This window comes from Robinsoniella peoriensis (assembly GCF_000797495.1).
Lineage (GTDB): Bacteria > Bacillota > Clostridia > Lachnospirales > Lachnospiraceae > Robinsoniella > Robinsoniella peoriensis.
Map to the genome: position 1 here is coordinate 230,687 of NZ_JTGN01000003.1, position 57,671 is coordinate 288,357.

Below are 57,671 nucleotides of genomic sequence, written 5' to 3' on the forward strand. Positions count from 1 at the left end.
CGGAATTGCTCCTGGAACAGCATTTGAAGATATTCCAGAAGACTGGGTTTGCCCAATCTGTGGTATGGGAAAAGATGTTTTTGTAGAAGCTGAATAATTGCATTTACAAAAAGATACTTAAGTATGCATATACCGCCGGACATTTGATGAACGGCGGGTAAAGAAGAAGCTGCCATGCAGTACGGAGAAATAGAAAATGATCCGTATAAAATGGCAGCTTTTTCTTAAGATAATCTAAATAAGTGATACAATTACGATGCAATACTGAAGACTTTATAAATTTTTCCAGTAAAAGTTGCTTTTTACCGTAGAAAGATTTATAATGAAATGGATTATAAGGTGAAATCTGGTAATACTTATAATTGAGGAAAATTAAGGAGGAATAAATAATGAAGAGGATATCATTGTTTTTTGCAGCATTATTGGTTACGGTATCTTTAGCAGGATGCGGCGATAAAGAAAAGGAAACAGAACCGCAGACCCTGGCAGTGACCGAAGCTCCAACTACGAAACAGACGGAGACTCAGACACAGACAACAGAACCGCAGACAGAAAGCAGCACTGATAAGACAAGAGAATTAAACGGACTCGTTACAGGGGTGACAGCGGATTCCGTTGATATTCAGACAGCAAGAGGTAAAAAGCTTACATTTTCAACAACGGGCGCACAGATGCAGACAACTGCAGAGCTGAAAGCAGGTAGCCAGATTACTATCCTGTATAAAGGCAAAGTAGTAGACACAGATACATCGGGAGCTAAGGTATCTGGAATCAAAGATATGGATGCAAGTGCAGAGAAAATTACAGAGGGTGAGCCAGTTGTAGCAGAAACAGCTGATCCCAATGCAACCGGAGGAACATTAAACGGAACAATTTCTGAAATCACAGGAGAAAGAATTGTAATCCTTGGTGATGATGGAGATTCCTATTATTTTACACATGACAAATGTAAAATGGTACTTGGAAATGGTATCCAGGATACAAATTATGTATCAGTAAAATTCACAGGCGACGTATATGGTCCGGAAATTGTACCGGCGGTAGAAATTACCGACAATACGACAAATTCAGCACCACAAACGGAAAACAGTACTAAAGTTACAGGGACTATCACAGATGTAACAATGAGCACCCTTTCAATTTCAGCAGATGATGGACAAGAGTTAAGCTTTACTATCACTGGAGTACCGATTAATATCACGGGCGGTCTTATGATTGGTGAAACGGTTGGAATCAACTACACCGGTGATGTAAGCAGCGCTAAGGTTACATCGATTACAGATACTAGCGGCGGCAGCACTAATACAGATGCAGGCAGCAGCAATGCTGAATCAAATGCATCTTCAGAGTCAAATGCGGCTACAGAAGCAGGACAGAATGCAAATAACAATGCAAGTGCGAATGATGCAGCAGATGGTAATAATGCAGATGCAAATAATGCCCAGTAATAAAATACGGGACAGGCTTAGAGACTTTGATTGGTTGCTAAGATGATATAATGAGGGAATATGCGATGAGAGATCAGAGCATATTCCCTTGTTTTATTCTTGAGAATAAATGTGGAGATGAAATATAGGAGGATGAATTTAAGATAAGAAACTTTAGAAATCAGAAGTAACATAAATCAGAAGTATTATAAATCAGAAGTAACATAAATCAGATGTATAATAAATTAAATGTATCAGAAATTACTAATGTGAAATAGGAATAGGAAAGTAATTTTCTGTGTGATATAATAAGTAAGAAAATAGGACAGACATTAAGTCTGGAAAATAATAACTTTAAATCAGGAGGAATTATAAATGTCAGTATTATTTGCAGAGTATCCAAAATGTACGACTTGCCAGAAAGCAAAGAAGTGGCTGAAAGAACATCAGGTAGAATTTGAAGATCGCCATATAAAAGAAGAAAATCCAAATGCATTGGAACTTAAGGAGTGGCATGGCAGGAGCGGACTTCCTTTAAAACGGTTTTTTAATACCAGCGGAGTGGTTTACAAGGAATTGAATCTGAAAGAAAGAATTCCTCAAATGAGTGAAGAAGAGCAATACGGGATTCTGGCGACCGATGGAATGCTGGTTAAGAGGCCGTTGGTGATTGGGGATGACTTTGTACTGGTTGGTTTTAAAGAAAAAGAGTGGGAAGAAAAACTGGCGAAATGATATACCGGCAATTGCCGGCCCGGAAGCAGAAGATGAAGACAGAATGGAAGAAAGAGTGGAATAATAATTTGATTAAGGCTGTAATTTTTGATATGGATGGACTTATGTTTGACACGGAAAAGCTGGCAGCAGACGGTTGGAAATATGCAGGCAATAGCCTGGGATTTGATATCGATGATGAGAAGCTCTCACAGACCCGCGGAAGAAATGTGGCAGATGCCAGGAAACTTTTCTTTGAATGGTATGGAGATAGGGTGGATTATGATAAGGCACGCAGTATTCGGTGTCATTATTTGAACAGCAGGCTGAAACAGCATGGGATGCCGATGAAAAAAGGTCTGTGTGAGCTTTTGGGATATTTAAAGGAAAACGGATATAAACGTGCTTTAGCAACCTCAACTCACAGGGAAACAGTTGCCTGGTATTTTGAATTGGCAGGACTTCCTATGGATTTTGATGTGGTGGTTTGCGGAGACGAAGTAGAGAACAGCAAGCCCGCACCGGATGTATTTTTGAAGGCTGCAAAAAAGCTGGGTACAGACCCAGAGAGGTGTCTGGTTTTAGAAGATAGTCCCAATGGAATACGGGCAGGATCCGGCGCAGGCTGTAAAGTTGTAATGATACCGGATCTGGATCATCCTACGGAAGAAATTATAAAGTTATGTTTGAAAATATGCGATAATCTCAGTGATGTAATGGAGATTTTGATAGCGGATAAAACTTGAAAAAACTTAATATGAAAGTCTGGTCACATGGACAAAAAAAGAGTGAAATTTGATAAAAATATGTGACTAAAACTATTGACAAAATTACCAACTTAAGGCATCATATAAGTATGAATTAAGGGGAAGCCTGTCGAAAAAACAATTGTTTGCAGATGGCGAGCAGTTGTTTTTTTAAACTCTAAATATGGAAAATTATGGATGTTTTCAGGACTAACCGATATATAAATAAGGAAGGAGAATATAATGAAAAGAGTATTGGCAGGTTTTTTAGCCATGATTCTTCTGTTTACAAGTGTTGATGTAACAGCATTTGCAGCAGGGAATGAAAAGGATGCATCAGCTAACACAAATGGTAATGGCGATATTAGTGTAGTTCTGGATCTCAGCTATCCGGAAGCATTAGATAGGGTTAAGCAAAAAGATATAAAAGCACAATTGCTGAACGATTCCGGAAGTGTATTGGCTGAAATCGAATTAGGCGAAAAAACAGAGGATGAGAAAGGTTTTCCTATATTGGAAAATCAGTCAGGAACCGTAAAAATGGAGGCACTTAACAGCTCAGGGGTTCCGATCACAACAGAGTCTGAGGTGAATTATTACAATGTTGATTTTTCTAATTTACCAAATAACAGTGTTTATCAGATTGCTTTAAGGGGAAAAGGATATAAATCCTATCTATCTGATAAGATAACTTTGAAAGATTTTTCGAAAAAAATTGTAATTGATACAAAGAGCCAGGCATTTACCATGGGTGATGTGAATGGTGACGGTGCCGTAGATGATAATGACCTGGCAGTGATAGAGGCTGCCCTGGGTTTGCAAGATGGTGCAACAGGTTCTAAAGATGCTGCCGCAGATTTAAATTGCGATGGTATTGTCGATATCAAAGATATTGCACTGGTGAACAGAAACCGTAATGCAGTGGGTCAGGCAGTATTATATGATACGGAAGTAATTGCAGCAGCAGTAGCATCGATGAAGGAACTGCCTGAGGATGTAACAGTTACGACAGGTGCAGCAGAAGATATTCTGAAACCAAATTCAGCACCGGTTACCTTTGAGACAAGTAAAGAAAAAAATCTGAGCATTCCGGTGACATTTGAGCAGCCGGTACAGATGGAACAGATTGAGATTGCATCTCCATCAGCATCCGGCGCAATAGAAGCGGGAGTAGCAACAGTTGATTATGAAGAGAATGGTAAGATCTATACAGAAAAATTTGAGTTTTCCAATGAAGCACCGCAAGGGGTACACGCGATTCAGACAAGAGAAGGCAGAAGTACAGTTGTAATCAATCTTGGAGCGCGGGTAGCGGTGAAGAAAGTAACAATTACCGTAACCAAGGTAGCAAATGAAGAAGGCAAGCCTACTTATGCAGTAGTGGAAGAGATTAAATTTTTAAAAGATATTGTACCGGTAAATCCAACTAATGACAGTGCTATTCCAAAAAATATTCAGGCAGCAGAGGACAATGAAACAGTTACCCTCACATGGAAAGCAGTGGATAATGTAACCGGATATATGGTGAAATATGGTCTGGCATCCGGTAAATATACTGGTCAGGTATCGGTGGAAGGAACTACGGCGGAAATTAAAGGGTTAGAAAACCTAAAAAAATATTATTTTGTAGTTTATGCGGTTAATGATGACTGGAAGGGACCTGCATCCCAGGAAATAGAAGCTACACCGAAACCGAAGTCTCCGCCGTCTCCACCGGATTATTTAAAAGTTGCTTCTGGTGATAATTCATTGAAGGCAAGCTGGGGAAAGACGAAGAATGCGGAAACGTACAGTGTCTATTATAAACTGGCTGACAGTACCGGAGCTTTTGTGAAAGCAAAGAGCGGGCTGACGGTGACAAGTTTTGTTATTCCCGATCTGATCAATGATAAAGAATATATAGTATACGTAACAGCAAGCAATACAAAGGGAGAAAGCGGACCATCACTTGAATCAACAGGAACGCCAAAAAGAGAAGAAATAGTACCTCCGGAAATCCCAACGCTGAATAGAATACCTAATTCGGATGTGTCAAGTATTAAGATGACTTACCCTGCAAATGTTAACCCGTCTTACCAGGGAACGTTTAAGGTGCAGGATGTCCTGGATGGAGATTATTTTACTCATTGGACAGCCAGAGCATGGTGGGAAAATAAAGAATTTGTATTTGAATTCAAAGATCCCAAAACCATGGATTACGCAGTATATGTTCCTAGACTTGATGGCAAGTATAAAACCTATTTATATAAATATAAGATTCGGGTTTGGAACAGTAAGGGTGAAGAAAAAATAATTGCAAATTGGCTGAATGTAAAAGGAAATCCAAGTTCTTCCGGATATGCAGTTCTGACATTCCCGAAAACAGAAGATATTAAAAAGATTGGTATTGAGGTCAATCAGTGGGATGGGGCCGGGAATATCTCACTGTCGGAAGTGGCATTCTATGATTATTCCGGCATTAATGAAAAAGTGGAAGAGCTTTTTGCCAATAAGAGTCTTACAAAGCTCGCTGATGGAGTAACTAAGGAACAAATTGATGAATTGGAGGCGTTACTCAAAGACACTTCCGGATATTATGTAGATCAAACTGTTTTACTGGATGAAGTTTCCATTGCCAGGGGATTACTGGAGAATAATCCGTCGAAGTTAGGCAAAATAATTGATGGTGTTGAGTCCAGAGATACAACGGGAAACCTAAAGAAGATTAATACGTTCCAACCACTGGGGATTGTTGCAAATGCAGGTAAACAGATTGTTATTTATGCAGATATTCCTGAGGGAGAAAATGTTACTATTACACCAACACAGTATTTTGCAGAAGCAGCTTCATGGTCAGGAAGCAGTATTCCATTGTCCAGTGGTAGAAATGTCATTAATATTCCGCAGCTTATGACAATCAATGCAGAAAAGGGCGGTGCACTGTACCTGCAGTATTCGGGAAATAAAGAAGATGAAATCAAGCTTCAGATTCGCGGGGCATATACGAAAATTCCAGTGCTTGAATTATCAAAATGGGATAGCATGGATGATGTACAGAGAAGAGATATTATATCCGACTATATTACAGAATTGGAAGCTTACAGACTGGGTATTCCAAATAAAAACATGGCGACTAATATCAAAAACAGTACAGAGATTTCTTTGCCGAATGTATTGTTATCACTCCCGGCTGTACCAGTTCAAGAGGCAATAAATAGTGGAACGGATACACTGGATTCTAAAGTAGATAAGCTGTACAATAATGTACTTGCATGGGAAGAGCTGCTGAATGTTTTATACACTACTCATGGAGTAGATGATTTAAAAGCAGAGCGGTCCAGAGTCAATATAAGATATGCCCGTATGTTTGGCGGAGCATTTATGTATGCAAGCGGTGCCCATATCGGAATAGGATATGGTTCTGCGGGTGCATTGGTTCAGGGAAGACCAACCAGCGTTACGGGAGAAGGAAATGGAAATAGCTTGTATGGCTGGGGTATCGCACATGAAATCGGGCATCAGATGGATACATTAGGTAAAGCGGAGACTACAAATAATATATATTCGCTGTTTGGACAGACTCATGACGGAGGACAAAATGCACTTCCTTCCAGACTGGAAACAAGCAATAAGTATGAGAAGATATTTGAAAAGACTTCGATAGGAGCAGTAGGTTTATCAAACGATGTTTTTGTAAGTCTAGGTATGTACTGGCAGTTACATCTGGCATATGACCTGGGCGCAGATGATAATTTCTATAACCTGGTGAATAAAGCGTATCGTAACAATATTGGAAAAGGTCTTTCAGGAGACCAGAGATTTGCAGTAGTTGCAAGTTATGTTGCACAGAAAGATTTATCAGAGTTCTTTGAACGCTGGGGACTTAATCTGAGTGATGATGTGAAATCTCAAATGAATCAATATGAGAAAGAAAGCCGTAAGATTTATTATCTCAATGACCAGTCCAGAAGAGAAGCAATGGCTGGAACCGCACCGGTTACGGGAAATATCGAAGTTAACGCTTCAATAGATCAGAAAACGGCTACGGTTACAATATCAGGTCTCCAGGCAGAAGATAAAATGCTGCAGGGATATGAAATTAGCAGAAATGGTAAGGGGATAGGATTTACGAAGGAACCTGCTTTTACAGATATTCTTGGCTCAATGAACAATCGGGAAGTTTCCTATTCAGTAAAGGCTATCGATGTTCTGGGTAATGTAATTGCAGAAGCAAGTTCATCATCTATTAAGGTTCAACATGATAATCTGGTGCCACGGGAATCCTGGAGCTATGAAACGGATCAGGATGGGGCAATAATTGTCACAATGAATGATAAGAACATTTCAATTGCAGGTATAAAAATAAAAGGACAGGCGGCGCAGGAAAGTGCTGCGGCAAAAGAAACAGAATCAGCTATTTCAGACAGCAGTATTTCTAATGAGCCACAGACTCAGGAAGAAAGTGTAACAGAAGTAATTACCGATACTGCTGTAACAGAAACTTTAACATCAGAGACAGATGTAAGTGAAACGGATCTTCCGCAAGCGTCCTTTGAACCAAATTCGGAAAATGTTACGGAAACAGTTACGGAAATAGAGACAGAATCAGAAACAGAGGAAGTAACAGAAAAAGTAACAGAGCAGACACCTAAACAAGAACGTGGTGATGCAACTGGAAAGCTTACGATATCTGTCAGCGAGGATGGTAGTGAATACAAAGACGTAAAAGTATTTGACCAGGATGTTGTTGCTTCAGAAGATCAGATTTATCTGTTCGAAAAAGAAGATGGAAGAATCGACACCTATGATGAGAAATATATCAGGATTACAAATTTACCGGATGATCTGACAATGGAAGATATTGATTTCATGTCTTATCCTGGTGATGATATTGAAATCAGTGAAACTGCAATCGGTTATCTGGAAAGCGATTACCGGTATGGTGAGGCAGAAGAAGATATCATTAAGGCAGGCACTTTAATTGTGACAGGTACATACCGTGGAGATCCGGTCTACAATACTATTTTACTGCAGGGAAGATTTAACAATGTTAATGACAGAGAACAAGAAGGCAGTATAGATTTAGAGGAAAGACCTATGAATGGTGTATCCATACTTTTTGCTGAAGAGCCTAAGGAAGGAGATATGACGACGATCAATAATGGTTTCTGGATCTTCATACCCGATGTACAAAAAGAAGCAGCAATCACAGAAGGTGTATGTGGAAACAGCGTACTTCCAGCAGAAATCCAGGCGGTAATGTATCGTACGGATGATCCGAATAATGCGGATAGCAAACGTCTCGTAAGCAATACATTATGGATACAATCTCCTACGGAAGAAACAATGCCGAATATCAGGCTGGAGTCTGATGCGGCAGATGGAGGGATGAATAATTGAGGAAGATAGGAGCGATTAAGGTTCTCATGGGAGTATTGGCACTTATGCTGCTTTACTCCATGACAGCCTTGGCAGAAACAAAAACACCTGAAATAAAATTGTCCGTTACAGATACTGCCGGTCAATGGGCAGTTGAGTTACAAAATATGGACAGTTTAGCATATTCGGTACAATTTGACATAGTTGTGAATGAAAAGGCAGAAGGCACGATGGAGTGGGACGACAAGTCCCCCTCCACCTACCACAAGATGATACAAAAAGAAGACGGCAGTAAGACCATCTTCACATTCTATGTAGACCGCCTGTCAGAGATATCTACGACAGGTACTGCTAAAATTGGAGTAATAAAGTTAAAGAATCCTTCGGCTAAAATAAAGTTTTCTACTAGCGGAGAGCTTACAACCCTGGATGCCAGGATTAATGCAACGAAGGTGACAGATGCCGTGCTTGTATTAGAGAATCAGGATCATGTGTGGGAAAGTGACTTTACGGTGGATAAGCCAGCTACCTGTACGGAAGATGGTGAAAAGTCAATTCATTGTACAACGTGTGATGAAAGAACAGATATCACAGTGATTCCCAAATTGGGACATCAGTATGGTGACTGGAAAGTAACTAACGAAGCAACTTGTACCAAAACGGGAAGCCGAACGAAGGAATGCAGTGTGTGCCATGATGTAGTAACAGAAGACATTCCGGCATTAGGACATGACTGGGAAAAAGATTTCACTATAGATAAAGCAGCAAGCTGTACAGAAAAAGGTGAAAAGTCAATTCATTGTACAAGATGTGATGTGAGAGATAATGTTACAGAGATTCCGGCATTAGAGCATAAATATGGTGACTGGAAAGTAACTAACGAAGCAACTTGTACCAAAACGGGAAGCCGAACGAAGGAATGCAGTGTGTGCCATGATGTAGTAACAGAAGACATTCCGGCATTAGGACATGACTGGGAAAAAGATTTCACTATAGATAAAGCAGCAAGCTGTACAGAAAAAGGTGAAAAGTCAATTCATTGTACAAGATGTGATGTGAGAGATAATGTTACAGAGATTCCGGCATTAGAGCATAAATATGGTGACTGGAAAGTAACTGACGAAGCAACTTGTACCGAAGCGGGAAGCCGAACTAAGGAATGCAGTGTGTGTCATGATGTAGTAACAGAAGCGATTCCGGCATTAGGACATGACTGGGAATCCAATTACATAATCGATAAAGTGGCAACCTGTACAGAAGATGGAACAAAATCTATATATTGCAAAAGATGCAGCGAGCAAAAAGATATTACAAAGATTCCGGCACTGGGACATAATTACGGTGAATGGTTCATTACAAAAGAAGCCACTTGTACCGACAAAGGAATCCACACAAAAGTATGTATGCGATGCCCGGATGAGGTATCGGAAGAAATTCCGGCATTGGGACATAGCGCAGGAGATTGGGAAGTAGAAAAAGCGTCAACTATCTTCACTAAAGGTGTGGAAGTTAAAAAATGTGAACGTTGTGATATCGTTTTGGAAAAGAGAGATATCAAGAAAAAGAAAGCGAAAGTTAAGTTAAATGCCAAGTCTACAACGATGCAGGTTAATAAAACTTCCACAGCATTAAAGGTGAAGTCCAGTAGTAGAGGAGATACAGTACGTAAATGGACATCCTTAAATAAAAAGGTGGCAGCGGTTGATAAAAAGACCGGAAAAATAACAGCAAAATCAGTTGGGTATACTTATATTACGGTTACGATGAAGAGTGGTGTCAGTGCTAAATGTAAGGTTATTGTACAGGAAAATGCTGTTGCCACGAAGAAAGTGTTATTTGGTGCAAAGAGTATTGAGATAAAAAATGGTAAATCTAAGAAATTACAGGTTCTCAGAACACCAATATCTGCAAATGACAAATTAGAATTCACATCATCAAGGGAAAAAGTAGCTGTGGTTAATTCCAAAGGCAAAGTAACCGCAAAGAGTAAAGGATCTACGACTATAACTGTAAAGACAGCAACAGGTAAGAAAGCATCTTGTAAGATATATGTGAAGTAATCAGATCTGAGCAATCAGAATGTAAGAAAACAAACTGTAGCGAGCAGATTAAAGAAATGAATATTAATAAATTTTAAAACACGCTCTAAAGTAAGGCAGCTGTAAAATAAATTCTAATATCGAGTATTTATGACGGTAGGGAGTATACCGACTTAATATTTGATAGGAAAGTTTATTTAACGGCTGCCTTATTTTTATAAAGAGAATAGGGAAATGTTAGTTCTGATAAAAAATTATTCATAAGTATGATTCAATACTTCTATAGAGGATGCGTAGGCTGTTGGTGGAATTCCAACAGCTTTTTTGAAACATTTGGAAAAATAGTGCAGACTGTTATAGCCTAAAATCTCGGAGATTTCCGTCATATTATATTTTCCAATCTGAATAAGATGCATTGCACGTTCAATTCTAAGGTTATTATAATATTCTATGACGCCGGTACCCAGATTACTGCGGAATATTTGTTGAAGCAGGGCACTGGAAACACAATTATCCTTACAGACTTGTTGTAAGGTAAGGGAGGAGTCACCCAGATGGTTTTCAAAATAATCTTGTATCTGCCGGATAATAGTCCGATCTTTATGTGATTTAGTAGAGCTGACATGAACAGCGGGAGAAGAACCGGCAAGAACAGAACTTGCAAGAACATTACTTGCCAAAACAGATTCTCCATGATCGAAACCGTTCTGATTGGAAGCGGCCTGATTGGAAGCGGCCTGATTGGAAGCGGCTTGATTGAAAGTGGCCTGATCGGAAGCGCCATGAATGGTACCGTCATGATTGGAACCGGAATATACGGAACTGGACTTCAGAATTCTCTCTGACTGTGAACATTTCGTATCGTTTCTTACAAGATCTATGATCAGCAATTCTAAAAAGATTTTAAGAGATTGTTCACATCCAAAGGACAGATCCGCATTCTTTTCCAATTTTAAAACAGCTGGTTTTTCAAGCTTTACTGTAAATGTAAGGCGCGCTTCTCTAAGGAACTGACCGATGCAGAATTGCTGTCGCTGGTTGGTTTTCATGATTTTACCGGTGATTTGGGATAACTGCGGTGTTGGACTTCGAAATGAAATAACAGCAATATCCGATGGGTACTGGTAATTTCCCCAGACGTTGTGAAAGGCATCCGGACTCACTAATATCAGGTCGCCTTTTTCTAATGTAAAGATATCATTTTCAATGCGCACATTCAGAATTCCAAAGTCGATATAAATAAATTCCCAGAAATCATGATATTCTCCCTGATAGTTATAATTGGGACTAAATTTAAAATAATGAACGGTCTGGAGCGATTCTATGATGATAGAGTTGTCCAAGTAAGTATCCTGATAATCTTTTTTCATTTTGAATCCCCCAATAATTAATATGGAATTATATTGTAGTGTGATTTAGAAAAATAATGTAATTTGCAAATATTGTATGATAAATGACAAAGCCGGCATGTCCTCTTATTGATATAATTTTGATTATAACAAAATAAATCCAAAAGGGGTAAGAAATATGACAAATAGAGAGAATTTTTTTATGGCAATGTCACACCGGCAGCCGGAGCAGATTCCTTTTTTTATACGGTTGTGTGAGGAATTGGAAGTGGAATTTGAGAGACGGTATCATACAACAGATTACCGGAAATATTATGGCAGCTGTATTATACCTGTAAAAATGAAGCCTACAGAGCATTTGCAGGATTTCTCTGCATATTTTGACGGACAATCCTATGATTATTATAATGAGTGGGGGGTAGGCTATAAGGCTGGGAGTACCGGTTACCATTTCCGGCAGTTTGTATCCCCAATGAAATTTTTTGAAACACCGGAAGAAGTATGGGAATTTCCCCTTCCGGATATTCTGGAAGATTACCGGTGGGAGGGATTAAAGGAGACTATCGCGGAGCTAAAAGCAGCAGATTGCATCACAATGAATACTTCCGGATGCAATATTGATATATTTGAAGCTGCCTGGTACCTAAGGGGGATGGAAAATATGCTGATGGATATGCTGGCGGATGAAGAAATGGCGGAAGCATGCCTGGAACGAATGTGCAGGATAAAATGTGAAATGGCTAAGAAATGCGCAGAGGCGGGATTTGATATTGTGGTATTCGGAGATGATGTGGCTACACAGAGAGGGATGATGATGGATAAAGAGCTGTGGAGAAAATGGCTGAAACCACGGCTGAAACGCGGAATTGACAGCGCAAAGTCTATAAATCCGGATGTCTTGTGCTATTACCATTCGGATGGGGATATTTCAGACATCATAGAAGACCTGATTGAAATTGGCGTGGATATTCTAAACCCGATACAGCCGGAATGTATGGATCCGGTTGCCGTAAAAGAGCGGTATGGCAGCAGGGTAAATTTATGGGGAACTATCGGAACCCAGACAACAATGCCCTTTGGTACACCAAAAGAGGTACGCAGGGAGGTCAGAAGAATGATCGAAGACGTGGGCAGGGACGGCGGTCTGGTGATAGCGCCTACCCATGTGCTGGAGCCGGAGGTACCTTTTGAAAATATTGAAGCATATGTGGAAGCTGTAAAAAGTAAATGGTAGAAAATGCTGGAAGTAATTGATTCGTAACAGTTTAAATAGTATGATATAGAAAACTAGTGCGCCATCCGGACAGTAACAATAGTGACAGTACTGCCTATTTTGCCATCTACCGCGTTGTCGTCAGTCAGCGGAGGAACCACTCCGCTTCCATCCTTCGCCTTGCAGATTGACAAAATATTCAGCACGGTCACTATCATTACTGCCTGGACGGAGCACTAGTATCAAAAGGTATTTACTGCGATAAATCCAGATCAATCAGGGGGAGTGTCTAATGAAGGTGCCGCATTTTTCATTAAAGATAAAGTCAACGATAAAGCAGAGATTCTTTTTTTTCAGTGCATTAAATATCATTGTAGTTATTCTTGCGATTGCGGTCATATCCAATGTCCTTTTTGAAAAAACTATAACTGAGAAGGCAAAGATGTTCCAGCAAAGGGAAGTCTCACTGGTGTGCAATAATATGGAATTATTGGTCAACAGCATCAATGATTATATCCTTACTTTATCCGTAGACAGTACTCTTCAGGAAATTTTAAAGTACCATGACGAGGTTCCGATTTCGGAAGAAGAGAGATATAACATTAAAATGAAGCTGATTCGGGCAGTTTATGCAAAATCGGCTTTGAATTCTTACATAGATTCCGTTGTAATTCTATCTAAAAGCGGAACATTTTATGATATGGGCATGTATTCCAAAGAAAATTTTAGCAGTACATTTGAAAAGAATAATATCCAGATGTCTGATATTATCAATAAACCGACCTGGTATGGTCCGCTTGTAATGAAAAATGAACTGGTGGGGGAAGAAAATGTATTTGTAATTACCAAGCAGGTTATGGATATCTGGTCTCCGAATGTACTGGGGTATGTATTTGCAATTGTGAAGGAAAGCAAGGTAAGTGGGTTTTACCGGGATATTATCGAGAAGAATGCGGAGCTTTATATTGTTAATGAAGATATGAATATTATTTCTTCTGCCGATAAATCGCTGTTGTATAAGGATATCCGGAATCTGGAGATCTATGCGAATAAAAAGGATGCATATATCATTACGACAGAGCAGATTCCCATCAATAACTGGAAGGTCATGGACTTTGTTCCAAAGCGTTATCTGGTAAGTGAAATGGATAAAATCACCCTGTCGATGGTCAATATTGGTATCATTGCAATTATATTTTCCTTCGTGTTGTCTTATGCAATAGCCAGCAGGGTAACAAAGCCGATCCATAAACTGGCAGTTGCGATGAAGTCTTTTGACTGTATCAATGGAAACAGCCATACTACGGAGGTACGATCGCCACAGGAGCTGAATCTTCTGACCAGAAGATTTAATCAATTGGTGGACCGGGTACAGGAGCTGATGCATCAGATTGAGATCGAAAATGAACGGAAGAGGGATTATGAGTTCAGATTAATTCAGGCACAGATTAAACCCCATTTTTTGTATAATTCACTGGAGACGATTATCTCTCTCATTGGGATATCCATGAAAGATAATGCTATGCAGTACACCAGATCCCTGGGGAATTTTTACCGCATTTCATTGAGTAATGGTACGGATATAATTACGCTTAAGGAAGAACTGGATCTGATACAGAATTATTTATATATGCAGGGTATCCGCTATGTAGATAAATTAAATTATCAGATTGAGGGGGATGCAAGGCTGGCAACATACGTTATTCCAAAGTTAACGCTCCAGCCGTTGGTGGAAAACGCAATCTATCATGGAATAAAGCCTAAAAAGGTAAAATCAGATATCAAGATTAAATACTATAGTGATGCAGATGATATTTTGATCTCGGTTTATGACAATGGGGTGGGCATCCGAAAGGAAAAGCTGGATTCCGTACTGAGGGATCAAAAGACAGATGAAAGAGGAGGATTTGGTCTGAATTCTATCGATAACCGGCTTAAGCTTGTATTCGGGTCTTCCTATGGGCTGGCTATCAGCAGCAGCTATGGGGTGTATACAGAAGTTATTGTGAGAATTCCAAAAAAGGACAGGCTGTAGTATAAGAAGGTTTGGGAAAAGCGATAAAGGACAGGGTGTAAAAACTATGACAAAGGTTGTAATTGTAGATGATGAATTTTACTTTAGACAGTATTTGAAATCATGTATCGACTGGGAGGGAATGGGTTGTCATATTGCAGGGGAAGCTTCTGATGGGGAAGAGGGCCTGCTTTTAGTGGAAAGAGAAGAGCCGGATATGGTAATTCTGGATATTAATATGCCGATTATTGACGGCATTGAATTCAGTAAGCTGATCTACGAAAGGAAGCTGGAAACCAGAATTATTATTTTAAGCGGTCACAGCGAATTCCAATATGCGCAAAAGGCAATGAAATACGGTGTGAAAAGTTATTTGTTAAAGCCGCTGAACGAAGAGGAACTGTGCCATGCGATCCGGGAGATTTCCAAAGAGGTAGAAGCCTTGCGCAGTTACCAGGTGAAACTGTCCAGTCTGGAAAAACAGGTAAAAAGAAATCAGCCTTTGCTGGAGGAAAAGATATTAAATGATTTAATACGGGGAGTCATATCTGCCGGGGGTACGCATGGGAAAATGTCACCGGGACTGGAAGGGATGAATCTGGATTATCACTTTTTTGTCGTGCTGGTCATGGAAATCGATGACTTTAAATCCCGTCAGTGGGATGTGGCGGATAAGGAATTGTGGAAGTATGCGGTGCGCAACATTGCTCAGGAGCTGATTCCCGCCGACATGCAGCCCTATTTTTGTGTGGATGAGCGGGATAGCATTGTCTGCCTGTTGTGCGGGGAGGTATCCAGGGACAATAGCAAAGCTGAAATTAGGAAATATGTGCTTCAGATTGCAGAGTTTATCTCCAGGCATCTGCCATTTACCGTTACCATTGGAATTGGAAATTCAGCTGCTGATCCGGGAGGAATAACAACGTCCTATCAACAGGCATTATTTTCCCTGAAGAATAAGTATAACAGTGGTGGAAACAGTGTGGTTGACTATGAAAAGACGAAATCTTTTATCAGCCAGAATACCCTGATTCATTCAGGAATCAGGAATGAATTAATTATGGGGATGAGGCAGGGAGACCGGGAATCGGTCCAGTGTATTGTTAAGAAGATTTTCAGTGAAGCGCAGGAACTACGCATCAGTTATGATATGCTGCAGTGCCATTGCATGGAATTTATTTTTACCTGTCTGGAATATCTGGAGGAGGTGTCGGTTGTGTTTACGGATATATTTACGCAAATGCAGTCGCCTATGGAAATACTGGATGAGATTCAAACGATTAGCCAGGCACAGAGCCGGATATTGGATTTATTTGACAAGGCATTGTGCTATATTGGAGAGCACAAAAATACCAGAGGGATGAAGCAGATTGAGGAAATTAAGACATATATTACAGAGCATTTCTGTGAAGCGGAGTTTAAAATAAATGATATTGCAGGATATTTTTACGTTAATTACCATTATTTATGCCATAGTTTCAAAAAGCAGACAGGAATTACCCTGAATCAATATATCACATCGCTTCGGATTGAACGGGCAAAAACATTAATTGACCAGGGATGCCGGAATATGACACTATTGGCGGAACAGGTAGGCTATGGGGATCTGGGCTATTTTGGAAAATGCTTTAAGAAATATACCGGAGTATCACCGTCAAAGTACATGGATAAAATTGAATAGGAAATAGAGGAAAAGAGGCTTTCCAAAACCCGTAGAATTCCAACAGGATCAGTTGAATGAATTCCTGAATGGGTTAGTACAGCATTGCTTAATTCACTGTTAATTGCGCAATGCTGTACTAGGGACAGCCTCTTTTTCTATAAATGAAAACAAACAATATTACCAATGAACAAACAATATTGTCTTACGGAGATCTGTTAAGTCAGATATACTGAACTTACAATTAATATCTGAAGGAGGAAAAGATATGAGAAAGAGATGGATGCAAGCGGCGGCGGCAGTAGTAATTACATCCTTAATGTGTATGGGATGTTCCACAGGAAAAGGAGAAACGGCAAAGAGTCCTGCAAAGAGTGAAACCACAGCAGAGGATACGGATTCCGGTAAAGGAGAATCGAAAGAAGCTGCATCAAACGAAACAGCCGGAGAAACAGATGCTAAAGATACGCAGGGGGCGGCAGAGACAGCGTCTGGAGAACCGGTAAAATTAAAGGCGTTTTTAATGTCAGAGGATGAAGCCAGGGTCAGGTTATACAACGAATGTTATGCCCCAAATGTTAAAAATGACCTGCCTAATCTGGACGTTGAATTTGAACTTCCGGGAAAAGGATATCAGGAAAAACTTCGTATCTATAATGCGTCCGGAGAGCTGCCCGATGTATTTTTCGGATGGAATATAATTCTGGAAAGCGATAATGCGGTAAATCTGACGCCTTACATTGAAAAAGACGGATTTATTGACCGGTATAAAACTAAATCGGCATTAGTTCCTTACAGTGACGGCAATATCTACGCAATCAGTGCAGGTATGGATGCCTATTATACAGCGGCAATGATTTATAACAAAGAAATATTTGAAAAGGAAAATATTAAAGTACCAAATAATTTTGAGGAGTTATTGGAGGCCTGTACCCAGTTTGCGGCAAAAGATTATGTTCCGATTTCCATGCTTGGCAGCTTTACTGCTTACGCATTTCTCCCCCAGGAGCTGATTACGATGGATGATCCTGAAAATATGAAGAAGATTATAGCCGGGGATATGGGATTTGATTCGGAACCGTTTAGAAATGCAATGAACAAATATGAACAGATGATTAATGCGGGTGCATTTGCAAAAGATGCGGCCACCACTACTTATGATGAGCATGTGGCACTGTTTACTTCCGGTAAGTCTCCAATGATCTATGCGCCGTTGTGGGTATATGGATCAATTGACAAAATGGAAAATCTGGATTACTTTTCATTGCCGACTTTCAACAAAACACCGGGATTCCTCAATGGATGGGGACAGGCATATGGCGGTTATATGGTATCTAAGAACAGTGAAAACATCGAGGAATCTGTGAAACTGGCAGAATGGATGGTAGAGCAGGATGCAAAGTTCTTCTCGGAAGAAATGGGCAATGCAGTGGGAATGGATGTTGGAACGGAACCTAAGCTTTCACCCATTACCAAGGACTATTATGACCTGTTTAACCAGGAAGGGATGGATGTAATTCCTAATTATGCGTCTAACTTTTTGAAGGATTCAGTCAAAGCAGAATTAGAAGTGAATATTGGAAAACTTCTCACCAAGCAGTTAACAGCAGATGAGTTTTGCACCACAATGGATAAATTGCAGAAAGATTCTGAGAAGTAATTTCATACAAAAAGGAGAATGCCATGGACAGATATTTAAGCAAAAAATGGATCATTCTGGTGTTCCTGGCACCAGCCACCATCATATTTAGTATATTTATTTTATACCCCATGCTTCCGACTATTTATACAAGCTTTTTTGAATACGATGGATTTAAGATAGGGAAGTTTGTGGGAATCGGGAATTACAGCGCGGTTCTGACAGATCCTGTATTTTGGCATTCTGTTTCCAATACCCTGAAAATTGTATTGCTGCAGACGCTGGTTGCCGGCCCTGTATCATTACTGCTGGCGCTGCTTATCAATCTCTGCTCTGTAAAAATGAGACGGTATGTTAAAATCACCTATTTTATGCCAACAGTGTTGAATATTACCGTTATCTGTCTGATGTGGAAAATGGTATTGCAGCCCAACTGGGGAATTATCGATACGGTATTGACAAAATTAGGGTTAAGCGAATTGATACATACCTGGCTGATAGATGAACAGACGGCGATCTGGTGTGTGGCTTTTGTATTCGTCTGGCAGTATATTGGTTACAATATGGTTCTTCTGTATTCCGGGATTCGTTCTATACCGGAGACCTATATGGAGGCGGCGAAGGTGGAGGGGGCTAATTTCTTCCAGCAGTGCAGATACATCACGATTCCCCTGCTTCAGGAAATTATTAAATTTGTATTGATTATATCTACAGCAGGAACGCTTGGTATGTTTGCACATGTGCAGGTTATGACAAACGGAGGGCCGGGAGACCTTACCAGAACAATTGTCTATCAGCTCTATTACAAGGCATATCAAAGCCAGCAGTTTGGAGAAGCAAATGCGATTGCAGTTATTTTTGCAGTGATCGGCATCGGCGTGTTTATGGTGATTAATCATTTTGTGGCAAGAGAGCGGATTGAACTGGTATAGTTCACCAACAAAAGGAAGGAGCAAGTAAAAAGCGTTTCAAACTTTCTATAGGTGCAATACCGCAGACCTATCTGCGGTATGCAGGGGTATAAGTTTTATAGTTCCTTTCAGACTACTTATTAATGGATATCGCAGGCGGGACCTGCGATATGCAGGAGGTATAATTATGAAGAAAAAAGGCAGAAAGATTATCCTTTGGCTAAGCATGGTGCTGATCAGTTTTCTGTTTCTGTATCCCTTATTGTGGATGGTACTGACTTCTCTGAAGACAAAGGAAGATGTAATGATGAATCCATTTGGATTGCCTGCAGAGTGGATGTTCAGCAATTATGCGGATGCATTTACCACATTTGATTTTCCAAGATTTTTCCTGAACAGCGTGGTATATACTGTGGGAACGATTTTACTTACGATATTTTGTGCGATCATGTTTGCTTATGCAGTTGCCAGAATGAGATTTAAGCTCAGCAGATTTATGGTAAACCTGCTGCAGGTGGGGATGATTGTCCCGGTATTTGTAATCGTGCTCTCTTTATTCAGTCTGATGGGAGATCTGGGAGTACGAAATACTTACCAGGGTATGATTATGCTCTATACCGCCAGTGCGCTGCCCATATCAGTAATTATATTTACCGGTTATTTCAGGTCCCTGCCATTTGAACTGGAGGAAGCAGCTTATATTGACGGCTGTGGTGTGTTCCGGACATTTTTCAGGATTATGGTTCCAATGGTGGCGCCGGCAGTAACTACCGTTGTTATTGTGGTATTCATGAATTATTCCTGGAATGAATTTTCACTGGCATATCTGCTGATCGATTCACAGAATATGAGGTCCCTTCCCATTTCATTGAATTATTTTACCTCATTAAGAGGCACGGATTGGGGGCTGCTGGGAGCAACGATGGTAATGATCAGTGCGCCAGCCGTTCTGCTGAATATCGTATGTGGAGAAAAGATCGAAGATGCTCTGACGGCAACGTCGGCACTGAAGTAAAAGGAGAAGCTTATGACGAGAAAAGAACGATTGATGGCTGTTCTGCGGGGGGAGCCTGTAGACAGGCCGCCGGTATGCTTTTACGAGATCAATGGGTATTCGGAGGATGAGAATGACCCGGATCTGTTTAATATATATAACCACCCATCCTGGAAGCCTCTGCTGAAACTGGCAAGGGAAAAAACAGACCGTATTATTATGTGTTATATACCATTTGTACATCCAGCCACACAGGTGGAAAAACAGACGGTAGTGACCTCCTATTTTGATGATCAGGGAAGAAAGCATGAGATTACGGAAATAAAGGCAGGGGAGCGTATACTGCGCCAGCATACCAGAAGAGATATGGATGTGAACACTGTGTGGATTCTGGAGCGTTTTATTAAGGATGAAACGGACCTGGAAGCCTGGATTTCCCTGCCTGCGGAAGAAATTGGAGAACCGGATTACAGACAGCTGCTATCAGTGGAAAGAGAAATCGGAGACACTGGCATTGTAATGATAGAAACGGGGGATGCCCTGTGTGAGATAGCGTCCCTGATGGATATGGAAGAGTACATGATCATAGCGATGACCGAGCAGGAACTCTTTCATAAAGCGCTGCAAAAGGCGCAGGAAATATTACTGAAGAAAACGGCGCGGATCGCAGAAGACCTGCCGGGGCGCCTTTGGAGGATATATGGTCCGGAATATGCTGCACCGCCATATTTGCCGCCATATTTGTACAAAGAATACGTGACAGATTATGACAGGGAGCTGGTATTAACAATACAGAGGCATGGAGGTTTTGCCAGAATCCACCAGCATGGAAGGCAGAAAGATATTCTTAAATATACCGCAGAGACCGGGTGCTCCGGGCTGGATCCCATCGAACCTGTTCCCCAGGGTGATGTGGAATTATCCGAAGTCCGCAAAAAATATGGCCAGCAGATGGTGTTGTTTGGAGGACTTGAAATCAGTGATATCGAACAGATGGGGCAGGAAGCATTTAAAATTAAAGTGGAAGAGGCTGTGCGTCAGGGGATGTCAGGTGAAGGAAGAGGATTTGTGCTGATGCCTTCTGCCTGCCCGCTGGGAAGGGTACTTTCCGAAAATGCCTATAAAAATTATGAAGTGATGATTGAAGTTGCAGAACGTTATTCAACAACAGGAGGACAGAGCGGATGAAAAAGATAAAGGCAGCACTAATCGGTGCGGGACAGCGGGGAGCACAGGCTTATGCTTCCTATGCATGCAGGCATCCGGAAGAACTGGAGTTTATTGCAGTGGCGGAACCCGATGCCAGTCGGAGACAAGCCTTTCAGAAGGAGTTTCAGATTCCAAAAGAGAACTGTTATGAAGATTGGGAAACTTTTTTAGAGCAGGATAAAATGGCAGATGCTGTCCTGATCTGTACACAGGATCAGGACCACTTTTTACCAACATTAAAGGCAATGGAGAAAGGGTATCATATTCTATTGGAAAAGCCTGTTTCCAATCATCCGGATGAATGCAATACAATTGAAAAAGCGTTATCTGCTTATCCGAATGTATTCTTAGTATGCCATGTACTTCGTTATACCCCATTTTTCAAGACCTTAAAAAGATTGTTAGATGAAAATAAAATTGGTGAACTGCAGAATATTCAGTTGATTGAAAATGTAGGATATTGGCATCAGGCACATAGTTTTGTCCGCGGAAACTGGAGAAACAGCAAGACCTCCAGCCCTATGATCCTGGCAAAATGCTGCCATGATATGGATATCCTTTTGTGGCTGGCAGATTCTGACTGCAGCAGAGTATCTTCCTTTGGCTCTTTGGGGCATTTCAAAAAGGAAAAGGCACCGGCGGGAGCTGCTAAACGATGTACGGATGGATGTCCGGCAGCAGATGAGTGTGCCTATTATGCCCCGGGGATATATATAGACTGGAAGGATAACTGGCAGGCAGATGTAATTAAAAAAGTAGTCAGCCAGGATACCAGTGAGGAAGCTATCCTGGAAGCGCTTCGGACTGGTCCATATGGCAGATGCGTTTATGACTGCGATAACGATGTGGTTGACCATCAGGTGGTCAATCTGGAATTTACCAATAAAGTTACAGCTTCCTTTACCATGAGTGCGTTTTCATGGGATTGCAGCAGAGTAATTAAGCTCATGGGAAGCAAAGGGGAAATAAACGGCAGACTGGAAGAGGATGAGATTGAACTGATCGATTTTAAGAAGGGAAAGAAAGAGACCATTCTGATTGATGCCATAAAGGAAGGACATGGCGGCGGAGACTATGGAATAATGAAAGAATTCCTGAGGCTGATCAGAGAAAATGTAGATGGGGCAGGGGATAAGAGTGCGTTGTCTGCGCTTCAGGGGCACAGAATTGCTTTTGCAGCAGAAGAAGCAAGGGTAACGGGAACGGTTGTTGAGATGTAGGTTGGGGAAAGAATTAAGCTGAGGGAAGTTGGGAACAGATGGGATATGTGTACTAGATGCATATGAAGAACAGGATTCGGAAAGGAAATACTATGACAGGCAGAGAGCGGGTAATAAACTGCATAAAACATTTGGATACAGATAGAATACCCCATTATATTGAGCTGGGATCGGAAGAACTGGAAAAGATGCGCCAATTTACCGGAATAAGCAATTATCAGGATACGCTGGATAATGATATTGATATGATGGGTATAGATGGCGGATATACAGAAGTCGAAAACATGCCGGGATATTATATGGACGATTTTGGTGTGTGCTGGAACCGAAACGGTGCGGATAAGGATATTGGAGTGATTGATTCCTGTATTCTTTGTGAACCGGAGGATTTAAAGTCTTATACTTTTCCGGAAATTAAGGAAGAACAGGTACGTGAAAAGCTAAAGCAGCTTGCAGAAAATGGGAAAGCGTCTTTTAAAACAGCTTCTATCAGTTTCTCCATGTTCGAGCGTGCGTGGACACTGTGCGGAATGGAGAATTTACTGGTTTTCATGATCGAAGAACCGGATTTTGTACATGAACTGCTGGGAAAGATCTGCGATTATAACTGTCGTTTAATACAGATTGCATTAGAGTATGATATTGACGGCATATGCCTTGGAGATGATTGGGGGCAGCAGAGAGGAATGATCATGGGACCTGAGAAATGGAGGGAATTCATTCAGCCCCAAATGAAAAGGATGTATCACCAGATCAAAAGCGCTGGAAAATATGTTATCCAGCATTCTTGCGGGGACATTGAAGCTGTCTTTGAAGATCTTATAGAGATTGGTCTGGATGTCTATCAGACCTTTCAGCCTGAAATCTATGATATGGCAAAAATAAAGAAGAAAACAGGAGGCAGACTTACCTTTTGGGGTGGTATCAGTACCCAGACCTTATTGCCTTTTGCTGAACCGCAAGAGGTAAAGGATGTTATTATCAGAACGGCAGGCATTATGAAAGGAAACGGTGGATATATTCTGGCACCCACACACGCAGTTCCGGGAGATGTACCAGTTGAGAATATTCAGATTATGGCTGAGGTATTTAAAAATCAGGATAGATATTTAGTGTAGATTGGAGCAATTATCTGGTATTACTGCGAAGGTTTTGTAATGTTCTATTAAATGAATTATATTTGGGTTTAGTTGAGGAAGGACGCTTTGTAGATGATAGGTAGTGTACGGAAAGAGAAGGGGGCGGACCAGGACATTGATTTGGAAGGCTTACCGCAGAACTGGCATTTTCTAACCTTCCCAGAGCCCTTTTTGGCGGCACGCGGGCATTCGCTCCGAAATCCTGATGCATTTCGCAGCTCACTGCCCGCTTACAATCCGATGGGAGCCAGTCGAATTGTATCCGCCAAAAAGCACTCTGGGAAGGTAAGTAAATACTCAGCTCTGCTATACGCCTTCCAAACACCTGTCCTGGTCCGCCGCCTTCTCTTTTCGGGATAGCATTCATTGATACAAAGCTGGTTTTCTCAGGATGATGGAACCCTGGGGTTGTGGCATGTTGGACGCGATTGGCGTAAAGCTAATGATGTCAAGAAACTGATCTAGAGAACGGGATTTGTTTTTCTTTCTGTGATCAGAAAAAGAAGCAGACTTTCATCTTCTTTTATGCATAAACAGCCAAAAATATACTGCGTTCCATCCAATAAAGAATAGACAGTTTTAGCCTCAGTGCATCTATCATGCTGAAAACGATTAGCATAAAGCAACTGAACTTATCACCGTAATTTGTTTCTTCATTCCAGAAAAAGTAGCAAACTTTCATCTTTTACGCATAAATAGCCGAAACATATCACGCTGCATCCAATAAAGAACAGCCAGCCACAGCCCAGGGGTCCGACCATGCTGAGAAAACCAGCTTTGTGGCAGTAAACTGGATCTCGGAAAGATGGGTGTGGGAAACTGATATGGGCGGAGGAAGCGTAGAGCAGAGCTGAGTATTTACTTAGCTTTGCGGAGTGTTTTTTGGCGGATAGTATTCGATTGGTTCCCATCGGATACTAAGCGGGCACTGAGCTGCGAAATGCATTAGGATTTCGGAGCGAATGCCCGCGTGCCGCCAAAAAGCGCTCCGCAAAGGTTAGAAAATACCAGTTCTGCGGCAAGCTGACGGAGTCCATATCAGTTTCCCACCCCCATCTTTTCGTACACTACCTATATTACACAAAGCGTCCCTTTCTCAGCTAAACCCCAATATAAGTCACCTAATAGAACCCTATAAAACGTTCGCTCTAGCACGCTTTAGCAGATGAGATTTGAACTTATAAAGCATATGCACCATCGGACACTGAATCTGCCCGAAGTGCATATGCTGATAGATTTATTAGTGGATATAGTATTGAATGTATTAGCAGATGTAGCTCGAATGTATTAGTATATCTAGTAATACATCTAAACCCAGATCTAAAGCCAGATTTCAAATATTAGTTATGAGTAATATACAGCGTATTCCTCCATAGCATCCATAACAGCCACGATATTTTCTAACGGAATCCCCGGATATAGTCCATAAATCATCATTAGTCCACCTTTGGGAGATGACAGCTTACGAACTTCTTCCTTTATGAGGCTATGGATCTGATCGGGTGATCCCTGGGAAGTGATAGTCTGACGGTCGATGTCAAGTTCCAGGCAGACACGCCCCGCCAGACGATCCTTAATCCAGTCGATGCCATTTACGAGATCCTGGAGGTTGATGATGCCGACACCACTTACCAAAAGCTCATCAAGCAGCAATCGTATATCACCGTCAGAGTGCATATGCACGATGGTGCCTTTGTCTAAGGCAGGTTTCATCAGGCGTTTATAGCTTGGACTAATGAATTTCCGGAAATGGTGGGGAGACAGCATAGGGCCCGTCTGCATGCCCAGATCTTCCGGATAGGTAATGATATCCACATCCATATCCAGATATTTATGGATAATGTACAGGTTAAAGGATTCAATCATGTCTATAAGCTGTGTAAGGTTTGGTTCTTCGTCAGCCATATCAAATATGAGATTTTCATATCCTCTGATATCACACAGCTGGAGGAAGGTATGTCCGTGTCTGAGTCCGGCTTTTGCAAGTTTTCCCTGACTTTGCAGGTCTCTGATGCGTTTTGCTTCCACAGTCCAGTCCACAGGTCCGATACCCATGCAGCATGCCGGGTCAGGACCTTTATAGCTTTCAAATGAGTCCCAGGATGACAGAGCATGTTCCGTTACCGTTCCAGTAATGCCATCCATACTTGTATGCCAGATGCAACCCCAATCATCCTTAAAGGGGACATCTTTCTTTGCGACTGCGGCGTATTTGGGTATATAGGGGATAGTCGGTCTATGAAAATCCGGAAATAACAGCGGATGGCGCTCCATTTGTTCAAATAGAAAATCCTGAGGGTAGGAATTCCAGCAGGAGTCATTGATTTTAAATGTCATGGGGATATAATCGGGCGATTCAAACCGGATGGCTTTTAACATATTTTCTTTTGGTGTCATAATGTGTTTCCTTTCTTGCTGATTTTTGTTAAGATTATTGTAAATCAAAATTGACAGTTTGGCTTTTGAGTTTTTATTGCAGTTGAAAATGAAACATAGATTTCGGCTGGGAGCCTTATGGAGGATAACAACGGTGAAAAAAGATAAAAAGATCGTGGAGTATTACCAGGATGAACGTATGCTGTTCCGGTTGGGGAAAGTAAATTATACTAAAGCCCACAGACCGCTGACAGTACACACCCATGAAGATATGACAGAATTTGTATTTTTGATAAAAGGCTGTCAAATTTACAGTGTGGAGGAAAAATCCTATAAGGTTAACAGCGGGGATATTTTTGTTGCCAGGCCGGGAGAATGGCATAGTACCGGAGGGAATCCGGAAGATAAAGCATCTTTGTATTATTTAATTATCGACTTGAAAAATGTAATACAATCAGGGGTTATTTGTGATAAATCTGAAGCACAGGGTTTTATCTCACATTTTGAAATAGAAACCGGAAGGATTTATCAGGGAAATGACCAAATGATCGGGCTGTGCAAAGAGATTATGGAAATCATGCTGAGTCCGGATAAATTTTATCGTACAAGAATTCGAAACGCGCTGTCATCTCTGATGCTGTTAATGACTGCCTGCCCGGCAAAATATGAAGAAAATATTATGGGAAATATACAGGAACAAATAGAAGATAATATAGAAGATAATATAGAAGATAATATAGATGATAAGAAGGAGGAGACAGAGGAGAAAAAAGAGAGGAAGGATAAAAAAGAGAAAAAGGATAAAAAAGAAGAAAAGCAGATGAAAGAAGTTTTACAATATATAGAAAATCATATCAAAGATGATATAAAAATAGAAGAGCTGGCGAAACAGATGGCGCTGTCTGTTTCGCGCTTCCATTTTAATTTTGTGAAAGCAACAGGGATCCCGCCCAGGGAATATATATTGCGCCGGAAAATAGAATCAGCAAAAAATGAACTATGGAGCAGTGACAGGACGGTTACCGAGATTGCATACGAGTATGGGTTCTCTTCCAGCCAGTATTTTGCAACAGTTTTTAAACGGTTTTGCTATATGTCTCCATTGGATTATCGGTGCAGTGCCGAATCTCATCATCATCCATTATAATTGCCTCATGGTTGCTGATAGGAAGTAATTTTAATTCAGATGAGTATTGACTCATAATTTTATGTGCTGCTTTCTTAAATGGAAAATTGGTATAATGGGGCACTGTATAGAAATCCACCAAATTTAGAGCATCAAAATTAAGCAGACCTGGAGCTTTTTTGAGACTGTCCATTCCTTTGGCATATTCAATATTAGCAGCAGTAACCATAGCTCCGGCAGACTCTCCAATGTATAATTTACCCGCATTTACCTCTTCTATAATAATTTTATCTGCTCCGGTTCTTTTTAACTCTTTCAATAGAAAAAACGTGTTTCCCCCAGTTACATAGATGATATCATTGTATTTTAATTTTGTGCGTATTTCTTCAGCCGTTGCTGTGGATAGTTCCAGTTCGTCTACAATAGCACCTAACTTTTCAAGTGCTTTCTTCCCGGCTTCCACATAGAAAACAACGTTTTCAACCATACTGGCCGTAGGAATAAAAGTCACAATTTTCCCCTTTATGTTTCGCTCAAAGTCAGCGAATAGGGGGCATACATCTTTAAATGAAGCGGCTAAGAAAATTCTTTTCATGTTTTACACTCTTCCTTCTTTTTTGTATTGGATAATTGAAGTATAATATAAAAAGGTTTCAACTGATGATACCTTTTAGAGGAATTTATATTAGGTGGTGGAGAATGAATAAGTCTGAAAGAATAAATGATATGATGTTATTTCTAAATGATAATAATATTTTCAATCTGAAAGATTTGATGGAAAAGTATAGTATTTCAAAAAGCACAGCGCTGAGAGACGTGGAGGCTTTAGAACGTATCGGCATGCCAATATATTCACAAAGCGGCAGAAACGGTTATTATGGTATATTACGCAATCGATTGTTGTCGCCTATTGTATTTAACATCGATGAAGTATATGCATTATATTTTTCATTGCTTACATTGCGGGATTATGAAAGCACCCCCTTTCATTTGTGTGCTGAAAAACTAAAAAAGAAATTTGAACTTTGTTTATCCCCAGAAAAAATTGATATGCTTCGCAGAGTTGAAAGAGTATTTAGTCTGGCTGGGATACAACATAGAAATCATTGCGAATATCTAAGTGCAATTTTACAATCAGCCATAGAGGAAAAAGTCTGCATAATAACCTATCGAAAAAATGGTCATAAAATAGATTATCCCATTCAATTTTTTAATATTTCCTCTGCATATGGACAATGGTATGCAACGGGCTACGACTTTGAGACAGACAGCCCGAAAGTGTTTCGCTGTGACAAGATTATGGATGTTAGGGAATGCAGTCATTGCAAATCCAAACCACTTGAAGTATTTGAGAAATCAGCCGACAAATTGTATAAAATGCAGGATGCAGTGGATTTTAAGGTGGAAATATCCGAAAGAGGAGTAGACTTGTATTATAAAGAACACTATCCGTCCATGGAGCTTTGTATAGAAAATGGTCGATATTTCATTCGTGGTTTTTATAACAAGGGCGAGGAGAAATTTATTGCAGATTACTTTATTGCTTATGGGGAATCCATAATATTCATACAAACGGCATCATTGAAAGCGGTAATTTTAGAAAGACTACATTCCCTAAAAAAATATTTTGCAGATGTATAAACAGTATGCAGGTATGTATGCAGAATTCTGAAGAACCAATGAAAAAAGCTGCACCTATTTTTAGTTGCAGCATTTTCATAGTAAAGTTTAATTATATTTTACTTATCAGCCAGATCGGCTTTTCCGTGCAGCACATCTTTAAGTAAAATATGACACATTTTTTTAGGCTCCTCAAAACATGGGCTATGAGCGGAACGTTCAAAGGTATAGAAACCTTTTACCGGAGCGTCTATGTTCTGAACGAATTGTTTCGCTAACACGTAAGAAACCTGGTAATCAAACTTTCCATGGAGCACGTAGACCGGTACTTCCAGCTGGGGAACTTTTTTACAAAAATCACTTTGCAGTACAAAATCCCAGAGGCAGTTCAGAGAAAAACTGTTGCCCAATGGGTACTTCATTTTTTCACTCCATGTATAACCTTTATAACCAAGTACCATTTTTACACAATCCATCATAGAGTTGCTGCGGTGCATGGTGCCAATACCAAGTTTTTGCATGCCGTCACTACGTAGAGAGAGGTATTTTATATCGATTTCGGCGCCTTTATCGATGGGAAACTTTTTAAATTTACGGACCATTTTTTTCTTGCCGGCGCTTTGGAATTTTTTGACCATAAAGGTATATGCAAGCCTTTCTGACTCTGCCTGTCGGGCAACCTGCCCTATGCCGATATAGGCATGAAAAAGCTCCGGTGCCTGCTGCACCGTAAGGATCCCCAGGACAGTTCCCCAGGAATGCCCCATTATGTATATTTTATTTTTCCTAAAACGTCTGCGCAGATAGTTGACTACCGCTACAGTGTCAGAAATCATCTGATCGATTGTCATCATTTCTTTTGGAATACTGCGATTGTAAGAAATTCCGCTGCCTCTTTGTTCCCACCAGCATACCGTAAATATTTTTTCCAGTCCGGTTGGATGTTTCTGGGTAAATGCAATCTCCGGTGATCCAGGACCCCCATGAAGGAATAATAATACCGGATTATCAGTGTCCTTGCTTTGCAAAAACATACCTTGCTTCATATCATTGATTTCCACACGAATCTTTTCGTTTAATTGTTGTTTTATTTTTCGCCCCCTTTTGCCATATATAAAATAGTTACCCATTCTGCATAATGTGCCTCATTTAAAGTTACTTTATTTTAGCATATCAGAAGGGAGATTACCAGGGCGGATTATGCGGTCAAAATGGTTAAAATGAACGGTCGGCAACACTGTTTACAGCATGCCTGTGAGCAGTAACATAATTTTTCTAATATGCTCAAATATGCAAAGGGATGATATTGCTTATGGGATAAAAGAAAGTTATAATGAGAGAAAGGGATGTTTCGAAAAGCCATATGGGATTGGAGTAAAAATACTGGTTGATGGGATGACAGGACGAATGAACTCTGATCGGGTAAACGCTTGTATAAATATGTGTGCATCGGGAGGTATTGTGATGGAAGAACTTGTATGTCAGAATTGTAATGGGAAATTAAAGGTTGATTTGACAACAAAAATAGCTGTCTGTGACTACTGCAAAGCGGCATTTATGCTTGGTGAATCTCCAGAGATTTCGGAAAAGCAACGGGAACTGCAAAATATAAAACAATTGCAAACAGTTGGTGAATATGAGGAATGTGATAAAAGGTTTAAAAAGCTAATTAAAAAATATCCGACTGACTATGAGATTCTTTGGGAATATGTTTTACATGTTACTAATAATTTAAATGAATATATGATCGGTGTGCTGCTTTCGGAGGACGTTCTGGAAGCTCAGGAATGTGCAAAAAAAGCAATCAAACTGGCTCCGGATTTGATTTCAGAAAAAATATCTAAGGATTGGTCCACATATGTCGGAGTGTATAATGATTTTTTACAAAAAGGTAAAGAGGAAAAAGAAGAAAAGAGAAAAACGGGTCTAAATAGAATAATAGACGGGGATTTAGATAGTCTGGATGGTTTTTATTTTGGATGCCTGGTCTCAGAAAGCAGCTATTTATATTACTCTGAAGGTAAGCTTAATCTCTGTGCTCTGGTGCGGGACGGAGGATATACAACGGAACAGAAAGCACCAGAAAAGCTTCTGCGGGAGCGGTTTGAAGTAATATTAGATGAAGAAGGCTTTTTTATACAAAGACAGGTTCAGAATCGCTTGTTTTCTCAAAAAATAATTGAGGAACGCCTGATTTTGGATGGAAAAACGGTTCAGCTGGTGAAAGTAAAGCACTATGATGGAGGCGGGCGGTACAATGATTTTTGTACTGTAAAATTAGGAAATGAGGAGAAATTGCTGATGGGAGCCGGAAGAGGACAGCTGAAATAGAATTTGGCATATACTATATTCTAATCCCACACCCCCCTGCATACAATGTTAAAAACACAGTGATTGCAGGGGGATTTCCTTGAAAGGTTATATTGAGGAAAGGGCAATAGACATTGCGAATTATATCATAGAACAAAATGCCACAGTAAGACAAACAGCGAAGAAATTTGGGATAAGCAAAAGTACGGTACATAAGGATGTCACCGAAAGACTGCTTCAGATTAATCCAACGCTGGCCAAATGTGCCAGGAAGGTATTGGATGTCAACAAGTCCGAGCGTCATATAAGAGGTGGGCTTGCTACACGGGAAAAATATCTTCATCAGACAAACCAATAGTCAGGGATTCACAGAGGGAGTTATGAAAAGCGGGGACACGAAAATGGATGTTCCCCGTTTTTTTCTAAGATCCGGCAAATAATATCAGATAAACGTCAAAAAGCTGCAAATTTCATATAATATCTCTATTGTATTCCATATGTATAGGGGATATAATATTATAGTTTCTTGTAAAAGCCAGGCACTTAAGCCGGGCTTTCGTTCAGACAGGAGTAAGATATGAAATTAAAAGATAATCAACAGTATACCCATTTGTCCCATACCTTTGATCCGGTATTTGACAAAGATTCTAAAATACTGATACTTGGAACATTTCCTTCCGTAAAATCCAGAGAAAATCAATTTTATTATGGGCACAAACAGAATCGGTTCTGGAAAATCATAGCTGCGCTGACTGAAGGCGAAGTTCCTGTGACAATTGAGGAAAAGAAGACCCTTCTGTTGAATAACCACATTGCGATCTGGGATGTAATAGCAAGCTGTGATATCATTGGTTCCAGTGACAGTTCCATTAAAAATGTCATTGCGGCAGATCTTCCATTGATTCTGGGACAGGCTGATATCGGAAAAATATACGCCAACGGTGGAAAAGCATATGAGCTTTATCAAAAGTATTCTTTTCCAGAGACAGAGCGTGAAATCACTCGTCTTCCAAGCAGCAGTCCGGCAAATGCTGCATTCAATATGGAACGGCTGCTGGAAGAGTGGAAACAGATAAAGGAATATATTTGATAACAGAAGAAGATTACGTTGCGAAACTGCAAATCAGCAAGTAAATGTACAGGAAGAGAAGAATTGGGGGAGAGAACAATGATGTTCACAAATAAACAGCTGAAGCAATTAATTGTACCTTTGATTATTGAACAGCTGTTGTCGGTAACCGTAGGAATGGCGGATTCGGTAATGATCGCCAGTGTAGGAGAGTCAGCAGTATCGGGTGTATCGCTGGTAGATACCGTAATGGTCCTGCTGATCAATATTTTTGCGGCATTGGCGACTGGAGGTGCAGTCGTAGCAGGGCAGTACATAGGCCAGAAGCGTGCAGAGCGCTCTTGTAAGGCCGCAGAACAGCTGGTCCTGTTTACTACTGTACTTTCTATTATTATTACTGCGGTGGTCTATCTGGGGCAGGGATTGATCCTGCACGGCGTATTTGGGCAGATAGAAGCAGATGTCATGGGACATGCAGAGACATATCTAGTAATTGTAACGGCATCCATCCCGTTTATTGCCCTGTATAACAGCGGTGCAGCATTGTTTCGTGCAATGGGCAATTCCAAAGTTTCTATGAAAACATCACTGCTTATGAATGCCATAAATATAACAGGAAATGCTATCTTAATCTTTGGTTTGAAGATGGGAGTTGCAGGAGCGGCTATACCGACTCTGATTTCCAGAATCGTAGCAGCAGTCATAATGATACTGCTGCTTGCAAGAGCCAATCAGGAAATCCATCTTCCACGGCCATTTTCTATCAAATTCGACAGACATATGGTACGTAAAATTTTACATATCGGAATACCAAACGGTCTGGAAAACAGTATGTTCCAGCTGGGTAAAATCCTGGTACTCAGTCTGGTAGCCGGTTTTGGCACAGCATCTATCGCAGCAAATGCCGTGTCCAATACCATAGCAATGTTCCAGATTTTACCGGGGATGGCAATCGGATTTGCGATCCTGACAGTTGTATCCCAGTGTGTGGGCGCAGGGGATTACGACCAGGCAAAACATTATACCAAAAAGCTGATGAAGATCGTCTATGTTGCCATGTGGGGCATGAACGTTATTATATTCCTGTTGCTGCCTTTGATCATGAAAGTCTATAATCTTTCTGATGTAACCGCGCAGATGACAACACAGATATTAACCTACCATGCCATTTGCTGCTGTACGATCTGGCCCATGTCATTTTCATTGCCCAATACTCTGCGGGCTTCAAATGATGTGAGGCTGACCATGATAATATCCATATTATCCATGTGGATTTTCCGCATTGCTTTCAGTTATGTGCTGGGAAAATACCTGGGATGGGGTGTATTTGGCGTATGGGTAGCCATGACCATAGACTGGCTGTTCCGTGGAATCTGCTTCATGATCCGTTATGCCAGAGGAAAGTGGCAGTATCAGAAGATATAAATGAGTGTGTGCAGTGGGCAGAATTCAATGATCCAACAGCCCCTTGTATTGGTTAAATTTTATCATTTATATAAAAATTTGGTATTTTATTTAAAAATAGGATGAAAAAAATAAAGTAAATTACTTGTAAAACTGTATTTCTTCCATTATAATGGAGAGAATGCATCATAAAGACTAAGGAATGAAAGAAAACGTAGGAGGACAAACCGTGAAAAGAGAAATGGTTATAGTACTGGATTTTGGCGGACAATATAATCAGTTAATAGCAAGACGTGTACGAGAATGCAATGTTTACTGTGAGGTGCATCCTTATGACATGGATCTTGAAACCATAAAAGAAATGAATCCAAAAGGAATTATTTTCACCGGCGGACCAAACAGTGTCTATGGAGAAGATTCACCAACCTGCACAAAAGAAATATTTGAGCTGGGCATCCCAATCCTGGGTATCTGCTACGGATCACAATTGATGGCACATTTACTGGGAGGAAAAGTCACAACTGCTCCTGTAAGTGAATATGGAAAAACGGAAGTAGATGTAGATACCAATTCCAAATTATTTGAGGGCATAGACGGCAAGACAATCTGCTGGATGAGCCACACAGACTATATTGAAAATGCACCGGAAGGCTTCAGCATCAAAGCCCATACGCCAGTTTGCCCGGTAGCTGCAATGGAAATGCCAGAAAAGAACCTCTATGCGGTACAGTTCCACCCAGAAGTCGTACACACACAGCAGGGAACAAAAATGCTGTCAAACTTCGTATATAATGTCTGCGGTTGTGCAGGTGACTGGAAAATGGATTCCTTCGTAGAGACGTCCATCCAGCAGATCCGCGAAAAAGTCGGCAATGGAAAAGTGCTTTGCGCCCTTTCCGGCGGTGTGGATTCCTCTGTGGCAGCTGTAATGCTTGCAAAGGCAGTAGGAAAACAGCTGACCTGCGTATTCGTAGATCACGGTCTTCTCCGTAAGGACGAAGGAGATGAAGTAGAAGCCGTATTCGGTCCGGAAGGCCATTATGATCTGAACTTCATACGCGTAAACGTACAGGACAGATTCTATGAAAAACTGGCAGGTGCTGAAGAACCGGAAGAAAAGAGAAAAATCATTGGTGAAGAATTCATCCGTGTATTCGAAGAAGAAGCTCAGAAAATCGGAAAGGTTGATTACCTGGTACAGGGAACAATTTATCCGGACGTAATCGAAAGCGGCTTAGGAAAATCAGCAGTGATCAAATCCCACCACAATGTGGGAGGACTCCCCGACTATGTTGATTTCAAAGAAATTATTGAGCCTCTGCGCCTCTTATTTAAAGATGAAGTACGTAAGGCCGGCTTAGAGCTGGGTATCCCGGAATATCTCGTATTCAGACAGCCATTCCCGGGCCCGGGACTTGCTATCCGTATCATTGGAGAAGTAACGGCTGAGAAGATTGAGATACTGCAAGAAGCAGATTTTATATATCGTGAGGAAATTGCAAAAGCTGGTGTTGATAAACAAATTGGACAGTATTTTGCGGCTCTTACGAATATGAGATCCGTTGGTGTTATGGGAGATGAGAGAACGTATGACTATGCTGTGGCATTGCGTGCGGTTACTACATCGGACTTTATGACGGCGGAGTCGGCAGAACTGCCTTGGGAAGTGCTGGGGAAAGTGACCAGCAGGATCGTGAATGAGGTGAAGCATGTGAATAGGGTGCTTTATGATTGTACGGGGAAACCGCCGGCTACGATTGAGTTTGAGTAATAAAATGGAATTTACAAACCCAGTGTTTATGCGGATTCCAAACTAATTTGTTTAGTACGTGGCAACGATTTGGCAACATTTATGTTATCACCGATTGAATAAAATACTTCAATAACATAGAAAAACCTTACTGATTTTCAGATATATAACTGAATTTCGGTAAGGTTTTTTGTGTCTATTTTTTCTTTTTCCTTTTGCTTTCCTTTTCCAATTCTTCTGCGAGCATATCACTTAGCTCTTGAGAAGGAAGATGCACCCAATGCTTTGAGGTATCTAGTTTGGGGTAGTTGTAACGCCACTGGTCATATTCTTCTTTTGTGATGTTGCCCTGTTCCAGGTTGGCGGCTTCTTGCTGCCATGCACGGAACATATCAAACATAGTTGTATAGGTTGAAAAGACCGATTTGTCCAGACGGAGGCACGGTTCGAATAAAGTGCCGGATTAGTAGAGAAAATTACAGAGAACATGGCAAGCGTAGAATCGTTGGAGGAGAATAGGGAAAAGGCAGAAAAAGCCGCAGAATAAGCAAGAAGCAGGGCAGAACTGGCTCTAAAGCAGACCCACATGTATGAACGGGAATTGGAAATACTTAAGCCTGTGATGGAGAGTGTTGACAGGGAATTAAGGGAATTCAGGGCGAAGGTGGAAGAGATACTTCCCCCGGCAAAGGCATTGGAACGGGCTGTCAATTACCGGGAAAACAAAGCAAAGCCATTATTTATAAAGATGAAGAATACGATAGCGGCATTAGCAGCAAGACTAGCGGAAATCATGCAGGAATTAAAGCGGGTTAGAGCAGGAAACAGGGAGCTAAAGGCAAAGAACAATCTGCTAATTTCAGGGTATGACAGTCTCGTTAAAGAAAATAGCAGCCTAAAACAGTTCTCTACCATGTTTGAGCGGGTGGTGCGTGTGTTAGGAGAAGGTAAGGTTTTTGCCGTTGTCAGGCAAGATGAAGTCCGGGAATGGCAAGAAGCGGAACAAAAGCAGGTGGAGCAATTGGAAAAAGAAAAAAGTATAAGACAACGTCTTGAAAAGGCGAAGCAAGATGCGGCAGTACCAATGTTTGGGCAGCCAAAGAAAAAGCCAAAAAGCAGAGGAATGGAAAGGTAGGAAAATGATATGAAAAAGCACTTATATGATAAGAACAATATTAGAAGTGCAGCAGAAGAGGTTATACTGGCTGAGATTGTATATTGCTAATATGGGTAACGGGTGCGACTTTTGGCGCACCCGTTATTGTATAGAAAGAGAATGTTAAGCATTCAAACAGCCCGAGAATAAGTTGGCTATTCGGATTCTTCAATCTTGATTATCCCATGTTCTCTTTCTATTTGTTCTAAATTTTGCATTAGGACGTATTCACGCAAGGTAAATACACGCTTATTGGTTGCCATAATTTTTCCACCATTTCGAGTATGAATATATGGTAACCCAACTAGTCAGGGTTTTATACGTTCATAAGACTGTCTAGTGATGGCACTTTGTACATGTAAGATGGCTTAAAACAGTAAAATAATATGTCTATTCTGCCTGATTGATTTCAATTACCCCATGTTCCATCTCCATTTTCACCAAATGTTGCATAAGCACATATTCAATATAATTGGTCATAGAGCGGTGATTATCTGATGCTAATATGCCGATTTTATCAAAAACTTCATCTGTTAAACGTAAGGTGAATACACGTTTATCTGTAGCCATATTTCTATCCTCCATCTTTAGTATGGCTTTATGGTAAATCATCTTATATGAAATATATACAGTCACTTGACAGCTAGGTGATGCACTTTATATTTTAAAGGTGGTTAATTAACATTAAAATGCATAGAAAAGGTATGAGGTGTGGAGTATGAGGCTGTGGAGTAGAATCAAACGTGCATGGTTGGAATATTGGAGAGAGGATGAATTTGACAATTCGATGAAGCATTTAAGCCAATCAGATAAACGCTCCATATGGCACGGAGCATTTATTATGTGTATGGCTACGGTAAGCCTCTGCTGTTTTGTGATTGCAACAAGTAATTTACGTGTGAGCCGGCAGAATGAAAAAGGTAAAGAGGTTTTGAATACCATAGGTGCCTACATGGCATCTGCAACAGAAGATGAGTATAATGAGATTGCCAAAATCATCAGACGGGATCTGATACTTGGCGAGTATGGACAGGATATTAAAAAAGCTGCTCAATAGATTCCCAATACTTCTAAAGACTGCATTACCTGCATGGAGAGTTATCCGGCACAGGCTTACCTTATTTGTACTAATAATGGGGGATTGTATTCTTTGGATTTGTTTGAAAATGGTTTGATTCGGATAGTGATGATGGCGGAACAAGAATGAATTTTGGATATGATGAGATTAGCCAGACCAGTATTCGTATTACAAAAAGCCCGGGGCAGAGTGAAGGAAGTGCTGTGGTTCAGCGTGAAAGAGGTATTGTGAGCGTGCAAAGAATAAAAAAGGTGTTTTGCGATGAGTGTATTGAAAAAATTCTTAACACGGTTCAGAATAAGTTGCTTGAAGAGTTTGTTATTTTTGATGCGGATAATAAATTGTTCTATCCTCTCAGTGAGGGAACGGTGAAAATAGGACGTTATGCTTTGGAGATTGTATATGGCAGCTATGGAAACTATGAAATTAGGATCAAGTATACGGAAGAATAGTATATAAAAGAAAAGATTATTTTTGGGCTGTCCTAAGTATCCTCTATAAGGCAAAAAAGGCTATAAATTATTAGAGAATGAACTAATGTTCCTATCGTTAAATTTGGGGTTTAGCTTTTCGGGTTAAAACGGTTATACACAATTTATCTGTATTTTTAGTTAGGGGCGTGATATAATAAAAAATATCTTTGTATAAATAAATGTGAGGAAGTGCCATGAAGGATAGCAAATTACGGGATGAAGTTATTAGTCACTATTTGAATTCAAGTAGTTTTAATGGTTTGCCTATTTACGAAATAGAAAATTATGATGTAAATGAGATGATAGAATTAATCAAAGATGGATTTGTACAAGCAATTTCCGAAGTTGATGTGTTGAATCCTCATATCAAAGGATTTGATTTAGAATTATCTAAGGAACATCAAATAGTAAATGCAAGGAATACTGATGGACATACATGTTTTTATCCAACAGATATGGCATTAGAAGGAATCCAAATTGATTATCAGAAACCATATACCGTTCTTTTACAAAGAGGCAAGGAAAAGTTCGAAGTAATTTTTTTTGATATAGAAATATTAGAAAGATATATTAATAATCCTAAGTTTTTAGTTATGGATAATGGGTATAGAGGTACTATATGTATTAAAGATGAATTTTATAAAGAAAGTTCTTCAAACGAATATATTAAGGATTATGGTATGGCATATATAGAGGGAGAAAAACTAAATAGGGCAATAGGAGTCTTTGTAATAGATTTGGCTAAATTATCGCCTAAGATTCAGATGCTTTGGAAAGGTTTTGAGTTAGAAAATCAAAATAATTGTAAAGTCAGTGAGGGGTTTATTAAAAATTTGATTATGGGAGAATGGGTCACCCAATACTGGATATTTCATGCTCTTTTAGGGGAAATGAAAGTGATTAATAATCTTTGTGGAGCAATGAATATTCCTAAATTATTTTCACATACATATGGAACATTTTATACAGATATGCCAGAGGGATATAGAAATATACTATTGCCAACAATGAAAAATTATTATGATTTTGTATTAGTGCTTGAAAAATTGGTAGTACACAATATTTCGATAAAAGCATTTCAAAAAGATTCTGTACTTATAAGAGGAATTGAACGAAAAGATGAGGAAGGGAAGGATAAGGGGAGTATTGTAATGTTCAAAGAGTGGCTTCTGCAAAATGTTCAAGCCAATTTTGACGTAGATGAAGTTATAATTAAACCAATCAAACAGGTAAGAAAGATTAGACAGGTTCCTGCACATGAATTAACTAATAATAGTTACAATGTAGATGTATATGAAAAGCAGAAAGAATTGATGGTAGATATATATGGTTCCATTAGGGCAATAAGAATTTTGCTTAGGGGACATCCACTTACAAAAGATGTGGAGATTCCGGATTATTTAAAAGATGGAAAGAACATTGTATTTTACTAACACATGTACAAAAGCATTTCTAAATAGTGGCAACAATTTGACAACAGAAAATCAGTAAGCTAGAATACATGATGTACTTGAAGTAAAAAAGACGTGAATCCGCATAAAATTTAATAGAAATAGTTAAGAAAAACAAAGGACACGCCGAATTTGATTAAACTAAATTTTGGCACAAATTATTTTATATAGCAGGTAGTCCATAGGAGTGCCTGCTGTATATATATTCTTGCAGATTGGTACAAAAAAAGCTGCAAATTCAATAATACTTAGGAGAAAGAAGTTATGGAGGAAAGACCGGCAAAGAGTGAAGTTAATAAGGCTGAACAGAAGGTACAGAAAAAATCAGAAAAAGATAGAAACGGAATAATAGGTGGTCTTGTATTTGGCATCCTTTTAGTATTTCTTGCTTTTCAAATATATGATAAGATATTTGATTTCCCAATTGGACAGATGCTAGTATATATAATAGGCTTTTTGGCATTTATTTGCTTTATGGTATCTGTAAGCAGTTTCTTCGATTTGAAAGAATCAAAGAAAATGGAAAAATTAGAAGAAGAGGCTCGTATAGAGGAAAAAGAGTTTTCAGAAATAGATCCAGAGAAAAGAGCCTTGAGAGCAGAAAAAATGTTTAGAATGAATCAAAAGGAGTTAATGAGATATTATGATATGAATTTAACTCAAACGAAATTTCTCTCTGTACTTGGTATTATAATGGTTATATTTGGTATACTGATAGTAGGAGTAACCTTGTATATGTATACGTCTTTTGAAACGGATGAGATTCTGTTAGTAGTAGGGAGTCTAAGTGGGATTGCTGTAGATTTTATTGGAGCGATTTTTATTAAGATGTATACTAAAAATATAGAGGCAGCTGTTAAGTTTCATGCAAAATTTGCAGAAAGTAACAATCTTTTGCTTGCAAATTCAATTGCCAATAAAATAGAGGATGGCAAGATTAGAGAGAGCACTTTATCAGATATATCCAAAAAAATTATTTTATCAAAAAATACAATGGAGTAATGGCAACATATTGGCAACAGAAAATCAGTAAGCCAGAATAAATGATGTAATTGAAGTAAAAAGTGGCGTATATTATTGGATTAATACCCATGGCAGATTGAGAGTGTTCCTTTTTAACGAAATATGGTATAATTTAGAAAAGAAAATAGAAGTGTAGAAAATTACGAATAGAGAATTCGTATTAAAGTAAAAGATACAATGTATTTAAAAGAAATAAAAGTACAGTATTAGGGAGAAAACATTATGTTGGAAAAGGTAAAAGGGATTTCTGTTCAGGGTAGATGTTTTGAAGATATAGCGAATCTAGAATTTTATCCTAATGAAAAAGATAGAATAGCTATTATATATGGTAAAAATGGTAGTGGTAAGAGCACAATATCTGAAGGAATTCTTGCGTCAAATTTGCAAAACGATGTCTCAGATATTTCAGTTTCTTTTTTGAGCAATGATCAGGAGATGCCATCAATTACAAGCGTTTCAGTGTTCAATGAGTGCTATATAGATAAAAATGTCAAGATAGAGGAAGATGCGTTAGGCACAATTATTTTACTTGGGGGACGTGTTGATTTAGAAGATGAAATTAACAAAAAGAAAAAGGATAGAGAAGATATAAAAAATGACTTAGCCTTAAAAAAAGCAGATCTTGATCAGTGTGGTGATAAAAAAAATCCACTTAGTCCATTATATCACATGGAAAGAATCAAAAAAATTCTAAAACAACCTAGTGGATGGGCGGAAATTGATTCGAAAATCAAAGGAAGTCGTGTTAATAGTTCCGTAACCGATGCAGTAATTAATGAGATAAGCACAATGTCTACCGAATTAAGTATTCCTGAATTGAAAAAAAAGCTTGATGAAACTCGGAATCTCTTAAATAAAATTCAAACGACAGAAAAATATATGAATAAAATAAAACAAATTAATCATGAAGTAGAAAAAGAAGAATTAATTTGTAAGGTATTGGAAAAATTAATAAAAAAACCTGTTTTAACAGAACGCGAAAAGTTGATTATCTTAGCGATAGAGCAGGGGCAGCAGGTTAATGTGGAAGAAGCCAGAGCAAAATTTGTGGATAATCAAGTAAAGCATTGTCCGTATTGTTTTCAATTGGTTACAGATGAATATAAGAGTGATTTAATTGCAAGCATAGATCAAGTTTTAAATAAAGATGTTGATGAGCATAAAACAGAGCTAAATGAGATAGTATTTCCGCAATTGGTTGACGATTATGAGCAGTATATAACGTTGGATTCAGAACTTGTAAATAAGATTTTGAATCAGCTGGAAATCTGTAAGACTATTATTGAACAATATAAAGGGTATATTAAAGAAAAAACTAATAATATATATACAATAATTGATATAAGTCGATTAGGTTTATCCGAAAATATTGAACAACTTAATGTACTACTGTATAAGTTGGAAGAAAAGCGTAGACAATTCAATGAAGCATCGAGCAAAATCGAATCAACGAAAAAGCAATTGATTAATATAAATAAATTGATAGCACATCACCAAATTGCGCAAAATCTAGACGATTATAATAATCAATTGCATGAACATAGACTACGTAAGAATACATACGATGATAAAAATAATGCTTATAAAAAAATATGTGATGAAATTTTACAACTTGAGGCAGAAAAAAGTAGTATAGGATTAGCTATTGGTGCTATAAACAATGCTCTTGATTATGTGTTTTTTACAAAAGGAAGACTATCAATAGAACTTAGAAACAACAAATATTATTTAAAGTCAAAGGGTCATGATGTTAAACCTAAAAAAATTTCTTTGGGGGAAAGAAATATAATTGCATTATGTTACTTTTTTACACAGATTATGGAGAACCAAGAGGTAGTACAAGCTTATCAGAATGAGAAAATGGTAATAATTGATGATCCTATATCAAGTTTTGATTTTGAAAATAAAGTAGGGATAATGTCTTTCTTGCGGTATCAAATAAATAGAATTATACGAGCAAATAGTCAAAGCAAGTTATTAATCTTATCACATGATCTTGTTACAGTATTTGACTTAAGAAAAGCTGTTGATGAGATATGTGTTGCAACCAAAAAGGATGCTGGTGTAGGTCATACCACTTATTCAGTGTTTGAGCTAGTAGATAATGGGCTTAATGCGTTTAAAAATAAGCGGAGCGAATATAGTGAGTTATTACAAATCATTTATGTATATGCCAAAAGCTCTGGTGATGAAGGGAATATTACTATAGGGAATACAATGCGCCGTGCATTAGAGGCATTTTCGACATTTAATTATAGAACAAGTATACAAGATGTTTCATGTGATGCTAATGTGCTGAAGACGTTAGGAGATCATTCTAGTTATTTCGAAAACTTAATGTATCGATTGGTTTTGCATAATGAAAGTCATTATGAAGAACAAATATATAATTTACACGATAATGCTAATTTTTATAATTATATATCAGAAAGTGAAAAAAGGCGAACAGCAAGAGATGTTCTTTGCTTTATGTTTTTTATTAATCCGGATCATATCAAAGCACACTTGAAAAATGTGAGTAATGCTATTAAGGACATTGAAGGATGGGCGAAAAGTATACCTAGTAATGCGACATTTGAAATAAAGGAAACTCAACTAGAAGAAATGAAGCCAAGAGTTATTAAATTATATGATTTACCGCTTTCTGCAGGATTGGGTAATAGTATCCTTGAGGATAATGTTCCTTATAAAGATTATGAAACAGATAATGAAAAGTGTGATTTTGCTCTGAAAATCAGAGGGAATAGTATGGAGCCTATTATAAAAGATGGAAACATTGTTCTGATAAAAGAATGTAATATGCTTGAAGAGGGGCAAATTGGAGCTTTTTATCATAACGGAGAGGTTTATTGTAAGAGAATACAACATAATGAAAAAAATACATATATGGTCTCTATAAATAGTGATTATCCAGATATAATGATTGATGAATATGATAATTTTAAGGTGTATGGTAAAGTAGTTGAGATCAAATAGTAATTCTTTCACAAAATATAAAATCTATAAATAGGAATGAGTTCATTTTAAGTACAGTTATTGGGATGGTCAAAGAAACGGAGAATAATATAATGAAAATGGATACTAATTGATCTATAAATGCAATATCAAATAACAGAATTATATTATAATGAGACGAGTTTAAATAGCGTCTGAAAACAAGGAACCACAGTGTTTATGCGGTTTCCAAGCATTTTATATTATAACCGCTCGGTGACATTAATATGACATTAATTGGCGCTATAAGCCCAAAATTAAGAATACAGCCGCTCCATGGTATAAAATGGAGCGGTTGCTTTTTACAGTTATTCTAGTGGTAATCCATAGCTTGTGAGACAGTAGACAATTCCACAGATTTCCAAATAATCCGCTTGAAAGATTTCTACAACAGCAAGCTCAGTTTCATTTTTTGTATCTAACTCAACTTCATTCTTAAATTCTTTTATTGTCACAAAGGATTTCTCTCTCTTTTCCCGATCTCGATAAATTTTTTCATTGCCTATATCAATAATAGCTGGGTACTCTTAAATAAGGTTCTGAAATTGATGGAGGAAGCCGAGCAATTGATCTTTTACAGAGACATTCCAGGATAAACCGTGAACTTTTAAGGTATTTAATTGTGTGAAAAGCATCTTTTCCTTATCTAGGTAAAGATGAGTATAAGTTTCCAAACATGGTAAGGTCACAGTTCCGGTACATACAGAAGACTTCCCGAGAGTTACTTTAATTGGTATCCCCAAACAAGCGGGACTCATTAAGAGTCTGGCCTCATAAAAATATAAAGGAAGTGGTGTAAATGCGCAATCCCCTCATCCCCACATTTCTACAAAATCCCCCATATTTCTCACGTTTTCTTGCTGAATCCTCAATACTATGCTAAAATAAACAAGTAAATCAAACAAATATCCTGGTTGGAAGCGACAAACCAGAAAAAGATACTATATATGAGAGGGATACACACATGATAAAAATAAAAGAATACAGAGGCCATATCCGCAATTGGGAAGCACTTTGCAAGCAACTGGACATTGACCCTACTTTATCAAGAGAAAACCGTGAACATACAATTTTAGCAAAAGCATACGAAACCTGGGGAAGTGACATGGCAAACCACATGCATGGCATGTTTGCGTTTGCACTTTGGGATGATGAAAAAGAGCAGCTTTTCTGTCTGAGAGATCAGTTTGGAACGAAGCCATTTTATTATTATGAGACGGAAGATGGAGAACTTCTCTATGGTACGTCTATTCGTAAGATTTTGGAAATGCCGGGATTTGTGAAAGAATTGAATGAAGAGATGCTGCAGTTGTATTTGAGCCTTACCTATGTGGCGGGAGAGAATACGTTCTTCCGTGGCCTGAAAAAGCTGATGCCCGGACGTTATATGGTCTGGGAAAAGGGGAGGCTGAAGATTGAACGTTACTGGTCTCCGGAATTTCATCCGGATGAGAGTAAGTCTCTTGAGGAATGGGCAGATGAGATTCATACTACGCTTCAGAAGATTATGCCTGAGGTAAAGTCGGCGGATGAGTCGGCGGAATCATTTTTATCCGGAGGGGTTGATTCTTCTTACGTCCTGGCTATGTCCGATGTAGAGATGACGGATTCCTGCGGTTATGAAGAAGAACGGTTTGATGAGTCAAAACTGGCACAGCAGACGGCTGAAATTCTTAGACGTAAGAGTTCCAGACGTGTGATTACCCCAGAAGAATATTTTGAAACAGTTCCCTATGTTATGTATAATATGGAACAGCCGCTTGGGGATGCTTCTGCTATTGTTTTTGCCATTGGATGTAAGGCGGCAGCCGAGCACACGAAGATTTGTTACTCCGGAGAGGGAGCAGACGAATTCTTTGGCGGATATAATATGTATCGTAACGCGGAACGCTATGGGGAAAATTTGAAGACGTTTTATGTGGGAAATACCAATATCATGAAGGAAGATGAGAAGCGGAGGATTCTGAAAAAGTATGATCCGGATGTTCTTCCGATTGAACTTGCTGAGAGAATTTATGAGGAAACAGAAGGTCTGGATCCTCTTACGAAGATGTCGGCTGTAGATATTCAGATTTGGCTGGAAGGGGACATTTATTTTAATGTAGACAATATGAGTACGGCTGCTGGCCTGGAAATCAGAATGCCCCTTACGGATACTAGAATATTTGACATTGCATCACGGATGCCTTCTAAATATAAAGTTAATGAGGAGCAGAATAAAGTGGCGTTCCGTACAGCTGCTGCAAAAGTTCTGCCGGATGAAATTGCTTTTCGTAAAAAGCTTGGGTTTATTGTGCCGATTCGGATTTGGATGGCAGATGATAGATATAATCAGGATGTTCGGGAAAAATTCCGCAGCGAGATGGCAGAAAAATTCTTTGACGTAGAGGAAATTAATGGGATATTTGCGGACTATATCGCAGGAAACTCCGATAACTGGAGAAAGATTTGGACTATTTATACATTCTTAGTATGGTATGAATTATATTTTGTGAAATGTTAGAAGATATAATCAGATAGTTGCAGTGACGTGAAGCTGTAAATGACGTATTTTCTTACTTTAACCTGAAATTAGGGGGGATTGTATGGAACTGAAACCCCATATAATCCCCCCTAAATGCTATCATATAGCTGAGTCAAGACTTGATTTTAGAAAGCAAGTAAAGCAAGTTTAAAAGATTATTCAAAAAAATTATCTTCAACTAAGCTATAACCTTATTTTTGTTTGACCGGAATCCAAATCTCACTTTCATAATCTAACTCTGCCATATCACCTTTACTATACCATTCGATATTTGCCCCCATTGCAATTTCATATTCGCTGTTACCTGGCAGCCATTCACTGAATATTTTTGTATTTATGGATTGTAAGGATTCGGGAAGAGGTCCTTTGCAGGAAAATTTTGCCCATAACAGTTCCGGAAATTCGTATATAATCATGCCTTCCGGGATTTTTCCGTCGTTATAATGACCGCCAATAATATATCGGAAATTTTCTTCTGAGCCCAGATCATCAATGCAGATGCCATATTCGCCTATACAGCAATTGCAGATAGTTTCTTCTATATCACCTTCAGGCTGTTCTTTTGAATAAAGTGGAAGGAGATATGTTTGGGCAAAGTTATTCCAGGTTTTTGGAATTACCTGATAAGAGGTATCAAAGGGAACTTCATTTTGAAAACCGATTACTTTAAAACTTTTCATTTTCTCAACCGTATAATTCATGTTATTGCCTCCTTGAATACTTATTTTTATTTTCAAAGGCAGAAAGATATTGATTTTTGCAGGATTCTTTCTCAGTTCCCGTGGAGCTAGTCCATGAAAACGGACAAAGGCTTTTGTGAAGCTTTCGGGTGTTTCGTATCCATACTTATAGGAAAGGTCTATGATTTTGTCTCTGTGGGCGATGACATCCAGTGCAGCCAGGTAAAGCCGGCGGTTTTTGATATATTCTGAGATGGAATATCCGGTCATAAGTTTAAAACCTTTTTGCAAATAGAAGTTAGAAATTCCTATCTTTTTTGAAATATGTTGTATGTTTTCCTGATCCAGTAAATGGGTTTCTATATAGGAAATTGTTTTTTTAATACTTTCGGTCCATTCCATGTGATTCTCCTTTTGCCTTTGTAGATTTATCATAACAGTATAGGTTCCGTTTTTCCTGTTTTTATTTGCACAGATTTGGTAGTATTTAATAAGTCATTTTTTAAATGCTGATTAAATTGACTTGTTATGATTACAGCTTTTATAGATATATATTGTAGCTTAGTAAGGCAATAATGAAAACCTATAATTATAAATATGTGCAATATTTATACAAAATCTTCGCGGTAAAAAACATGAAGTCTAAGGAGCAGAAAATAATCTATTAATAAAAGTAAAAGAAAGTCCGCCATTAAGATTATAGATCGATTATTTTTATGATATAAATCGAATAGCTTTTACGATTACAAGTAGTAAGGATGACGTCGGAGAATAATTATGAGATAATGATAAAAAGTAAGTATGAAATGCAATGAAAATAAAACAATGAAAAGCAAGAGTGAAAGGCAATAGTAAAAACCAATAATAAAAAGCAGCAAAAGCAATTATGAAGGTAATAATAAAAAGCAGCAAGTGCAATTATGAAGGTAAAATTAAAAAGCAGCAAAAGCAATTATAAAGATAAAAATTATATTATTTCCATTCAGGAACAAATTATGAAACAATGAGATATGATCCAGTCGATCATAAACATAATACCAAAAAAGAAGAGTGATAAAAATGAAGCTATCTTTTAAAGACTACTGCATAAAATACCACAAAGAAGAAATGATCAGTCAATGGGATTACGATACAAATAAACAATCACCAGGTGAGGTACCAAGCAGTTCTAAAATACCTGTGGCATGGAAGTGTGGAAAAGGTCATAGCTGGACCATGTCTCCAGCGTGGCGGACCAGATGTAAAAACACGGACTGTCCTTATTGTTCCCGCAGGCGGGCATCATCCGAATATAATTTAGCGATTACTGATCCTAAAATGCTGGATTTCTGGGATTATGACAGAAATAAAGTATTGCCGGAAGAAGTTCTTCCTCGCTCTAAAGTAAAATATTGGTGGAAATGCGGCAAGGGGCATTCATGGTCTTTGGGACCAAATGAGCAGTACCGCTTAGAGGGGTGTCCTTATTGTAATGGAAGCAGAGTCAGTGAGGACTATAATTTAGAAGCACTTTTTCCGGAAATAGCGAAAGAATGGGATTATAAGAAGAATAAATTGAATCCCAAAGAGGTCCATCCTTACAGCGGGAAAAAGGTGTTTTGGGTATGTAGTTTTAATCAGTCTCATAAATGGCAGGCTGTTATTGTTAACAGGACAAAAAATGCTCAGGGATGTCCGGAATGTAATAAGCAAAGTAAGTCATCTTTTCCTGAACAGGCTGTTTTTTATTATATGAAGAAGTTTTTTCCCGATTGCCAGAACCGTGCTATGATCAGTGGTTTTGAAGTAGATATCTATATACCGGATTTTAAATTGGGGATTGAATATAATGGGGTTTTCCATGAGATTTATAACCGGGAAGCATTTGATAAAAAGAAAGTGGAATACTTGCGTAGGCAAGGGATGGATATTTTGACAATCAGGGAGTGCAAGAATCAGACCGGGACTCAAAATAAGAGTCAGTGCAGCGAACAAAGTATGATGCAAAGAAAAGGTGATTATCACATCCAGAACGCTAATCACATCCAGAACACCAACCACATCCAGAACACCAATCACGATATGAGTCATTGCCATACTCGAAACGGTCACCCTTCTTCTCAGTCCTTAAAGCAGTTCACATTTACCAGCCAGAGCCAATGTAATAACGAGGAAGACAGCCCAGAAGACAGCCCCGAAGAAGAAAAGCAGAAAATCCTGGAAACCGGAGAAATAACATGCCAGGTGGATGCATCCTATAAATATATGGATGAGGTTATTTCTAAAATTTTCGAATACATTAATGTAAAATATTATTTGGGTACGAATGGGGAAATTAATGCGGATATTGATGTGAACCGGGACAGGCATTACATTCGTACGCTTCTTGTTAATGGGAGAAAAGAGAACAGCCTGGCATCCAGGTATCCGAAACTTGCCAGGGAGTGGCACAAGGAAGCGAATTGGCCTATTACGCCGGAGATGGTCAGCTTTGGTGAAGGATCACCATATGTGTGGAAATGTGAATATGGTCATGTATGGAAGGCGACACCCAATAAGAGAACGAATCGAAATCAGAATTGTCCGTACTGTTCTGGGCATCGGGTAAGTAATGAAAACAGGCTTTCCAAAGTAAAGCCCGGGATTGCTAAAATGTGGGATAAGGCCAAGAATGGTAAACTCACCCCGGATGATGTAGCGGTAAATTCTCATATAAATGTCAGCTGGAAATGTGAAAAGGGCCATTTGTGGCAAAGATCAGTGAAAGAAATGGTTAGGAGCGGCAGATGTCCATATTGTAGTGGCAGAAGATTTACGAAGGAAAATAGTCTGGCTGAAAAATATCCCCAGCTGCTGGAGCAATGGGACTGGGACAAAAATGATATTTCTCCATGGGAGATTTCTTATGGGAATAAGGTGGAGGCATGGTGGATTTGTGATAAGGGGCATTCCTGGAAAGCGCGGGTGGCTAACCGGAGTATGTTAGACAGAGGCTGTCCATATTGCAGCAAACGTCTGGCCACAGAGGATGAAAACTTTGCTATCCAATATCCGGAACTGGCTAAGGAATGGAATTATACCAGGAATGGAAAGTTAAATCCTCAGGATGTACGTCCCAGATCTAATAAAAAGGTATGGTGGATCTGTCCTCAGGGACACGAATGGGAATGCGAAATTAATAATCGTGTTATGGGATGTAAATGCCCGAAATGCCGCAGCAGGTACGTGCGCAATGGTGAAAGTCTGATTAAAATGTATCCGGATGTTGCAGTGCGCTGGAATTATAATAGAAATGGTGATCTGAATCCTTCCATTGTTTCTGCTAAATCCGGGGAAAAGGTCTGGTGGCAGTGTCCGGACTATCCCCATCATGAATGGCAGCGAAGGATTGCCCACGAGGTGGAAAGCAAAAGGGGGTGTCCATATTGTGCGGGATACCGTGTGTGTAAAGAAAATTCCCTGGCTTCATTATATCCAGAATTGGTAAAAGAATGGGATGATCGGGAAAACGGAACATTAAATGCCCATGATGTTCTCTATAAGAGTCATAAAGTTGTTGGATGGATTTGTGAGGAGGGACATCGCTGGAAAGCAAGTGTAATAAGCCGAACCAGAGATAAAAAACAGTGTCCGCATTGCAGAAAAGAGAGTAGAAGATAATTAGATAATACAGTGGGAACGACAGGCTTTTTGACGTGTAAATGAAAGCCTGCGTTCCATCTTTTTATAAGAAATCATACTAATATTTTTATGACATTTTATGTTTCTGTGATTAAATCTGAACTTATAATGCGGTTACGCCCTGCCTTTTTAGCCTCATATAAAGCATCGTCTGCATATTTAATCGCTGCCTCAATATGATCCATAGGTTTCAGATTACCATACCAGAGTCCGGCACTGACCGTGACGTATTTCTCTTTTACATCGTCTCTTTCGATGTGATCTTTTTTTATGGATGAAAGTAGATTTTGAGCAAAATGCTCAGCATCAAATGCCTGCTCTGAAATCTTGATAATAAGGAATTCTTCGCCTCCATATCGGATAGGAGAGGCATCTTCTCTTAAACTGATAGTTCGGATGATCCCGGCTATCCTCTGCAAACAAACATCGCCCTGAACATGACCGTATAAATCATTATATTGTTTGAAATAATCAATATCCAGCATCAGGCACATACCATAGTAACCTTTTGTCCGCGCACTGGCAAATAACGGATATATATTATTTAATAAATAATGGCGGTTATTAAGTCCGGTTAACTGGTCAATATTAACCAGCTCAACCAACAGATCGTTTTTCCTCTGTATTTCATCATACTGCCGGGAAATAATGTCCCGGTCGCAAAATTCGATTGCGGTGCTGCGATAATATCGATATGAAATAAAAAAGGATAGAACAGTTACTAAAATGCCATTTACAATATAGCCAAACATATTATTATTTGAATTGGCAAACTTAATGGAAATAAAAACCAGGGAAAGCCAGGTACAGCCAAAGATTGCTGCACTTTCCAGGGGAGTAAGCAATAAAAATGCCGCCGTTGTTGGGAGCAGATAGCAGTATACGGATAAACTTTTGCCGCCCAGCAGTTCCATACAGGTGATACCCAGTACCCATAGACATAAACAGGCAGTATAAATTCTGCGAAGCCAGAAAAACTGGCTGTACTTTTTTCGATTCACGGTATAAGGGTACAAAACAACTGCGATGCAGGTAACAACAAACAGAAACACGTACAAACTGAAATACCCCATGGTTCGCGTAAACTCAAATGACAGATGCTTGCTGTTCATAAAAACAATTATCATGACCAATTGTATAAGCGCTACAATAATGGCAATATTCTTTTCTGTTGCGTAGACCTTTAATGGTATATATTCCTGGAAGCGTTTTTTCTGTTCAGGGGTTAACTGAACTACGATATCCAATTTCTTATTAGTCTTATCCACGTCTTATCCTCCCAGTGCCATGTTCCCACTAATTAATTAATATTAATCGCTAAAGATATCCATATTATAATGTATCTGAATAGTAGTTGGCAATATTAAATTTGTAAATATTATAAAGAAATGAACATTCGTCTTTTCAGTTATCTAAGGGGCTTCTGCTAATAATTTCTGAAAGGGGTATGATGAGAGGCGTAGAAGAATGAAATGAAGCATTTATCCGAACAGAACGGAAGAATATTGCAGCATTAAAAAGAATGTGTTTCTATGTGAATGTCAGGTATTGTAATCAACTATTTTATAGGGTTAATCAGTGTACTTGTTCTAAATAAGGTAGAGATGCGCCAAATTCAGGACGTGTAACAGTCTACACGGACTAAATTTGACGCATTTCCACTGCAGGGTGGGGCATGCAAAGGAATTATTCAAAATATTCCCCTACATTATGGTTATTATACTGCTTTTTGACTTTAATAATAATAGAACCATCCGGCTGAGAATGCTCTTCTATTATCTTATACTTCGTTCTATTATGGTCCAGCTGTATTTTATATTTTTCATATTCCTGCTGAACTTCTTTTTTTGCTTTTGCAGAACCAATACCATCTTTTAATATAAAGTGAATTGTCTGTTCCAGACATGCTGATTTAATACGTTTCATATTTTATCCCTCCAATTTTTTAAAAGAATTTTATCATAATAGATTTGGAAATTCAAAGGACAAAATAAACAAATTCCTGTATAATTTTATTAATAAAAACTGCTAAAAGGGCATTGGAGGAGTTATATTATTTACTTTGGGATTCTGCTTTTTTCTTCATTATCAGGTTGTATTTTGAATCATAATACAGGCCCAGGTCCTTACATATGCGATTGTTTATATCCATAAGTGCATCATGATATTCTTTGTATTTTGGAGATAATGCGATCATATTTGGGATGAAAATATCATTATATCCCTGATCCTGAAGGTTTCTCATATAACGACGCTGTGAGATGAATGCCGGGTGGTATTTATAGAGAAAACTATTTTTTAACTTTACATTTTTCTTTGTCTGGTCACGAAGTTTTGCATATTCTTCTTCAGTGGGATGCAAATATTGCTGCAGTTGATGTTCCATTCTGGAGACCATTTGTTTTATGGATGATTTAGGCGTAAAGCGATACATAAAGTAACTGATACATTTTATAAACAGAGGAATCTTGATATCTGCATTATCCCAGAATTCAATAATATTTTTATATGCCTGCTGCTGTTCCGGAGTTGTAATCTGTATCTGCAGATATGGTAAAAAATGATTCATGAAGTAATATCCATAAAATCCTGGAACCATATCCTGCAATGCCTGTGCAATCGTCTTATAGTCAATGATTTGATTGACGGCATCTGCATCGTGATTACGGATGAAGGAATACAAGGCATCTAATTCCTCTTGTTCGGATTGATGCGATTGGAACTTGTCGTTGTAGATCTGTTCCAGAAGCGCTTTGTCTTTTGAATGCAGGAGAGTTTTGATATCCTGAATACTGATTCCTAATTTACGGTATATGGAAATCTCCTTTAAGGTAAGAATATTCTCTTCGGTATAATTGCGGTATCCGTTTCCATCCTTAGCTACCCGCAGCAGCCCCTGTTCTTCATAATATTTGACCGCACGTTTGCTGAGATCTACTTGTTGGATGACTTCATTAATTAACATGGCAGTGCTCCTTTCTTCTTTATGGCCTGAGTATAGCCCTGTACGTAACGTGCATGTCAAGGGAAAAGTAGAAATAGACCCTATTTTCTAATATGTTCTTGCAGGAAACGTGGTATGGTTCAATATTACAATACACTTGATGATATTTCAATGAATGTTTGCAGGGCGTACAGATGGCAGGATTATTTCACAAATCAAAGACATGGATGTGGATAAGTTCATGTTGTGTTTATTTTATTGTGGAGAAAAGAAAATGGACGTGGTAGAATTAAGAATAAGCATAATAATTTTTATAATCGGTAGTAACATTACCTTTAAAGAGAAAGGATATAACAAATGTCAGCACAACTTATTCGTATGTTTTTATTAGATGGAAACGCAGAAGGGATTAAAACATTAGAGATATCAAATCGGACTATATATGCTACGATGCTCCCACGCCCACTATTTTCCCAGTACAAACAGCGCAGAGAATACAAACGCCCAGGCGTATATGTACTGATGGGGAAGGGGAGTAATGAGGAACCTCTTATATACATTGGAGAAGGGGATCCGGTAGGGGACAGAATTGAAAGACTTGTTGGCAAAATTATATGAGCACAATTCTGCGGGAAATTGGGTGAGAAATAACCGCAGAAAACTTATAGAAAGAGGCATTTTAGTAGATGAGGGACAAGGTGTATTGAAATTACTGGCTGATATTGAATTCGATAGTCCATCAGGTGCTGCAGTAGTGATAACAGGTGGAAATGTAAATGGGCATACAGCCTGGAAATGCCAGGGTAAGTCACTTGCGGATATTGAGGTGGAGGAGTCATTGGAGAGTGATGAAGAAAATTAAGATTGCCACTTCCCTATGCCTATGCTAGACTGTTCTCAGAATCTCAAAGGCAAACACCCCGCCACAAGCAACAGGGCATCAAGCTTGCAGCGTCATGAGGGCGGGGTATTTGAACCTCGCAGCAGCCGCCAGATGGACATGCCAGCATGCCTGTTTGGCTCGTTGCACGCGGGAATAAGCAGCGCACATAACTATATATCGGGACACAAATAGATTCAGTTTTCTACATAAATAGAAGCTACAAAATTATCACCTAAAATAGCAAGAAAAGGGAGCAACGAGATGGAAGAAAAAGCGCCAAAATACTATCTGATTAAAAAGGATATTATCAAGAAAATCGAAGCAGAGGATTACACGGCCGGAGAGACGATCCCCAGCGAGCGGGAGCTGATGGACCTCTATAAAGTGAGCCGGATTACTATCCGCAAAGCAGTGGATGAACTGGTGATGGAGGGATATCTCTATAAGGTACAGGGCAAGGGAACCTATGTGAAAACGGATGAGAACAGCCATGATCTGTTTGCCATTACCAGCTGCACGGAAGATGTTATTAAGATGGGGCTGACGCCTACGAAGAAAGTGATTGTATCCCAGGTGGTTCCGGCTGATGTCAGCCGCGCGAAAGCGCTTGGGCTGCAGCCGGGGGAAAATGTATTTCGGCTGGGAAGGATTCTTTATGCAGGAGATGAACCGCTGAATTATACCGTTACTTCATTGCCTTATCATTTGTTTCCCCATATTGAACGGCATGATTATGCCAGGGAATCCCTGTATCAAACGCTGGAAACGGAGTTTGGGGTGACTTTGTGTAAGGCAAGGAGAACGATTGAAGCGGTATTGGCAACCGATGAAATTGCAGAATATCTGGATATTGAAGAGGGAATGCCATTGATCAAATTTGGTTGTACAACTTATGGCAGGCTGGCTGGAAATGAGCAAGAAGAGATTCCGGTTGAGCGTTTTCACTGCTATTACCGGACGGATAAATATAAGTTTTATATTGACCAGGTCGTTCCGGGAACAGATCTCCGGAGAAAGTAGTACCAGTTTCAAAGAGCATGTCCCTTAAATGGGGGGGTATTATCGTAAAATCTAAGCATACCAGTTTTCAGAAGTCAAAAACAGAATCTGAAAACTGGTATTTTTGTCTAAATTTTTCTATCCATTTCATAGAAAATCCGCATCTAATTTTATCACTAATTACCAAAAATGAGAAAAATAAAGTGAATATATTGACAAATAATTAAAAAAGAGTAAGATAAACACATAACTGGTTATGACGACATAACGACATAATAAGATGACGGGAGATACCGGGAAAGAGAGGAGAGATGGAAGAAGAACACATACCAAAATATTTTTCCCTGAAGAGGGATATTATCCGCAAAATCGAAATGGAGGAATTCACAGGCGACATGCCAATATTGAGTGAGCGGGAGATGATGGAACTTTATCAGGTAAGCCGGATTACGGTCCGAAAGGCGATTGATGAACTGGTGAAAGAAGGTTACCTCTATAAAGTTCAGGGAAAAGGGACTTATGTAAAATCAGATGAGAACAGCCAGGATTTATTTGCCATTACCAGCTGTACGGAAGATGTTCAGCGGCTGGGGCTTACCCCTACTAAGAAAATGATTATTGCAGAATATATTCAGGCGGACAGTAAGAGGGCAAAGAAATTACATATTACCGTTGATGACAGGGTGTTCTGTATGGGACGAGTCCTGTATGCACAGGGAGAGCCGTTAAATTATACCATCACGTATCTGCCGGAGAAGCTTTTCAGTGGCATTGACCGACATGATTTTATTAATGAGTCTCTATACAATGTGATTCCAAAAGAGTATGGAATCCGGATTACAAAAGCAAGAAGAACTATTGAAGCCGTTCTGGCAAGGGATGATATTGCAGACTATCTGGAAATTGAAGAAGGAATGCCAATTATTTTATTTGGATGCACCACCTATGGCATCGTAAATGGAGCTGAAATCCCCATTGAATATTTTAAATGTTACTATAGAACGGATAAGTTTAAATTTTCCATCAACCAGGTGACTGAGAAGAAAACGGCATCGGTACAGGAAAATTAGTAAAAACAGGAGGAAGCAAGAATGAAAAAAAGTTTTAAGAAGTTATTGGGAGCAGCACTGGCAATTGTTTTGACGGCGGGGGCTCTGGCGGGATGCGGAGAAAATGCCGCAATCAAAAACACAGAGAAGAGTACGGCAAAAGAATCAGCGGCGGCGAAAGGGGAAGAGACAGGAAATGATTCAGATGGAAATCAAAACACAAGTGCAAACAGTGATTTGAAAATTGCAATTATATGCTCGAATTCCGGACAAAATGATAATGGGTATAATCAGTCAGCATGTACGGAAGGCAAGGCCATTGCTCAGGAGCTGGGAGCGGAGTGTAAAATTGTTGAACCGGTAAACGGTGTGCCTTCTGCACTGGAAGCACTTGCGGAAGATGGATATAATCTGATTTTCAGCCTGGAATACGACTTTGATGCATTAGTAAAAGGTGTGGGAGGGGCAAAGCCAATCGCAGAGCAGTATCCGGATACCTGGTTTGTGGTTTTCAACGATAACCCGAATCGGAAAGAAGATGGAAGCACACTGCATAACAATGTTATTTCCGTTCTGTTTGATGTACATGAAGCTTCTTATCTGGCAGGTTATCTGTCTGTTTATATGAATGAAAATGCAGACAAGCTGTTCCCGGAAGGATATTCCATGACTCCGGCTGATAAATCCAGAGGAATCGGTTTTATCGGCGGAACAAATTCAAACGGCATTCTGGTATATTCCTATGGATTCATTCAGGGTATTAACAAAGCTGCAGAAGAGCTGGGTGTGGATTACGATTATTATGCAAAATATGACGCAGGATTTACCGATCCGGCACTTGGAAGTACGGTTGCTGGAACCTTCTATGAAAGCGGTGCGAATGTAGTATTTGCAGACGCAGGTGTGGTTGGAGACGGCATCACTTCTAAGGCGAAGGAAGTTGGCAAAATTGCAATCCAGACGGATGCGAATCTGGATGACCAGCAGCCGGGACATGTGCTGACCAGCGTATTAAAGATCACCGGAGTTCCGGTTAAGATTATTACACAGGCTTATGCAGACGGGAAAATTGCGGATATGGATAAAGAGCAGAGTTATAACCTGGCTTCCGGAGCAACCGGTATCACAGATCTGGCTGAGATGAGCAAGCATGTGGCAGATACCGCTGTATGGGATGAAATAAAAACGAAAACAAATGAAGTAAGCCAGCAGATCCAGGATGGCAAGATCGATGTGGTGAACAAACAGATCGGAGAAGAATTTGATCCGGCAACCTGCCCGCATGTAAATATTAAAACCGAGTAAATGAAAAAGCCTCAGAGCGTGTTTAACTCCAGATGAGGTATTCCAGAAACAAAGGAGCAGAGTAGATGAGTATCATACAAACAATCGACCTAACAAAGAAGTTTGATGCTTTTACAGCGAATGACAAGATCAATATATCCGTGGAACCCAAAGAGATTAAATGTA

Annotated in this window: 47 protein-coding genes (2 of these 47 running past the window's edge); 35 read left to right on the forward strand and 12 right to left on the reverse strand. The window is 39.3% G+C overall.

Annotated elements, in window-relative coordinates; genetic code table 11:
• The 6 genes from rd to QR40_RS29605 all read left to right on the forward strand — a co-directional run.
• Positions 1-97, forward strand: partial view of a rubredoxin gene (gene rd, locus QR40_RS07555; RefSeq protein WP_027293141.1) — the 3' portion only. 65 nt of this gene lie to the left of the window's left edge; 97 of the gene's 162 nt are visible here — the last part of the coding sequence; its start codon lies off the left edge, out of view; its stop codon occupies positions 95-97.
• A gap of 292 nt (positions 98-389) precedes the next feature.
• The gene (locus QR40_RS07560; RefSeq protein ID WP_044294191.1) at positions 390-1,448 is read left to right on the forward strand and encodes an LptM family lipoprotein; all 1,059 of its coding nucleotides are present in this window, start codon (positions 390-392) and stop codon (positions 1,446-1,448) included.
• 354 nt (positions 1,449-1,802) lie between these two features.
• Positions 1,803-2,162, forward strand: a complete 360-nt coding sequence (locus QR40_RS07565; protein ID WP_044294193.1) for an arsenate reductase family protein — start codon at positions 1,803-1,805, stop codon at positions 2,160-2,162.
• A 32-nt stretch (positions 2,163-2,194) separates the two neighbouring features.
• A complete protein-coding gene (locus QR40_RS07570; RefSeq protein WP_044294417.1) occupies positions 2,195-2,887 on the forward strand; it encodes an HAD family hydrolase in 693 nt (230 codons plus the stop codon).
• 243 nt (positions 2,888-3,130) lie between these two features.
• Positions 3,131-8,266: a fibronectin type III domain-containing protein gene (locus tag QR40_RS07575; RefSeq protein ID WP_044294195.1), complete on the forward strand. Its 5,136-nt coding sequence runs from the start codon at positions 3,131-3,133 to the stop codon at positions 8,264-8,266.
• Positions 8,263-10,305: an Ig-like domain-containing protein gene (locus tag QR40_RS29605; RefSeq protein WP_052430739.1), complete on the forward strand. Its 2,043-nt coding sequence runs from the start codon at positions 8,263-8,265 to the stop codon at positions 10,303-10,305. Before QR40_RS07575 ends, QR40_RS29605 begins: the two co-directional genes overlap by 4 nt.
• A gap of 233 nt (positions 10,306-10,538) precedes the next feature.
• Here QR40_RS29605 and QR40_RS29610 read toward each other — a convergent pair whose 3' ends face one another.
• Entirely contained in the window at positions 10,539-11,654 is a 1,116-nt protein-coding gene (locus QR40_RS29610) for an AraC family transcriptional regulator (protein ID WP_052430740.1), read from the reverse strand.
• A 157-nt stretch (positions 11,655-11,811) separates the two neighbouring features.
• On the opposite strand from QR40_RS29610, the gene QR40_RS07590 reads away from it, so the two are divergent.
• Complete coding sequence (locus tag QR40_RS07590) at positions 11,812-12,867, forward strand: uroporphyrinogen decarboxylase family protein (RefSeq protein WP_044294196.1); 1,056 nt, start codon at positions 11,812-11,814, stop codon at positions 12,865-12,867.
• A gap of 53 nt (positions 12,868-12,920) precedes the next feature.
• Here the strand turns inward: QR40_RS07590 and QR40_RS32485 are convergent, their stop codons facing one another.
• Positions 12,921-13,052 (reverse strand): hypothetical protein, encoded by a 132-nt coding sequence (locus QR40_RS32485; RefSeq protein ID WP_276325422.1) that lies wholly within the window; start codon positions 13,050-13,052, stop codon positions 12,921-12,923.
• Between the two features lie 86 nt (positions 13,053-13,138).
• Between QR40_RS32485 and QR40_RS07595 the strand changes: the two genes are divergently transcribed.
• The 8 genes from QR40_RS07595 to QR40_RS07630 all read left to right on the forward strand — a co-directional run bounded on the left by QR40_RS07595 (position 13,139) and on the right by QR40_RS07630 (position 23,611).
• The gene (locus QR40_RS07595; protein WP_052430741.1) at positions 13,139-14,881 is read left to right on the forward strand and encodes a sensor histidine kinase; all 1,743 of its coding nucleotides are present in this window, start codon (positions 13,139-13,141) and stop codon (positions 14,879-14,881) included.
• A 46-nt stretch (positions 14,882-14,927) separates the two neighbouring features.
• Positions 14,928-16,541 carry a response regulator gene (locus QR40_RS07600; protein WP_044294197.1) on the forward strand — a complete coding sequence of 538 codons (1,614 nt, stop codon included), beginning with the start codon at positions 14,928-14,930 and terminating at the stop codon, positions 16,539-16,541.
• A gap of 247 nt (positions 16,542-16,788) precedes the next feature.
• The gene (locus QR40_RS07605; RefSeq protein ID WP_044294198.1) at positions 16,789-18,180 is read left to right on the forward strand and encodes an ABC transporter substrate-binding protein; all 1,392 of its coding nucleotides are present in this window, start codon (positions 16,789-16,791) and stop codon (positions 18,178-18,180) included.
• Positions 18,181-18,203: 23 nt separating this feature from the next.
• The gene (locus QR40_RS07610) at positions 18,204-19,091 is read left to right on the forward strand and encodes a carbohydrate ABC transporter permease (RefSeq protein ID WP_044294199.1); all 888 of its coding nucleotides are present in this window, start codon (positions 18,204-18,206) and stop codon (positions 19,089-19,091) included.
• 166 nt (positions 19,092-19,257) lie between these two features.
• Positions 19,258-20,085, forward strand: coding sequence for a carbohydrate ABC transporter permease (locus QR40_RS07615; RefSeq protein ID WP_044294200.1), 828 nt, complete (start codon positions 19,258-19,260; stop codon positions 20,083-20,085).
• Between the two features lie 12 nt (positions 20,086-20,097).
• On the forward strand, positions 20,098-21,252 hold the full coding sequence (locus tag QR40_RS07620) for a uroporphyrinogen decarboxylase family protein (RefSeq protein ID WP_044294201.1): 1,155 nt from the start codon (positions 20,098-20,100) through the stop codon (positions 21,250-21,252).
• Positions 21,249-22,493 carry a Gfo/Idh/MocA family protein gene (locus tag QR40_RS07625; RefSeq protein ID WP_044294202.1) on the forward strand — a complete coding sequence of 415 codons (1,245 nt, stop codon included), beginning with the start codon at positions 21,249-21,251 and terminating at the stop codon, positions 22,491-22,493. Before QR40_RS07620 ends, QR40_RS07625 begins: the two co-directional genes overlap by 4 nt.
• 62 nt (positions 22,494-22,555) lie before the next feature.
• Complete coding sequence (locus QR40_RS07630) at positions 22,556-23,611, forward strand: uroporphyrinogen decarboxylase family protein (protein WP_200889736.1); 1,056 nt, start codon at positions 22,556-22,558, stop codon at positions 23,609-23,611.
• 1,365 nt (positions 23,612-24,976) lie between these two features.
• Here the strand turns inward: QR40_RS07630 and QR40_RS07640 are convergent.
• Positions 24,977-26,029, reverse strand: a complete 1,053-nt coding sequence (locus tag QR40_RS07640; RefSeq protein ID WP_044294205.1) for a uroporphyrinogen decarboxylase family protein — start codon at positions 26,027-26,029, stop codon at positions 24,977-24,979.
• Between the two features lie 88 nt (positions 26,030-26,117).
• On the opposite strand from QR40_RS07640, the gene QR40_RS29615 reads away from it, so the two are divergent.
• Positions 26,118-27,155, forward strand: coding sequence for an AraC family transcriptional regulator (locus QR40_RS29615; protein ID WP_081998818.1), 1,038 nt, complete (start codon positions 26,118-26,120; stop codon positions 27,153-27,155).
• On the opposite strand, the gene QR40_RS07650 is transcribed toward QR40_RS29615, so the two are convergent.
• Positions 27,085-27,729, reverse strand: a complete 645-nt coding sequence (locus QR40_RS07650; protein ID WP_044294208.1) for a peptidase E — start codon at positions 27,727-27,729, stop codon at positions 27,085-27,087. The two genes, QR40_RS29615 and QR40_RS07650, sit on opposite strands and share 71 nt — an antisense overlap.
• 104 nt (positions 27,730-27,833) lie before the next feature.
• Here QR40_RS07650 and QR40_RS07655 point away from each other — a divergent pair, with 104 nt between their 5' ends.
• Entirely contained in the window at positions 27,834-28,775 is a 942-nt protein-coding gene (locus tag QR40_RS07655; protein WP_044294210.1) for a helix-turn-helix transcriptional regulator, read from the forward strand.
• 98 nt (positions 28,776-28,873) lie between these two features.
• Here the strand turns inward: QR40_RS07655 and QR40_RS07660 are convergent, their stop codons facing one another.
• On the reverse strand, positions 28,874-29,884 hold the full coding sequence (locus tag QR40_RS07660; protein WP_044294211.1) for an alpha/beta fold hydrolase: 1,011 nt from the start codon (positions 29,882-29,884) through the stop codon (positions 28,874-28,876).
• A 160-nt stretch (positions 29,885-30,044) separates the two neighbouring features.
• On the opposite strand from QR40_RS07660, the gene QR40_RS07665 reads away from it, so the two are divergent.
• The 5 genes from QR40_RS07665 (at position 30,045) to guaA (ending at position 35,308) form a co-directional block, all read left to right on the forward strand.
• On the forward strand, positions 30,045-31,085 hold the full coding sequence (locus QR40_RS07665; protein ID WP_044294213.1) for a hypothetical protein: 1,041 nt from the start codon (positions 30,045-30,047) through the stop codon (positions 31,083-31,085).
• A 79-nt stretch (positions 31,086-31,164) separates the two neighbouring features.
• Positions 31,165-31,422 (forward strand): sporulation transcriptional regulator SpoIIID, encoded by a 258-nt coding sequence (gene spoIIID, locus QR40_RS07670; protein WP_027293161.1) that lies wholly within the window; start codon positions 31,165-31,167, stop codon positions 31,420-31,422.
• 219 nt (positions 31,423-31,641) lie between these two features.
• Positions 31,642-32,154, forward strand: coding sequence for a DNA-deoxyinosine glycosylase (locus tag QR40_RS07675; protein ID WP_044294215.1), 513 nt, complete (start codon positions 31,642-31,644; stop codon positions 32,152-32,154).
• A 78-nt stretch (positions 32,155-32,232) separates the two neighbouring features.
• Complete coding sequence (locus QR40_RS07680; RefSeq protein ID WP_044289234.1) at positions 32,233-33,558, forward strand: MATE family efflux transporter; 1,326 nt, start codon at positions 32,233-32,235, stop codon at positions 33,556-33,558.
• A 208-nt stretch (positions 33,559-33,766) separates the two neighbouring features.
• Positions 33,767-35,308, forward strand: a complete 1,542-nt coding sequence (guaA, locus tag QR40_RS07685) for a glutamine-hydrolyzing GMP synthase (RefSeq protein ID WP_044294217.1) — start codon at positions 33,767-33,769, stop codon at positions 35,306-35,308.
• A gap of 175 nt (positions 35,309-35,483) precedes the next feature.
• Here the strand turns inward: guaA and QR40_RS07690 are convergent, their stop codons facing one another.
• Positions 35,484-35,687, reverse strand: coding sequence for a hypothetical protein (locus QR40_RS07690; protein WP_330373689.1), 204 nt, complete (start codon positions 35,685-35,687; stop codon positions 35,484-35,486).
• Between the two features lie 186 nt (positions 35,688-35,873).
• Between QR40_RS07690 and QR40_RS07695 the strand changes: the two genes are divergently transcribed.
• Positions 35,874-36,422, forward strand: a complete 549-nt coding sequence (locus tag QR40_RS07695; RefSeq protein WP_044294219.1) for a hypothetical protein — start codon at positions 35,874-35,876, stop codon at positions 36,420-36,422.
• Between the two features lie 411 nt (positions 36,423-36,833).
• On the opposite strand, the gene QR40_RS07700 is transcribed toward QR40_RS07695, so the two are convergent.
• On the reverse strand, positions 36,834-37,013 hold the full coding sequence (locus QR40_RS07700) for an Arc family DNA-binding protein (RefSeq protein WP_044294220.1): 180 nt from the start codon (positions 37,011-37,013) through the stop codon (positions 36,834-36,836).
• A gap of 148 nt (positions 37,014-37,161) precedes the next feature.
• On the opposite strand from QR40_RS07700, the gene QR40_RS30720 reads away from it, so the two are divergent.
• The 5 genes from QR40_RS30720 (at position 37,162) to QR40_RS07720 (ending at position 43,444) form a co-directional block, all read left to right on the forward strand.
• Positions 37,162-37,500 carry a hypothetical protein gene (locus QR40_RS30720; RefSeq protein WP_052377726.1) on the forward strand — a complete coding sequence of 113 codons (339 nt, stop codon included), beginning with the start codon at positions 37,162-37,164 and terminating at the stop codon, positions 37,498-37,500.
• 146 nt (positions 37,501-37,646) lie between these two features.
• Complete coding sequence (locus QR40_RS30725) at positions 37,647-37,973, forward strand: hypothetical protein (RefSeq protein WP_052430743.1); 327 nt, start codon at positions 37,647-37,649, stop codon at positions 37,971-37,973.
• Between the two features lie 215 nt (positions 37,974-38,188).
• Positions 38,189-39,427 (forward strand): hypothetical protein, encoded by a 1,239-nt coding sequence (locus QR40_RS07710; protein ID WP_044294221.1) that lies wholly within the window; start codon positions 38,189-38,191, stop codon positions 39,425-39,427.
• 282 nt (positions 39,428-39,709) lie between these two features.
• Positions 39,710-40,447, forward strand: coding sequence for a TRADD-N-associated membrane domain-containing protein (locus QR40_RS07715; protein WP_044294222.1), 738 nt, complete (start codon positions 39,710-39,712; stop codon positions 40,445-40,447).
• 243 nt (positions 40,448-40,690) lie between these two features.
• Positions 40,691-43,444, forward strand: coding sequence for an AAA family ATPase (locus tag QR40_RS07720; RefSeq protein ID WP_044294223.1), 2,754 nt, complete (start codon positions 40,691-40,693; stop codon positions 43,442-43,444).
• Between the two features lie 326 nt (positions 43,445-43,770).
• On the opposite strand, the gene QR40_RS31695 is transcribed toward QR40_RS07720, so the two are convergent.
• Positions 43,771-43,917 (reverse strand): P-loop NTPase family protein, encoded by a 147-nt coding sequence (locus QR40_RS31695; protein ID WP_160295782.1) that lies wholly within the window; start codon positions 43,915-43,917, stop codon positions 43,771-43,773.
• A gap of 509 nt (positions 43,918-44,426) precedes the next feature.
• On the opposite strand from QR40_RS31695, the gene asnB reads away from it, so the two are divergent.
• Positions 44,427-45,965 (forward strand): asparagine synthase (glutamine-hydrolyzing), encoded by a 1,539-nt coding sequence (gene asnB, locus QR40_RS07725; RefSeq protein WP_044294224.1) that lies wholly within the window; start codon positions 44,427-44,429, stop codon positions 45,963-45,965.
• 212 nt (positions 45,966-46,177) lie between these two features.
• On the opposite strand, the gene QR40_RS07730 is transcribed toward asnB, so the two are convergent.
• Positions 46,178-47,068: an AraC family transcriptional regulator gene (locus tag QR40_RS07730; protein WP_044294225.1), complete on the reverse strand. Its 891-nt coding sequence runs from the start codon at positions 47,066-47,068 to the stop codon at positions 46,178-46,180.
• Between the two features lie 657 nt (positions 47,069-47,725).
• Between QR40_RS07730 and QR40_RS07735 the strand changes: the two genes are divergently transcribed.
• Positions 47,726-50,305, forward strand: a complete 2,580-nt coding sequence (locus QR40_RS07735; RefSeq protein ID WP_044294226.1) for a zinc-ribbon domain-containing protein — start codon at positions 47,726-47,728, stop codon at positions 50,303-50,305.
• A gap of 98 nt (positions 50,306-50,403) precedes the next feature.
• Here the strand turns inward: QR40_RS07735 and QR40_RS29630 are convergent, their stop codons facing one another.
• From QR40_RS29630 to QR40_RS07750, 3 genes are all read right to left on the reverse strand, one after another.
• Positions 50,404-51,594 carry a GGDEF domain-containing protein gene (locus QR40_RS29630; protein WP_052430744.1) on the reverse strand — a complete coding sequence of 397 codons (1,191 nt, stop codon included), beginning with the start codon at positions 51,592-51,594 and terminating at the stop codon, positions 50,404-50,406.
• Positions 51,595-52,012: 418 nt separating this feature from the next.
• Positions 52,013-52,252 carry a hypothetical protein gene (locus QR40_RS07745; RefSeq protein WP_044294227.1) on the reverse strand — a complete coding sequence of 80 codons (240 nt, stop codon included), beginning with the start codon at positions 52,250-52,252 and terminating at the stop codon, positions 52,013-52,015.
• A gap of 127 nt (positions 52,253-52,379) precedes the next feature.
• Complete coding sequence (locus tag QR40_RS07750) at positions 52,380-53,291, reverse strand: MerR family transcriptional regulator (protein ID WP_044294228.1); 912 nt, start codon at positions 53,289-53,291, stop codon at positions 52,380-52,382.
• 568 nt (positions 53,292-53,859) lie between these two features.
• Between QR40_RS07750 and QR40_RS07760 the strand changes: the two genes are divergently transcribed.
• From QR40_RS07760 to QR40_RS07780, 5 genes are all read left to right on the forward strand, one after another.
• Complete coding sequence (locus QR40_RS07760) at positions 53,860-54,132, forward strand: DUF4357 domain-containing protein (RefSeq protein ID WP_081998819.1); 273 nt, start codon at positions 53,860-53,862, stop codon at positions 54,130-54,132.
• Between the two features lie 282 nt (positions 54,133-54,414).
• Entirely contained in the window at positions 54,415-55,173 is a 759-nt protein-coding gene (locus QR40_RS07765; protein WP_044294231.1) for a GntR family transcriptional regulator, read from the forward strand.
• Between the two features lie 290 nt (positions 55,174-55,463).
• Positions 55,464-56,222 (forward strand): GntR family transcriptional regulator, encoded by a 759-nt coding sequence (locus tag QR40_RS07770; RefSeq protein WP_044289237.1) that lies wholly within the window; start codon positions 55,464-55,466, stop codon positions 56,220-56,222.
• A gap of 21 nt (positions 56,223-56,243) precedes the next feature.
• Positions 56,244-57,506: a BMP family lipoprotein gene (locus QR40_RS07775; protein WP_027293189.1), complete on the forward strand. Its 1,263-nt coding sequence runs from the start codon at positions 56,244-56,246 to the stop codon at positions 57,504-57,506.
• Positions 57,507-57,571: 65 nt separating this feature from the next.
• Positions 57,572-57,671, forward strand: the 5' portion of a protein-coding gene (locus QR40_RS07780) for an ABC transporter ATP-binding protein (protein WP_027293190.1). Its footprint extends 1,445 nt past the window's final position; only the first 100 of its 1,545 coding nucleotides appear in the window; its start codon is at positions 57,572-57,574; its stop codon lies off the right edge, out of view.

Bases quoted from the DNA above. Each gene is read 5' to 3' on its own strand.
- QR40_RS07560 (WP_044294191.1), top strand. From the start codon at position 390: ATGAAGAGGATATCATTGTTTTTTGCAGCATTATTGGTTACGGTATCT.
- QR40_RS07565 (WP_044294193.1), top strand. From the start codon at position 1,803: ATGTCAGTATTATTTGCAGAGTATCCAAAATGTACGACTTGCCAGAAA.
- QR40_RS07570 (WP_044294417.1), top strand. From the start codon at position 2,195: ATGAAGACAGAATGGAAGAAAGAGTGGAATAATAATTTGATTAAGGCT.
- QR40_RS07575 (WP_044294195.1), top strand. From the start codon at position 3,131: ATGAAAAGAGTATTGGCAGGTTTTTTAGCCATGATTCTTCTGTTTACA.
- QR40_RS29610 (WP_052430740.1), bottom strand. From the start codon at position 11,654: ATGAAAAAAGATTATCAGGATACTTACTTGGACAACTCTATCATCATA.
- QR40_RS07590 (WP_044294196.1), top strand. From the start codon at position 11,812: ATGACAAATAGAGAGAATTTTTTTATGGCAATGTCACACCGGCAGCCG.
- QR40_RS07595 (WP_052430741.1), top strand. From the start codon at position 13,139: ATGAAGGTGCCGCATTTTTCATTAAAGATAAAGTCAACGATAAAGCAG.
- QR40_RS07600 (WP_044294197.1), top strand. From the start codon at position 14,928: ATGACAAAGGTTGTAATTGTAGATGATGAATTTTACTTTAGACAGTAT.
- QR40_RS07605 (WP_044294198.1), top strand. From the start codon at position 16,789: ATGAGAAAGAGATGGATGCAAGCGGCGGCGGCAGTAGTAATTACATCC.
- QR40_RS07610 (WP_044294199.1), top strand. From the start codon at position 18,204: ATGGACAGATATTTAAGCAAAAAATGGATCATTCTGGTGTTCCTGGCA.
- QR40_RS07615 (WP_044294200.1), top strand. From the start codon at position 19,258: ATGAAGAAAAAAGGCAGAAAGATTATCCTTTGGCTAAGCATGGTGCTG.
- QR40_RS07620 (WP_044294201.1), top strand. From the start codon at position 20,098: ATGACGAGAAAAGAACGATTGATGGCTGTTCTGCGGGGGGAGCCTGTA.
- QR40_RS07625 (WP_044294202.1), top strand. From the start codon at position 21,249: ATGAAAAAGATAAAGGCAGCACTAATCGGTGCGGGACAGCGGGGAGCA.
- QR40_RS07630 (WP_200889736.1), top strand. From the start codon at position 22,556: ATGAAGAACAGGATTCGGAAAGGAAATACTATGACAGGCAGAGAGCGG.
- QR40_RS07640 (WP_044294205.1), bottom strand. From the start codon at position 26,029: ATGACACCAAAAGAAAATATGTTAAAAGCCATCCGGTTTGAATCGCCC.
- QR40_RS29615 (WP_081998818.1), top strand. From the start codon at position 26,118: ATGAAACATAGATTTCGGCTGGGAGCCTTATGGAGGATAACAACGGTG.
- QR40_RS07650 (WP_044294208.1), bottom strand. From the start codon at position 27,729: ATGAAAAGAATTTTCTTAGCCGCTTCATTTAAAGATGTATGCCCCCTA.
- QR40_RS07655 (WP_044294210.1), top strand. From the start codon at position 27,834: ATGAATAAGTCTGAAAGAATAAATGATATGATGTTATTTCTAAATGAT.
- QR40_RS07660 (WP_044294211.1), bottom strand. From the start codon at position 29,884: ATGGGTAACTATTTTATATATGGCAAAAGGGGGCGAAAAATAAAACAA.
- QR40_RS07665 (WP_044294213.1), top strand. From the start codon at position 30,045: ATGCAAAGGGATGATATTGCTTATGGGATAAAAGAAAGTTATAATGAG.
- QR40_RS07675 (WP_044294215.1), top strand. From the start codon at position 31,642: ATGAAATTAAAAGATAATCAACAGTATACCCATTTGTCCCATACCTTT.
- QR40_RS07680 (WP_044289234.1), top strand. From the start codon at position 32,233: ATGATGTTCACAAATAAACAGCTGAAGCAATTAATTGTACCTTTGATT.
- QR40_RS07690 (WP_330373689.1), bottom strand. From the start codon at position 35,687: ATGTTTGATATGTTCCGTGCATGGCAGCAAGAAGCCGCCAACCTGGAA.
- QR40_RS07695 (WP_044294219.1), top strand. From the start codon at position 35,874: ATGTATGAACGGGAATTGGAAATACTTAAGCCTGTGATGGAGAGTGTT.
- QR40_RS07700 (WP_044294220.1), bottom strand. From the start codon at position 37,013: ATGGCTACAGATAAACGTGTATTCACCTTACGTTTAACAGATGAAGTT.
- QR40_RS30720 (WP_052377726.1), top strand. From the start codon at position 37,162: ATGAGGCTGTGGAGTAGAATCAAACGTGCATGGTTGGAATATTGGAGA.
- QR40_RS30725 (WP_052430743.1), top strand. From the start codon at position 37,647: ATGAATTTTGGATATGATGAGATTAGCCAGACCAGTATTCGTATTACA.
- QR40_RS07710 (WP_044294221.1), top strand. From the start codon at position 38,189: ATGAAGGATAGCAAATTACGGGATGAAGTTATTAGTCACTATTTGAAT.
- QR40_RS07715 (WP_044294222.1), top strand. From the start codon at position 39,710: ATGGAGGAAAGACCGGCAAAGAGTGAAGTTAATAAGGCTGAACAGAAG.
- QR40_RS07720 (WP_044294223.1), top strand. From the start codon at position 40,691: ATGTTGGAAAAGGTAAAAGGGATTTCTGTTCAGGGTAGATGTTTTGAA.
- asnB (WP_044294224.1), top strand. From the start codon at position 44,427: ATGATAAAAATAAAAGAATACAGAGGCCATATCCGCAATTGGGAAGCA.
- QR40_RS07730 (WP_044294225.1), bottom strand. From the start codon at position 47,068: ATGGAATGGACCGAAAGTATTAAAAAAACAATTTCCTATATAGAAACC.
- QR40_RS07735 (WP_044294226.1), top strand. From the start codon at position 47,726: ATGAAGCTATCTTTTAAAGACTACTGCATAAAATACCACAAAGAAGAA.
- QR40_RS07745 (WP_044294227.1), bottom strand. From the start codon at position 52,252: ATGAAACGTATTAAATCAGCATGTCTGGAACAGACAATTCACTTTATA.
- QR40_RS07750 (WP_044294228.1), bottom strand. From the start codon at position 53,291: ATGTTAATTAATGAAGTCATCCAACAAGTAGATCTCAGCAAACGTGCG.
- QR40_RS07765 (WP_044294231.1), top strand. From the start codon at position 54,415: ATGGAAGAAAAAGCGCCAAAATACTATCTGATTAAAAAGGATATTATC.
- QR40_RS07770 (WP_044289237.1), top strand. From the start codon at position 55,464: ATGGAAGAAGAACACATACCAAAATATTTTTCCCTGAAGAGGGATATT.
- QR40_RS07775 (WP_027293189.1), top strand. From the start codon at position 56,244: ATGAAAAAAAGTTTTAAGAAGTTATTGGGAGCAGCACTGGCAATTGTT.